This is a genomic window from Marinomonas posidonica IVIA-Po-181, from assembly GCF_000214215.1.
GTDB classification, from domain to species: domain Bacteria; phylum Pseudomonadota; class Gammaproteobacteria; order Pseudomonadales; family Marinomonadaceae; genus Marinomonas; species Marinomonas posidonica.
Window position 1 is genome coordinate 2,187,539 of the sequence record NC_015559.1, and the last position, 57,671, is coordinate 2,245,209.

The 57,671-nt window shown below is 44.3% G+C and carries 44 protein-coding genes and 5 tRNA genes (2 of these 49 running past the window's edge); 18 read left to right on the plus strand and 31 right to left on the minus strand.

Annotation, left to right across the window (positions count from 1 at the left end):
- On the plus strand, positions 1-1,336 hold the 3' portion of the coding sequence (locus MAR181_RS10265) for a tripartite tricarboxylate transporter permease (RefSeq protein WP_013796525.1). It extends 635 nt beyond the left edge of the window; the window shows 1,336 of its 1,971 coding nt (coding positions 636-1,971); its start codon lies off the left edge, out of view; its stop codon occupies positions 1,334-1,336.
- 289 nt (positions 1,337-1,625) lie between these two features.
- Positions 1,626-3,140, plus strand: coding sequence for an alanine/glycine:cation symporter family protein (locus tag MAR181_RS10270; protein ID WP_013796526.1), 1,515 nt, complete (start codon positions 1,626-1,628; stop codon positions 3,138-3,140).
- A 79-nt stretch (positions 3,141-3,219) separates the two neighbouring features.
- Here MAR181_RS10270 and MAR181_RS10275 read toward each other — a convergent pair whose 3' ends face one another.
- The 3 genes from MAR181_RS10275 to MAR181_RS10285 all read right to left on the minus strand — a co-directional run bounded on the left by MAR181_RS10275 (position 3,220) and on the right by MAR181_RS10285 (position 6,347).
- On the minus strand, positions 3,220-3,639 hold the full coding sequence (locus tag MAR181_RS10275) for a gamma-glutamylcyclotransferase family protein (RefSeq protein ID WP_013796527.1): 420 nt from the start codon (positions 3,637-3,639) through the stop codon (positions 3,220-3,222).
- Between the two features lie 8 nt (positions 3,640-3,647).
- Entirely contained in the window at positions 3,648-5,234 is a 1,587-nt protein-coding gene (locus MAR181_RS10280; RefSeq protein WP_013796528.1) for an L-lactate permease, read from the minus strand.
- Positions 5,235-5,390: 156 nt separating this feature from the next.
- On the minus strand, positions 5,391-6,347 hold the full coding sequence (locus MAR181_RS10285) for a sensor domain-containing diguanylate cyclase (protein WP_013796529.1): 957 nt from the start codon (positions 6,345-6,347) through the stop codon (positions 5,391-5,393).
- A 169-nt stretch (positions 6,348-6,516) separates the two neighbouring features.
- Between MAR181_RS10285 and MAR181_RS10290 the strand changes: the two genes are divergently transcribed.
- Positions 6,517-6,888 (plus strand): glutathione S-transferase N-terminal domain-containing protein, encoded by a 372-nt coding sequence (locus MAR181_RS10290; protein ID WP_013796530.1) that lies wholly within the window; start codon positions 6,517-6,519, stop codon positions 6,886-6,888.
- A gap of 15 nt (positions 6,889-6,903) precedes the next feature.
- On the opposite strand, the gene MAR181_RS10295 is transcribed toward MAR181_RS10290, so the two are convergent.
- Positions 6,904-8,280, minus strand: coding sequence for an MATE family efflux transporter (locus tag MAR181_RS10295; RefSeq protein WP_013796531.1), 1,377 nt, complete (start codon positions 8,278-8,280; stop codon positions 6,904-6,906).
- A 203-nt stretch (positions 8,281-8,483) separates the two neighbouring features.
- Between MAR181_RS10295 and xylA the strand changes: the two genes are divergently transcribed.
- Positions 8,484-9,803 (plus strand): xylose isomerase, encoded by a 1,320-nt coding sequence (gene xylA, locus MAR181_RS10300; protein ID WP_013796532.1) that lies wholly within the window; start codon positions 8,484-8,486, stop codon positions 9,801-9,803.
- Positions 9,804-9,943: 140 nt separating this feature from the next.
- Here xylA and MAR181_RS10305 read toward each other — a convergent pair whose 3' ends face one another.
- From MAR181_RS10305 to MAR181_RS10330, 6 genes are all read right to left on the minus strand, one after another.
- Positions 9,944-11,128, minus strand: coding sequence for a XylR family transcriptional regulator (locus MAR181_RS10305; RefSeq protein WP_013796533.1), 1,185 nt, complete (start codon positions 11,126-11,128; stop codon positions 9,944-9,946).
- A 111-nt stretch (positions 11,129-11,239) separates the two neighbouring features.
- Complete coding sequence (gene xylB / locus MAR181_RS10310) at positions 11,240-12,691, minus strand: xylulokinase (RefSeq protein WP_013796534.1); 1,452 nt, start codon at positions 12,689-12,691, stop codon at positions 11,240-11,242.
- 33 nt (positions 12,692-12,724) lie between these two features.
- Positions 12,725-13,855 carry a sugar ABC transporter permease gene (locus tag MAR181_RS10315; protein ID WP_013796535.1) on the minus strand — a complete coding sequence of 377 codons (1,131 nt, stop codon included), beginning with the start codon at positions 13,853-13,855 and terminating at the stop codon, positions 12,725-12,727.
- Positions 13,848-15,377, minus strand: a complete 1,530-nt coding sequence (locus MAR181_RS10320) for a xylose ABC transporter ATP-binding protein (RefSeq protein ID WP_013796536.1) — start codon at positions 15,375-15,377, stop codon at positions 13,848-13,850. The genes MAR181_RS10315 and MAR181_RS10320 overlap by 8 nt, the downstream gene beginning before the upstream one ends.
- A gap of 58 nt (positions 15,378-15,435) precedes the next feature.
- The gene (gene xylF / locus MAR181_RS10325) at positions 15,436-16,437 is read right to left on the minus strand and encodes a D-xylose ABC transporter substrate-binding protein (RefSeq protein WP_013796537.1); all 1,002 of its coding nucleotides are present in this window, start codon (positions 16,435-16,437) and stop codon (positions 15,436-15,438) included.
- Positions 16,438-16,657: 220 nt separating this feature from the next.
- Positions 16,658-17,755: a GGDEF domain-containing protein gene (locus tag MAR181_RS10330; RefSeq protein WP_013796538.1), complete on the minus strand. Its 1,098-nt coding sequence runs from the start codon at positions 17,753-17,755 to the stop codon at positions 16,658-16,660.
- A 178-nt stretch (positions 17,756-17,933) separates the two neighbouring features.
- Here MAR181_RS10330 and MAR181_RS10335 point away from each other — a divergent pair, with 178 nt between their 5' ends.
- Positions 17,934-19,196 carry a hypothetical protein gene (locus MAR181_RS10335; protein WP_013796539.1) on the plus strand — a complete coding sequence of 421 codons (1,263 nt, stop codon included), beginning with the start codon at positions 17,934-17,936 and terminating at the stop codon, positions 19,194-19,196.
- 61 nt (positions 19,197-19,257) lie between these two features.
- On the opposite strand, the gene MAR181_RS10340 is transcribed toward MAR181_RS10335, so the two are convergent.
- The 3 genes from MAR181_RS10340 to tauA all read right to left on the minus strand — a co-directional run bounded on the left by MAR181_RS10340 (position 19,258) and on the right by tauA (position 22,125).
- Positions 19,258-20,172: an ABC transporter permease subunit gene (locus tag MAR181_RS10340; RefSeq protein ID WP_013796540.1), complete on the minus strand. Its 915-nt coding sequence runs from the start codon at positions 20,170-20,172 to the stop codon at positions 19,258-19,260.
- A complete protein-coding gene (locus MAR181_RS10345; RefSeq protein ID WP_013796541.1) occupies positions 20,172-21,020 on the minus strand; it encodes a taurine ABC transporter ATP-binding protein in 849 nt (282 codons plus the stop codon). Before MAR181_RS10345 ends, MAR181_RS10340 begins: the two co-directional genes overlap by 1 nt.
- A gap of 76 nt (positions 21,021-21,096) precedes the next feature.
- The gene (gene tauA / locus MAR181_RS10350) at positions 21,097-22,125 is read right to left on the minus strand and encodes a taurine ABC transporter substrate-binding protein (RefSeq protein WP_013796542.1); all 1,029 of its coding nucleotides are present in this window, start codon (positions 22,123-22,125) and stop codon (positions 21,097-21,099) included.
- A 164-nt stretch (positions 22,126-22,289) separates the two neighbouring features.
- Here tauA and pdxR point away from each other — a divergent pair, with 164 nt between their 5' ends.
- The 4 genes from pdxR to MAR181_RS10370 all read left to right on the plus strand — a co-directional run bounded on the left by pdxR (position 22,290) and on the right by MAR181_RS10370 (position 26,861).
- Positions 22,290-23,762, plus strand: a complete 1,473-nt coding sequence (gene pdxR / locus MAR181_RS10355) for a MocR-like pyridoxine biosynthesis transcription factor PdxR (protein WP_013796543.1) — start codon at positions 22,290-22,292, stop codon at positions 23,760-23,762.
- Positions 23,763-23,935: 173 nt separating this feature from the next.
- A complete protein-coding gene (locus tag MAR181_RS10360; RefSeq protein ID WP_013796544.1) occupies positions 23,936-24,670 on the plus strand; it encodes a sulfite exporter TauE/SafE family protein in 735 nt (244 codons plus the stop codon).
- Positions 24,671-24,680: 10 nt separating this feature from the next.
- Positions 24,681-25,439, plus strand: coding sequence for an SDR family NAD(P)-dependent oxidoreductase (locus MAR181_RS10365; RefSeq protein WP_013796545.1), 759 nt, complete (start codon positions 24,681-24,683; stop codon positions 25,437-25,439).
- A gap of 27 nt (positions 25,440-25,466) precedes the next feature.
- The gene (locus tag MAR181_RS10370; RefSeq protein WP_013796546.1) at positions 25,467-26,861 is read left to right on the plus strand and encodes an aminotransferase family protein; all 1,395 of its coding nucleotides are present in this window, start codon (positions 25,467-25,469) and stop codon (positions 26,859-26,861) included.
- Between the two features lie 318 nt (positions 26,862-27,179).
- On the opposite strand, the gene MAR181_RS10375 is transcribed toward MAR181_RS10370, so the two are convergent.
- From MAR181_RS10375 to MAR181_RS10400, 5 genes are all read right to left on the minus strand, one after another.
- Positions 27,180-27,256 (minus strand) — tRNA-Met (locus MAR181_RS10375).
- A 125-nt stretch (positions 27,257-27,381) separates the two neighbouring features.
- Positions 27,382-27,458: transfer RNA gene (locus MAR181_RS10380), tRNA-Met, on the minus strand.
- 100 nt (positions 27,459-27,558) lie between these two features.
- Positions 27,559-27,635, minus strand: a tRNA-Met gene (locus MAR181_RS10385).
- Between the two features lie 368 nt (positions 27,636-28,003).
- Positions 28,004-28,080: transfer RNA gene (locus tag MAR181_RS10395), tRNA-Met, on the minus strand.
- Between the two features lie 44 nt (positions 28,081-28,124).
- Positions 28,125-28,201 (minus strand) — tRNA-Met (locus MAR181_RS10400).
- A 188-nt stretch (positions 28,202-28,389) separates the two neighbouring features.
- Between MAR181_RS10400 and msrA the strand changes: the two genes are divergently transcribed.
- Entirely contained in the window at positions 28,390-29,049 is a 660-nt protein-coding gene (gene msrA / locus MAR181_RS10405; protein WP_013796547.1) for a peptide-methionine (S)-S-oxide reductase MsrA, read from the plus strand.
- 94 nt (positions 29,050-29,143) lie between these two features.
- Here the strand turns inward: msrA and MAR181_RS10410 are convergent, their stop codons facing one another.
- Positions 29,144-37,204, minus strand: coding sequence for a retention module-containing protein (locus MAR181_RS10410; RefSeq protein ID WP_013796548.1), 8,061 nt, complete (start codon positions 37,202-37,204; stop codon positions 29,144-29,146).
- 355 nt (positions 37,205-37,559) lie between these two features.
- On the opposite strand from MAR181_RS10410, the gene MAR181_RS10415 reads away from it, so the two are divergent.
- The gene (locus tag MAR181_RS10415) at positions 37,560-39,050 is read left to right on the plus strand and encodes a SulP family inorganic anion transporter (protein WP_013796549.1); all 1,491 of its coding nucleotides are present in this window, start codon (positions 37,560-37,562) and stop codon (positions 39,048-39,050) included.
- A gap of 30 nt (positions 39,051-39,080) precedes the next feature.
- On the plus strand, positions 39,081-39,932 hold the full coding sequence (locus MAR181_RS10420; RefSeq protein WP_013796550.1) for a universal stress protein: 852 nt from the start codon (positions 39,081-39,083) through the stop codon (positions 39,930-39,932).
- A gap of 72 nt (positions 39,933-40,004) precedes the next feature.
- Here the strand turns inward: MAR181_RS10420 and MAR181_RS10425 are convergent, their stop codons facing one another.
- From MAR181_RS10425 to MAR181_RS10435, 3 genes are all read right to left on the minus strand, one after another.
- Positions 40,005-40,460 (minus strand): NfeD family protein, encoded by a 456-nt coding sequence (locus MAR181_RS10425; protein WP_013796551.1) that lies wholly within the window; start codon positions 40,458-40,460, stop codon positions 40,005-40,007.
- Entirely contained in the window at positions 40,461-41,399 is a 939-nt protein-coding gene (locus MAR181_RS10430) for an SPFH domain-containing protein (protein WP_013796552.1), read from the minus strand. It abuts the gene before it with no gap.
- 171 nt (positions 41,400-41,570) lie between these two features.
- Positions 41,571-42,182, minus strand: coding sequence for a methylamine utilization protein (locus MAR181_RS10435; RefSeq protein ID WP_013796553.1), 612 nt, complete (start codon positions 42,180-42,182; stop codon positions 41,571-41,573).
- A 143-nt stretch (positions 42,183-42,325) separates the two neighbouring features.
- On the opposite strand from MAR181_RS10435, the gene MAR181_RS10440 reads away from it, so the two are divergent.
- Positions 42,326-43,075: a helix-turn-helix transcriptional regulator gene (locus tag MAR181_RS10440; RefSeq protein WP_013796554.1), complete on the plus strand. Its 750-nt coding sequence runs from the start codon at positions 42,326-42,328 to the stop codon at positions 43,073-43,075.
- On the opposite strand, the gene MAR181_RS10445 is transcribed toward MAR181_RS10440, so the two are convergent.
- The 6 genes from MAR181_RS10445 to MAR181_RS10470 form a co-directional block, all read right to left on the minus strand.
- Positions 43,029-44,087 (minus strand): ABC transporter substrate-binding protein, encoded by a 1,059-nt coding sequence (locus tag MAR181_RS10445; protein ID WP_013796555.1) that lies wholly within the window; start codon positions 44,085-44,087, stop codon positions 43,029-43,031. The genes MAR181_RS10440 and MAR181_RS10445 overlap by 47 nt on opposite strands.
- Positions 44,087-45,547 (minus strand): sensor histidine kinase, encoded by a 1,461-nt coding sequence (locus MAR181_RS10450; protein ID WP_013796556.1) that lies wholly within the window; start codon positions 45,545-45,547, stop codon positions 44,087-44,089. Before MAR181_RS10450 ends, MAR181_RS10445 begins: the two co-directional genes overlap by 1 nt.
- Positions 45,510-46,193 carry a response regulator transcription factor gene (locus MAR181_RS10455; protein ID WP_013796557.1) on the minus strand — a complete coding sequence of 228 codons (684 nt, stop codon included), beginning with the start codon at positions 46,191-46,193 and terminating at the stop codon, positions 45,510-45,512. The genes MAR181_RS10450 and MAR181_RS10455 overlap by 38 nt, the downstream gene beginning before the upstream one ends.
- Positions 46,194-46,294: 101 nt before the next feature.
- A complete protein-coding gene (locus MAR181_RS10460; RefSeq protein WP_013796558.1) occupies positions 46,295-47,809 on the minus strand; it encodes a tripartite tricarboxylate transporter permease in 1,515 nt (504 codons plus the stop codon).
- 1 nt (position 47,810) lies between these two features.
- Positions 47,811-48,251, minus strand: a complete 441-nt coding sequence (locus MAR181_RS10465; protein ID WP_013796559.1) for a tripartite tricarboxylate transporter TctB family protein — start codon at positions 48,249-48,251, stop codon at positions 47,811-47,813.
- Positions 48,252-48,332: 81 nt separating this feature from the next.
- Positions 48,333-49,325 carry a Bug family tripartite tricarboxylate transporter substrate binding protein gene (locus MAR181_RS10470; protein WP_013796560.1) on the minus strand — a complete coding sequence of 331 codons (993 nt, stop codon included), beginning with the start codon at positions 49,323-49,325 and terminating at the stop codon, positions 48,333-48,335.
- Between the two features lie 241 nt (positions 49,326-49,566).
- On the opposite strand from MAR181_RS10470, the gene yddG reads away from it, so the two are divergent.
- Positions 49,567-50,490 (plus strand): aromatic amino acid exporter YddG, encoded by a 924-nt coding sequence (gene yddG, locus MAR181_RS10480; protein ID WP_013796561.1) that lies wholly within the window; start codon positions 49,567-49,569, stop codon positions 50,488-50,490.
- A 35-nt stretch (positions 50,491-50,525) separates the two neighbouring features.
- Here the strand turns inward: yddG and MAR181_RS10485 are convergent, their stop codons facing one another.
- On the minus strand, positions 50,526-51,770 hold the full coding sequence (locus tag MAR181_RS10485) for a pyridoxal-phosphate-dependent aminotransferase family protein (protein WP_013796562.1): 1,245 nt from the start codon (positions 51,768-51,770) through the stop codon (positions 50,526-50,528).
- Positions 51,771-52,069: 299 nt separating this feature from the next.
- Between MAR181_RS10485 and MAR181_RS10490 the strand changes: the two genes are divergently transcribed.
- The gene (locus MAR181_RS10490) at positions 52,070-52,495 is read left to right on the plus strand and encodes a DUF3010 family protein (protein WP_013796563.1); all 426 of its coding nucleotides are present in this window, start codon (positions 52,070-52,072) and stop codon (positions 52,493-52,495) included.
- Positions 52,496-52,631: 136 nt separating this feature from the next.
- Here the strand turns inward: MAR181_RS10490 and MAR181_RS10495 are convergent, their stop codons facing one another.
- Entirely contained in the window at positions 52,632-53,264 is a 633-nt protein-coding gene (locus MAR181_RS10495) for a LysE family translocator (protein ID WP_013796564.1), read from the minus strand.
- A gap of 135 nt (positions 53,265-53,399) precedes the next feature.
- A complete protein-coding gene (locus tag MAR181_RS10500; RefSeq protein ID WP_013796565.1) occupies positions 53,400-54,272 on the minus strand; it encodes a DMT family transporter in 873 nt (290 codons plus the stop codon).
- A gap of 127 nt (positions 54,273-54,399) precedes the next feature.
- Here MAR181_RS10500 and MAR181_RS10505 point away from each other — a divergent pair, with 127 nt between their 5' ends.
- The 3 genes from MAR181_RS10505 to MAR181_RS10515 form a co-directional block, all read left to right on the plus strand.
- Positions 54,400-55,227 (plus strand): HAD-IIB family hydrolase, encoded by an 828-nt coding sequence (locus MAR181_RS10505; protein ID WP_013796566.1) that lies wholly within the window; start codon positions 54,400-54,402, stop codon positions 55,225-55,227.
- A 53-nt stretch (positions 55,228-55,280) separates the two neighbouring features.
- A complete protein-coding gene (locus MAR181_RS10510; protein ID WP_013796567.1) occupies positions 55,281-56,507 on the plus strand; it encodes a glycosyltransferase family protein in 1,227 nt (408 codons plus the stop codon).
- 72 nt (positions 56,508-56,579) lie between these two features.
- A protein-coding gene (locus MAR181_RS10515) for an alpha-amylase family glycosyl hydrolase (protein WP_013796568.1) crosses the window boundary here: on the plus strand, positions 56,580-57,671 show its 5' portion. The gene runs 666 nt beyond the window's last position; 1,092 of the gene's 1,758 nt are visible here — the first part of the coding sequence; the start codon lies at positions 56,580-56,582; its stop codon lies off the right edge, out of view.

A 57,671-nucleotide genomic window follows, 5' to 3' on the forward strand; every position in this document is an offset into this window, starting at 1 on the left:
CCTACCTGAAATTGTCAGTCTATTGGTAAAAGACACTGCTATTGCCTCTTCTAAAAACACGCTAGGACATGGTTTAGGCCAAGGTTTTAAAGATGTCTTTGCGAATTTACCCTTAGTTGGAAAATCGTCCGTTTTTGGTAGTCTAATCGGTGCTATACCAGGCCTTGGCGGCTCTGTTGTCGACTGGATGACGTACAGCTTTGCGTTAAATTCAAGCAAGGACACATCGCAATTCGGTAAAGGGGAAATTCGTGGTGTTATCGCACCTGAATCCGCCAATAATGCCTGTGCATCTGGCAGTATGATCCCAACCATTTTGTTTGGTGTACCTGGCTCAGGTTCCGCAGCCGTATTCTTGGGTGGTATGCTGTTATTAGGCATTCAGCCTGGCGTGTCAATGATTTCCACGCACCTTGACCTGACGTACACTATTATCTGGTCATTGGCGATGGCAAACATTTTGGGTGCCATTTTCTGTATTTGCTTTACCCGCCCGATTTCATTGTTAACTTACATCAAGTTTTCGATTTTAACGCCAATCATCTTAACCCTTATTCTGTTTGCCGCTTATCAGGCGACACGCAGCTTGGGTGACTTCATTCTGTTAGGTGTCGTTGCCAGTCTTGGTATTATGATGAAAGGCGCAAATTGGCCTCGTCCTGCTTTCTTAATTGGTTTTGTATTGTCTTCAGGTGCTGAAAACTACTTTTTCCAGAGTATTCAATTCTACGGCGCCTCTTGGTTTACTCGTCCAGGTGTCATCATTATTGCAGCACTGATTGTGATCGGCTTTGTTTTGCCACCCGTTCTGAAAAAACGTAAGCAAGCGAAGCTAGCAGACGCCAGCGACGCTGAAAAAGCGGTTGCGCCAGCAGAGGAAAAACAAACTCTATCATTTGCTGATCTAGCGATTGTGGGTATTTTTGCGATTTGTGGTGGCTATGCTTTGTTTGATGTTTGGGATATGGCAAAACTGACGAAATCCTTTCCCATCATTGCCATTGCGATTGTACTGTTCTCCGTTGTCATGGTGATCTTTAAAGCCGTTCGAGAAAAACATCAAATGGTCGCAGCAGAATTAACACCAAATCTCGTCTATATAGCAGGCTTCTTTGGTATTGCTTACGGTTATTACTTATTCGGCTTTATTTGCACCACCTTTGTGTTTTCTTTGGTGTTTTTGAGACTGATAGCAAAAGCCTCTTATTTAAAATCTTCCACCATTGCCGTTTGCTTGGTCATCTTCTTAGTTACTCTGGGTCGTGTTATGCACGTCGACTACCCAGAAGGTATGTTCGACCTATATCTATTAGATGCCATTCGTTTGATTGTTTAATCTTACTATTTAATTTACTCAAAAGGCCCTCCCGCCTTCTATCCCGATAGCCGCTTTGGTATCGGGATTTTTTTATTAAGGACATTTTTTTCCTTCGTAAAATGGCGTAATTCTGGGATTCGTGGTAAATTCGCCCCACTAAGGTGCACACTTCTTTCTTAATATTAAGTTACTTACTTATGAAATTTAGTGCGTTCACTCAGTACGAAGAAAACAAGCCACAAGCTTCGTTCTTCAACAGGAATATAACAACTAAAAAGCTCACAGAGCTTATACTCGAGGATTAACTATGCAAGCATTCATTGATTTCCTAAACGGGATCATTTGGAGCCCAGCCTTAATTTATCTCTGTCTTGGCGCAGGTCTTTTCTACTCAATCATGACGCGTTTTGCGCAAGTTCGTCATTTCAAAGAAATGTGGACTTTGTTGTTCAACGGCAATCCGTCAGAAAAAGGTATTTCATCTTTCCAAGCATTAGCCGTATCTCTGTCTGGCCGTGTCGGTACAGGTAACATTGCTGGCGTTGCTGCCGCAATCGGTTTCGGTGGCCCTGGTGCGGTTTTCTGGATGTGGGTTGTGGCTTTCCTAGGCGCCAGTACTGCTTACGCAGAATCTACTCTAGGTCAAATCTACAAAGTCAGCGAAAATGGTCAGTACCGTGGTGGCCCAGCTTACTACTTTGAACGTTGTCTTGGTTGGCGTTGGTTGGGCGTATTGTTTGCCCTATCGTCTATCATCGCTTGTGGTATTTTCTTACCAGGCATTCAAGCCAACTCGGTGGGCAACGCAGTCACTCAAGTATTTGGTGAAGGCACTATGGTCACCAGTTCTTTCGGTGAAGTCGGTTCAACTAAGTTAGTTGCACTTGCTGTGATTCTTGTCGTATTGGCTTTCATCATTTTTGGTGGCATTAAGCGAATCGCGAACTTCACTCAAGTCATCGTGCCTTTCATGGCATTTGGTTACATCATCATGGCTTTGATCATTGTATTCTTAAACCTTGATAAAGTGCCCGGCATTTTTGGACTGATCATCTCGGACGCCTTTACCGCTCAGGCCGGTTTCGGTGCTGCCATTGGTTGGGGGGTAAAACGTGGTGTTTACTCTAACGAAGCAGGTCAAGGTACTGGTCCACATGCTGCCGCGGCTGCAGAAGTTCAGCACCCGGCACAGCAAGGTCTAGTACAAGCGTTCTCGGTTTACATTGATACTCTGTTTATTTGTACCGCAACGGCTTTGATGATTTTAATCACTCAGCAATACAACGTACAAGGCGCACTAGCAGAAGGTCAATTCATCGTACAAAACGTTGATCCATCTACCATCATTGCGTCTCCAGCCTTTACTCAAATGGCACTAGCAAGTGTGTTTGGCCATACTGGGTCAGCGTTTGTTGGAGTGGCCTTGTTCTTCTTTGCGTTTACGACGATTTTGGCTTACTACTACATTGCTGAAACCAATGTGGCTTACCTACGCCGTGCATTGAAAATCAATATTCCACTGACCTTAGTGAAACTGTTAATCATGTTCATGGTCGCTTACGGTACGGTTAACACAGCCGGTTACATCTGGAACCTTGGTGATGTTGGTGTTGGCTTAATGGCCTGGTTGAACATTGTTGGTATCTTGTTGATTTTCTTTATGGCGAAACCGACCATGAAAGCATTGAGAGATTACGAACAACAAAAAGCTAATGGTGTTAAAGATTATACTTTCGACCCCAAATCCCTTGGTATCAAAGGGGCTGATTTCTGGGAAAAACGTTTCGAGAAGCAACAAGCCGATAAAGAAACGAATAAGTAAAATCACCCGATATCGATCATCTTAAATCATCATGATAGATAAAAGGCCAGTCATACGACTGGCCTTTTTTGTTATCAATTCACTCACCCCGAGAACGATATAATTGAGCGTGTTCTAGCGAGTATTCACCTTTTAATTCCATTTTAATATGATCAACCGGTAAAGATAGGCTCGGCTTACCATAAACATAAACCCTTACTGTCTCCCCCGTTTGCTGACACACCACCTCGGTTGTGACTCTGTGGTAGCCATCGGCTTGAGCCACCCTTTCAAGTGCATCCATCTCTTGCAAAACCCTGTCCGTCACTTCAAACACTTGCCCTTTAATGGCATGCCCTAAACCTGGCGTTAAAATCAACCAAGGAGAATAACGTTCACCCACAAGATACAAGGGAAATGCTTTTTGAGTAACAAATTCTGCCCGAAAACGCTTTCCATGATTGTGCTTAAAATTGGGAAAGCCTTCTTTTAATGTTCCAAATACGAATATTTTCTCCATTCCCCTCCCTAATACAGCCATAAATAAGCATACGAATACAAACCTGCAACCAAAGCATAAGCCAACATTGGCCATAATGTACGCTTAATGATAACTCCCTCTTTATTACGGATGCCGGCAATAGTGGAGACCGCAATAATATTATTAATGCAAACCATATTGCCCATAGCCGCACCGGCTGACTGCAATGCTAAAACCAAACTCACAGGTAAGCCTACCGATTCCGCAATGCCCAATTGGATGCCACCAAAAGTGAGATTGGACACCGTCGCCGAGCCTGAAAAGAAAGAACCCAGCGCACCTAACAATGCTGCCGTGTAAGCCCAACTCTCTCCCAATGCTTGAGCAAACGTCTGAGCAAGTAGAAACATGGGGGACGATGTTTCCCCTTGCATCATTAAATTCACCATCACTAATGCACCAATCAGTGACACACAAGGAAGTCGTAATCGTCCGCCTGTTTCACCTATTGCTAAGATGACCTGCCGAGAAGACATGCGAAACAAAGGCACACAAACCAATACCACTAAGACAAATGGAATCAAAGCTGGGACATATAAGCTTTTGTATTGCCAACTTATGTCTGTTCCTAAAATTTCATGCCACCCTATCACCAAAGATTGGCTCACCTCAAACTCCCCAATCGCCACTGTCCATTGCCACATTGGCATCGTTGAGTTTAACCAAGCTTTTACTCCTAAATTAGGGAGACGAGTTAGCAGTAGAATGACAATCAGCAAAACAAATGGTGATAAGGCTTTCAGCACTTCTATTGAATCTAATGATTTCTCAATATTCTGATCATTAGGCGGCGTTTTTAACCCCACTCCATGAGTCGCCAAAATGACACTCAAAACTAATCCAACGGCTCCGCCAATCAGAGCTGGAAATTCGAGATTCCATTGAGCCACCAGCACATAAGGAACGGTACAGGACAAAATGCTTAATACAATAAATCCCAAGTTAGACCAAATTTCTCGCCAAGGGATCACAAAGCGTAAGGCAATTACCGGCACAACAAAAGCAGCCAACATATTCAGCATGGCGGTTTGCTGAGCCACTTCGCTCAAAGTAGATTGTGTTAAAGACAAACCAGATAGGCCAAACCAGATTGGCGTACCAACCGCTCCAAAAGACACGGGGATGGAGTTCATCGTCAAAGTAAGAATGGCAACAGGCAAAACAGGAAAGCCCAAACCAATCAAAATAGGCGCAGCAATCGCCGCTGGTGTACCAAAACCAGATGCACCTTCAATCATAAAGGCAAATGCCCAACCTATGATCATCAATTGTGCCACTTTATTGTGACTCACGCTCCTCAGCCAACGACTCAAAATCGCCTCTGCGCCAGAATAAAACAACACCCGATTCAGTAAAATAGCACCCGCCACAATAGATATAGGGGTAAGAACAGACATTATGCCAGCCATACTATTTGCCAACATTAAACGTCCATCGGCTTCAAAATAGCCATATTGAATCACCGCCACTAACAAGGCTGTGGCTGGCAAAGCAAAATGAGAGGGTACGGAGCGACGCTTAGTCATTGCCCAAATCAATAACAATATTGGCAATGCAGACAGCAGAATTGGCATAATATGGTGATTTCCCTATGACGAATCCTGACACTATCAGATTTGTTCAACTTACATCTTGTGGCAAATCAATAACAACAAACTCTGCCCTTAATAGGAATCTATTGATTTAAGAGAAGTGAAAGTGAAGGGACAATACAAGCTGAACTGGTGACTTTATATTACTGACACCTGATTCCATTCTAAATCGGGAGTTTGACATGATATTTCAATCCGATTCCGACCTTTTTCCTTCGCTGTATAAAGTAAAGTATCCGCTTGATTTAGTAGATTCACTGCATTTGACTGATCTGTTGGCCGCACCTCAGCGAGACCAATACTGGCAGTAATATAGGGTTTAACAGGAGAGTCTATATTAGGGATGTTCAAGCGATGAATTTGTTCGGTAAATTCATCGCATACCTGCTTAGCCGCAACCACATCTGTGTTGCCCATAATTAGAGCGAACTCCTCACCGCCATAGCGGGCGCACCAGAAACGAGGGGAATCCGAAAGCTTTTTGAGACGTTGAGCTATTTGCTTTAAACAATCATCCCCCGCCAAATGACCATAACTGTCATTAAGCTGTTTGAAATGGTCTAGATCAATCACCGCAAGGCTGATAGGTTGCTGTAATGTTAAACACAGCACCCATTCTTGCTGCAAAAACTCATCAAATGCTCGACGGTTATAGATGTCTGTTAGACCATCCAAACGAACCAATTCTTTTACCGCCAATTCGGCTAGCTTTCTTTCTGTTACATCCTGATGAGTAATCACAAAATAATTTGCTTTATTAAACTCAAAAGGCGAAACATGCATGATAAACCAACGATGCTCTTCGTCACTATGGCAAGGGTATTCTAACGAATAGCTATTTATCTGGCCTGAAATCACTTTACGTATACCAGCACCCGCTTGATGACCAAAATCATCACCGGCAGAAGACGCTTGATCACAAATATTCAGATAATTCATTTCTGTCCAATTCTGATTGCTAAGACATTGATTCTCATCACCAAAATTAAGCCAACTTTGATTCACAAAACAAATGACACCACTGACATCTATTACAGCAATATGTTCTTCAATTGAATTTAACACCAGGTGCATAAACTCAGCGGATTCTTCCATATTCTAACTCTCTCTTTTCTAAGGAATTTTCAGAGGTTAGATTGAGACTAGTACAGCATTTCCTAATGCGCCAATAAAACAAAGGTAGGAACAAAACCCATCTGCTATTACAATGATCGCGTTTTTGTTATTACGATCAAATCCACCCAAAAATAGATTCGCTTTTTATATGAAATTATTAATCAAATGTATCCGTAACTTGCTTGGGGGCATCATCGCCCTAATCGACCTTGTTACACGCGGACGTAAAATGAAACGTTCAGCAGAACAACAAACAAAGATAAACGAAGAGACAAAACAATTGGCTCTGTATCAATTCTTTGCCTGTCCTTTCTGCATCAAAACTCGTCGCGCTATTTACAAGCTCAACCTTCCGATTGAAAAGCGTAATGCGGCAGAGGGATCACCACATCGTGAGGATTTATTCACTGGTGGCGGCCGAATCAAGGTACCGTGCTTACGCATTGAAGAAAATGATAAAGTGGAATGGCTATACGAGTCGTCAGATATTATTCAATACTTGGAAAAACGCTTTTCATAAAACATTGGACAGCGTTTATGATGAGACGCTGTCTTCCCCTTCCTTGTTATTTTCAGAATCCAGAGGCGTTAGTAGAGCAAGCTCCCGTTTCAAATGTTTTCGGAAAGAATGCACCTTCAAACATTCCTCCAGTAGGATGGAACCAAACACGGCCCACAAAGGTCCTTGAAAATACACAACCAAAGCAAGGTAAGGTATACCAATAATCCATTGAGTCACGAAATGGATTTGCAATACTTTAACACTCTGCCCCAAAGCTCTTAAAGAATGCCCACATAAACCATTGTAGGTTCGTACTAACGGAATCAATATATAAATTGGCGCAATCACGGCTAATGCTTGCTGTGTTTGCTCATCTAGCCGCGGATAAATAATGGGTAATAATTCGCCAAATGCTACGAACACTAAACACAATGCCACTCCGAGCAACAATATAATGCGCACCGCCTGCTCCACAAAGTCAGCGATTAAGTGCGTCTGATGACGACCTCTAAATTGACTGATGTTAATGGAAGTCGCTAACGCCCAAGAGGTAACAAATTGAGCTCCCATTTGCATCCAAGGCATAACCAGAGTAATGGCGGCAAAGGAATACACATCCAGCTGAGCAAACAACATTTGATGCAACATCACCCCAGAAGCCAGCGTAATGAAATTGGCCGCTATCGGAGAAATCTCATGAAAATGTGCCACGACTACTGACACATTCAAGGCCTTTCTCGAAGCCATGATCGGCAAATTTCCCTGTCGCCGAAGTTGCCATACTAAATAGCCAAAACGGATGCTCACCGCCACCAAACTGCCGATTGCAGCCCCTCTTAAGCCAAGCTCAGGGAAACCCAAATAACCATAAATCAATACAAGACTGATCAAAATATTAACTGGTATTTCGATTAAGTAGCCATATAAAGGCACACGGGTCTGGCCCGAACCATTAAAAAAGGCAATCATAACTTGCGCTAAAGAGGAAACCAGCAACATACAAGCACTGACCTGCAGATAACGGCACGCCTGTTCCGCCACCAAAGGATCATCAACCAGCCAATTCAACAGTCCGTCTAAACTGAACAATAGAACAACACTGGTTATCAATGTTAAACCGCCATTGATCAACCAACCAATCACCAAACTGCTGGCCATTGCTCTAGGGTCATTAGCGCCAACCGCTCTGGCCAGTATTAATTGAGTGCCATTAGCCAAGGCGTATTGTGTCCCAACAAAGAACGCCAGAATGGCCGAAGCCAGACCTAAGGCTGCAACCGAGACTTCTCCTAAATTGGCAATTAACATTAAATCCACCAGCACCATGGATTGTACCAAAATGGCGTTCAGTGCGAGTGGCCAAGCTAAAGAGACATTCTTAATGAGGTTGCTTTTTGATACGAAGTTCAAGTGAATTCCAATGAGTCAAACAATGGACGATATCATATCACAATTAGTAAAACGGCGTTTTATTAATTGACTTATCACCCACGAATCACGCCATTCCATAAAATCTATAATGGAACCAAGAAATTTCGTAATTGCAGCTAAGTTGCTAAAAAACCAAGATGCCAGAGGACGTTAACAAAAATAACAAGCTTTAGGAGTTCAACATGAACGAGTTTTTTCCGACTATTCAACCAATACAATACCAAGGCCCTGAATCGACCAATCCATTTGCCTTTAAACACTATCAAGCCGATAAGTTAATCATGGGGAAAACCATGGCGGAGCACTTGAGAATGGCCGCTTGTTATTGGCACAACTTCTGTTGGCAAGGGAGTGATGTGTTTGGAGCCGGTACGTTTCAACGTCCTTGGTTTAGCGCCGACTCTGAAATGCAGGCCGCCAAGTTAAAAGCCGATGCCGCCTTTGAGTTTTTTACCAAATTAGGCATTTCATATTACAGTTTCCACGATGTCGACATTGCTCCTGAAGGTAAGAACATTCGCGAATACATTGAGAATTTTTCAGAGATGGTCGATGTTTTAGAAGCCAAACAAGCGACCACAGGTATGAAATTACTGTGGGGCACAGCGAACGCGTTTTCTAATCCAAGGTTCATGTCGGGGGCAGCCTCTAATCCAAACCCAGAGGTGTTCGCCTATGCCGCCACTCAAGTGTGTCACGCTATGCAAGCCACACACAGATTGAAAGGCGAAAACTATGTTCTTTGGGGTGGTCGAGAAGGTTATGAAACCTTACTCAACACTGACCTAAAGCGTGAACGCAATCAGCTAGGTCGTTTTATGCAAATGGTGGTCGAGCATAAACACAATATTGGTTTTCAAGGCACCTTATTAATCGAGCCCAAACCTGCTGAGCCAACCAAACACCAATACGATTATGACACCGCCACGGTATTTGGTTTCTTAAAAGAGTTTGGTTTAGAAAATGACATTAAGGTAAACATTGAAGCCAACCACGCCACTTTGGCTGGTCATAGCTTTCACCATGAAATCGCTACCGCTTGCTCATTGGGTATTTTAGGCTCGATTGATGCCAACCAGGGCGATCCTCAATTAGGCTGGGATACCGACCAATTTCCAACCAGTGTGGAAGAATATACGCTCGCCACTTATGAAATCCTAAAATCAGGCGGTTTCCAAACGGGCGGCTATATGTTTGATACCAAGTTACGACGTCAATCCATCGATCTGGAAGACCTATTTCACGGTCATATCGGTGCAATGGACACCCTTGCTCTGTCCTTAGAAAAAGCCGCTGCTATGCTGGAAGAACAAAAGCTCAATGCCTTAGTGGAAAAGCGCTATGAAAAATGGCAAGACACATTGGGACAAAGCATTCTTAATGGCAACATGACATTAAGCCAAGTTGCCGAGCATGTCGAAAAGCATAATCTTAACCCCAGTCCAGAATCAGGCCGACAAGAAATGCTGGAAAATCTGGTGAATGCCTACATTCGTCGCTAGACAGTGTGTTAACCCTTGTTCTGTTACATCATGCGTTTTTCATCAAGTGTCAATAATAAACAAAAACCTAAGACAAAATAAAAGCGCTTGATGCGATTTTATTTTGTCACTTTTAAGTTGCGTAAAGTAAATTATCAGCTTTAAGCATCTTCTTTTAATAAACGACTGGAGACACGATACTCTCCCGGTGTCATGCCTAAATTTTTGCGTGATACCGTATACATATATTGCACAGATGGATAACCGCAAGTTCGTGCTATTTCATCAAAAGGTAAGTTGGTTGAAATAATCAATTCACAGGCTCGAGAAAATTTTGTCATGTGCAACTGCTCATGCATGGAACACCCCATTTCATCCATAAAACGGGCTTCTAAGTTGGTTCTTGAAAGACCTATATAATCAACCACTTGCGCCACTTTTACGCCACGACACGCATTATGACGAATAAAATGCATAGCCTGAATAACATGAGGATCTTTTAACGCTCGATAGTCTGATGATTGACGCTCTTGCACCCCAGTTGGATCAACCAACACCAAACTTTTATCAAGTTGGTAGCCGAGTAACATACGATGCAAAATTTTAGCCGCTTCGTAGCCCATTTGCTTACAGCCCTGCTCTACCGATGACAAAGCAGTGCGGTTCAGATAACGCGCCATATTTTCATTATCAATGCCAATAATCGCAACGTGCTCAGGCACCATAATATTTAGGTGGTCACAGATTTGTAAAAGATGACGAGCACGTGAATCCGTAACAGCGACAATGCCAACGGGTTTAGGCAGATCGGACAACCAGTTTTCTAACCCCTGTTGTGCCGTTTCCCAAATTTGAGTGGAGGTTAAATAGCCTTCATAAACATGAGGCCGATAGCCATCGGAACTCACCTGATCAATAAAAGCATTCTGTCGCTCACTTGACCAACGGTGATATTTATTGGCTGGCACACCATAAAAACCAAATTCCGTTAAACCTTTACGCTTTAAATGCTGATAGGCACTTTTGACCAAAGCCGCATTATCTGTCGCCACATAAGGCAGTTGAGGGTAATCTTCCCGTCGTTGATAGGAGCCACCAACCGCTACCGTTGGTATTTGAGTTCCCTTTAATATGTCTTCTACTTCCGGGTTATCAAAATCGGCAATGATGCCGTCGCCCTTCCAGTGTTTGAGTCCATCCAAACGGCTGCGAAAGTCATCTTCAAAGTACACATCCCAGTCACATTGGGCGGCCTGTAAATACTCTCCGATGCCTTCAATGACTTGTCGGTCATAGACCTTATTGGCATTAAACACCAAGTTTAAGCGATAGCGCTTTTCAAACATTTGCAGCATTCCTTATATTATTTTTATTATCCACTACAAAAGCATACTTGCTATTGGTGTTTCTTGCTGAAGAAATACAATGTTGAATAAAAGCCACAAGCACCTGATAAGTTATAAGCCTTTTACTCTGTGATACAGTGTTTGAAATGTCGCTCTTTTTTGCTGGTAATAATCAGCATGCTCTGGGTTAGGATCAAAGTGTTTAATAGCGTCAGGTTTACGACAAATGTCGGATAAAGCCCCTTCGGGCAACACACCGATGGCCGCTAAACGAGCAGCACCAAGTGCCGGCCCGACTTCCCCACCCTCTCGATAAACCAAAGGTCGAGCAAAAATATCAGCCAACATCTGTAGCCAATATTCACTTCGTGCTCCCCCTCCGACCACATCAATGGTCGAATCAATTTTTTGCACAGAACACACCGCATCCAAACCATCAAGCAAAGCAAAAGACACCCCTTCTAACACAGCTTGGACCAAATCCGCGGCCGTCGTCTCATACGTCATTCCCCAAAAAACACCTTTCGCATTAGCATCATTATGTGGGGTTCGTTCACCGCTCAAATAAGGTAAAAAGAATAAACTGTCCTGATTCGAGTGAGTCCGACTAGACGCGGCCACTAACGCCGATGGCACATCCTTAAATTGCGCCAATCTTGCGACCCAATCTAAACAGCTTGCGGCACTTAACATAACGGACATACTGTGCCATGTATTCGGAACCGCATGAGCAAAACTGTGTAAAGCCACCGCAGGGTTTGCTACAAAGCCTTCACTGACGGAAAAAATCACCCCGGATGTGCCCAGTGACAACATGGTTTGTTGCGGCTCAATGATACCCATGCCAATAGCACCAGCTGCATTATCACCCGCCCCTGCCACAACGGCCACCGCAGGAATAGACCAGTGTTCGGCCATATCCTGTTTGAGATAACCTGTTACTTGTGTACCTTCAAACAAGCTTGGCATCTGTTCAATGGTCAGGCCACAAGCCTCTAGAATGAGTGGACTCCATTGCCTCTGCTCCATGTCCAGCCATAAGGTACCCGAGGCATCGGATACATCGGTCGCAAAATCCCCCGTCATGCGGTATCGAAGGTAATCTTTCGGCAACAACACCTTATCAATTTTGCGGAAGATATCCGCTTCATGTTGCTGCACCCAAACCAACTTAGGTGCGGTAAAACCAGGCATGACCAAATTACCTGTGATTGCTTGGATATCAGGACAGCGCTGCTGCAAAGACAAACAGGCTTGGTGAGAACGGCCATCATTCCAAAGAATCGCTGGTCTGAGTACCTCCCCATGACTGTCTAATAAGGTCGCACCATGCATTTGACCAGAAAAACTCAAGGCTTCCACATCCGATAAATCATACTCTTGACCAAGTTCGATCATTGCTTTATCTGTCGCCTGCCACCAATCTTCTGGATCTTGTTCGGACCACAGAGCTTGTGGCCGAGAAACGGATAAGGGCGCGGTACTGGTGGCCACAATCTGACCTGTTTTATTCATTAACACAGCTTTTACGCCAGAAGTGCCTAAATCAATGCCGATATACATGCCATAACCTTAATCATCATCGTTTTATTTGTCTTATTGTTGTTTCTTAGTCTTCACATCGAGCCAAACCGCCAATAACAGAATGGCACCTTTCACAATCAATTGCCAAAATGTCGGCACATCTAACATGCTCATACCATTATCCAAACTGGCCATAATCAAGGCCCCCATAATGGCACCTAAAACAGTACCAATGCCGCCTGCTAAGCTGGTGCCGCCAATGACACATGCCGCAATGGCATCTAATTCGGCCATGTTACCCGCCGCAGGCGACCCAGCACCCAGTCTCGACGTCAATATTAAGGCTGCCACAGCGACCATCACGCCATTGAAGCCAAACACCAGCATCTTGGTTTTTTCAACCTTTACACCAGACATACGAGTGGCTTCAATATTGCCACCAATCGCATAGACACGACGACCAAATGCGGTTCGTTTTGCGATATAGGTGGCCACTAAAATCAGCACCCCCATAATGAAAATAGGCGTCGGAATCCCCCGATAACTTTCCAGTATCGCTAATAAAGACAGTAAAACCATGACGGCAACTAAGGCTTTGCCATATTCAAACTGAGCGGCATGGTTCACCACACCATGTCTCTGTCTTGCTCGACGACGAGAAAATACCCGTGCAATAAGCCCTAAACATAACAGAGCAACCACACTCATCCCCCAACCTGAAGGTAAGTAGCTTTGACCTATGATGGCCAATGAACTGGAGGTTGGTGCTATCGTCACACCGTCGGTCAAACCCACTAAAATACCACGAAATGCGAGCATGCCAGCTAAGGTAACAATGAAAGAAGGGACGTTTTGGTAGGCAATCCACCAACCATTGAACAATCCCAGTACTAGGCCCGCAAACATGGTAATGACAATGCTCAGAAATAATGGAAAATGAAACCAGACATCAAGTATCGCAGCAATACCACCCAATAACCCCATCATAGAACCAACAGATAAGTCGATTTCGGCACTGATGATGACAAACACCATGCCGATGGCCAAAATTCCCACGATGGCGGTTTGCCGAATTAAATTTGAAATGTTACGTGGCGAGATAAACGCCCCTTCTGTCGCAATGGAAAAGAACACTAAAATCAGTAACAGCGCTGCGATCATGGCAAGTAATTGCAACTGACTCGTTTTGATTGTTTTAAACATTGGAAACACCTTCTTTAATCGCGCAATTCATGATCATTTCTTGAGTTAATCCTTGATGTTCAAATTGGCCTTTTAAACGACCTTCATGCATCACTAACACTCGATCACTAATACCAATCACCTCGGGTAATTCGGACGACACCATAATGATGGAAACGCCACGTTTGACAAGCGCATACATGAGCTTATAAATCTCATATTTGGCCCCCACATCAATGCCCCGTGTTGGTTCATCTAAGATCAAAATATTAGGATGCGTTAATAAGTATTTCGCAATGATGGCCTTTTGTTGATTGCCTCCACTAAGGTGCTTAATGGCTAAGTCAGCAGACGCAGTTTTGACTTTCAATCGTTCAAGGTAAAGTTCAATATCTTGATGTTCTTGCTGTTCATCAATCGCCCCAAACCAAGTTTGATATTTGTCTAATACGGGTAACGTCATGTTTCGACCAACTCCCATGATCGGCACAATACCATGCCGTTTTCGATCCTCAGGCACCATTGCAATGCCGGCTTTTAACGCCGCTTGTTGTGAACGAATCACTTTTGGTTGACCAGCCACTTTAATCTCTGCTGAATACTCTCCTGGATACGAACCAAATAAACACTGCATCAACTCGGTTCTACCAGAACCAATTAAGCCAGCAATGCCTAAAATTTCGCCTTCACGTAGCTCAAAACTCACCTCATCCACCTGAGGCCGACTGGCCCCTGATAAACGTGCGCAAGCTTTATTAACCGTTAAAATAACATTCCCTATTTCGTGGACCTCACGAGGAAACAGTTGATCCATTTCACGCCCCACCATCATGCCAATAATGTCATTTTGAGTTAATTCGGTGGCCGCACGGGTGGCAATATGGTCTCCATCTCGAATGACGCACACCCAATCGGAGAGCGCCAAAACTTCATCCAATTTATGAGAAATGTAAATACAGGCAATGCCTTGCTCTTTAAGGCTGCGAACGATGTCCAGGAGGATGTGAATTTCTTGGTTAGTGAGAGAGGAGGTAGGCTCATCCAAGATCAATAATTTAACGTCTTTATTCAGTGCTTTCGCTATTTCAACCAGTTGCTGTTGCCCGACTCCTAGTTCACTTACCTGAGTATCCGGTGAAATGGATAGATTAACGCGGGACAGTAATGCAAGGGTTTGTTGATACATACTTTCTTCGTTAATGCGCCATGGGGGCCCCAACTCATTCCCCAGAAAGATGTTTTCCATCACGGTCAACTCTTTTACTAAGGCCAGCTCCTGATGAATAATCACAATACCTTGTGCCTCAGTATCACGAATGCTCATGGCCTTTACTTCTTGACCAGCAAAAACGATTTCCCCCTCATAACTGCCATGAGGCCAAACACCACTTAACACTTTCATCAGGGTTGACTTACCCGAGCCATTCTCCCCACAAATAGACAACACGTCCCCCGCTGCTAAGCGAATATCAATGCCATTTAATGCACGCACACCAGAAAAGCTTTTTATGATCCCGCGCATCGATAATAAATCTTGCTTCATGTTTTCACACCTTATGAAAAGCAAATGGCACTCAAAGAGTGCCATTCATTAGGATGAATTACGGGTTATAAATATCACTTTTAGAGTGGAAGCCGTCAGCAATGACTGTGGCATCAAGGTTGCCTTTCGTAACAGCAATCGGCGTTAACAACACAGCATCAACGTCTTTTGAGCCGTTATTGATCTGCCCATTCGTTTGAATGCTTTCACCACGAGCCAATTTCACCGCCATTTCGGCACTGGTTGTCGCCAATTTGGCGATCGGCTTATAAACCGTCATGGTTTGTGTCCCTTTTACGATACGTCGCATGGCGGCCAAATCCGCATCTTGCCCAGAAATCACCACATCGCCACTGAGCCCTTGCGCTGCTAATGCTTGAATCGCACCACCTGCGGTGGAATCGTTAGAAGCCACCACGGCATCAATTTTATTGGCGTTTGCTGTCAACGCATTTTCCATAATATTCAGCGCGGCTTCTGCTGACCATCCCATGGCCCACTGGTCACCTACAATCTGAATTTGGCCATCATCAATAGCCGGCTGAAGAACATTCATTTGACCTTGTCGAAACATTTTAGCGTTGTTGTCGGTAGGCGAACCGCCCATTAGAAAATAGCGTCCTGTAGGCTTATTTTTCAGAAGGGCTTCGGCTTGCATTTCGCCAACACGGATGTTGTCAAAAGACACATACAAATCAATGTCGGCGAATTTAATCAAGCGATCGTATGCCAGCACTTTAATGCCTTCAGCTTTAGCTTCGTCCAGCACATTACTCAATACTTCCCCGTTTTCTGGCACGATAACTAAAACATCAACACCACGAGAAATCATGTTTTCAACTTGAGAAATTTGAGTACTGACATCGCCATTAGCGGATTGGGTGTAAACTTTAGCGCCCATTTTTTCAGCCGCCTCAGTAAACAAATCACGGTCCTTCTGCCAACGTTCTAAACGTAAATCAGACATGAGCAGACCAATTTTTTCACCTGCCGCCCAAGTTGGTATGGATGCCACAGCACAAGCAGTGGCCAGTAAACTTACTGATAGGATTTTTTTCATCTTCGCATTCCTTTTTATTTTTATTTATGAAGGAACTCCAAAGGAGTAAAAGGAATGTAAAATGATCAAACTCTGAGGGGTATTATCTTTTTTTGTTTAGCCTTAGCCTTTTTTATAAAACCAAGGAAAAATCAACCTTGAGTACTCTAACCGTCGAGATAATTAGACCAATAAACAAGTTACCTTGATCAAATACCTGCGTCTGTTTATCAATTGAGTATTACCCATGAGCTAAAACTTTATTTCGGCCCGTTTGCTTGGCTTTGTATAAACTGACATCGGCTAAATGAATCATCTCAGATAAGCTCACAGTGTCAGACATCTCACAATACCCGATACTGAAGGTAATAGTGATGACCTCATTTGCCTTGTGATAATGGGATTTTTCTATCAGCTTTCGCATTTCTTCTAATAATGGAAAAGCCTCTTCTCCATTTGTATTAGGCAATAGCAGTAAAAACTCCTCTCCTCCCCAGCGAGACAAAATATCCTGCTCACGAATGCCATCACTCAACACATCGCTAACATGTTTCAGAACCTCATCCCCAATCTCATGACCAAAACAGTCATTCACATTTTTAAAGTGATCAATGTCGAACACAGCAAGGGTAAAAACTTGATTAGACGTTATCGCTTTACGATACGCTTCCCTTAACTTTTTGCGCATCCCTCTTCGATTCGGCAAATGCGTTAATTCGTCTATCTGAGATTCTTGCTCAAATTTGACTTTTAAACGTTTCATTTTCAAATAAGAGTTATGTCTTGTCGCTTCGTAAAATGCTGATAACGCAACCGTTGTCGAAAATGAGAGCACTAATCTTGACTTAAAAGCTACGGGATAAAGGGTGCTCAAGAAGTAGTTATCAGGGGTATACAGTATCAAGATCAAAATGGCGCAAAAGACCACATTGATCATAATACCTATCTTAAAACCGCAAAAAGCAAAGATCACAGATGGAAAAATGTATATCCACAAAGGCCCACTGTTGTCGACACCACCCGAATGTATGAGATACGCCCCCAATGACAACAAGGCAACCAGCGCCATGTATTTTATCCCATTGTGATAGCGCACATACTTGTCTGACATCAATAATAAAAAGGATAAAAACAACAAAAGGCTGGTGGCAAATAAAGAAATCGCTAAGCCGAACAAATCGATAAGAATGGAATTAATGCCCATCGCGAAGGAAATAACGGAACCAATTAAGCCAAAAAAAGCCGCTAAATAGCGTTGATAAGAATACTCTTTATCGCTAAAACTCTGTAATAATACCCGACGATAATGACGAGACACTCTAATAATAAACCCCTTCATTCCCTTCGCCTTATTAAAAGCCACTAAAAAATCACTTGAAGCAAAAGTTCTATCTTTAAAATAGTGGAATTTTTCTCTATTCTCTAGGCTTCTCCTAAAATTTACCTAAATCTCTTTTTATTTAAGATAATAAATCACTTAGCTTATTGTGAAAGGCCTGCTCCTAAAGGATATCTAAATGAATTTAGTACGGATATACACGGGCTGGCTGGTGCTCGGCACGCTGCTGTTTTATCTCATTAGTCTTTGGCAAACCCACGCCTTAATCGTCCCTACACTATTTGCTTGGACTGCGAATTTTGCAATGTGGAAAAGCCTAACTAAAGGCGCCAGGCGACAATCTACTTGGCTCAGTATGATTGGTTTACTGTGTTTATTATACGCAGGCTCTCGAGGCGTTTGGATGAACTGGCAACAGATGTTTGCCATTAATTTACCCATGTTGTCTATGTTTGTCGCCGTATCTTTTCTAGACCTCACCAACCAACAAGAAGGAAATCGTCCTTTGCCAAAAGGTTTTAGTGCTATTTTGAATACTGCTTTCGGTGTTCAAGTATTAGGCGCCGTCATCAATTTGTCTGTCATCATGGTGTTCGCAGATCGCATGAAAGGTATGAAGACATTAAGTCCGATACAGCAGTACATCTTAACCCGAAATTTCTCCGCTGCGGCTTGGTGGTCGCCATTCTTTGTCGCGACCGGCGTGGCATTAACCTATGCACCTGGCATGCAATGGCAACAGACTATTCTTCCTGGTTTTGCAATGGGAATGGTCGCGATTCTATATTCTAGCCTAGAGGCTTATAAACAAAGTAATGGTGAATTTCGAGGGTATCCGATAAGAAAAGAAAGCCTTTTTATTCCACTCTTTTTAGCCTGTGCCGTGATTGTGGTTCATTTCATTTCCCCAGACATTCGCATTTTAACGCTTATCTGTGTACTCGCCCCTTGCTCTGCAATCTTGCTGATGAAAAGCCGGCCGAGAACCACGGTTTTGAATCAATTCATTCATCACAAATTACCGCAAGTCGGCAGCCAATTTGCGCTATTTCTGGCCGCTGGCGTGTTTTCAAGTGGTATCAGTGCCGTCATACTCAGCTACCCTCAAGCCTTTAGCCTAGAAAACCTGAACTTTAGTAACTGGCTATTTTCGGCCTTACTCGCTGGCATGATTCTCTTAGGCTTGATTGGCATCCACCCTGTGGTCAGCATTGCCATTGTCAGCCCAATTTTGCTACCAATTCACCCTGATCCTACCCAGCTTGGTTTTCTCTTCTTAAGTGCTTGGGCCATTTCGGCTGGCAGCAGTGGACTCACAGGACTTGGGCTCTTGATGACCAGTCGCTATCAGATTCCAACTCGAACCATAGTGAAAAACAGCTACCCTTACGCCATCTTCATGTGGCTATTGTGCAGTCTGGTCAATGGGCTTTATTTCTAACAAGATCGCCAGCATGCCTGACTATCTTGTTAGCAAGCTAAGAATGGCATAGCTGAGATGATTAACGTCCCTTCCAAGGCACCAATTTACGTTCTAAATAACGCATAAAAAGATCGAATAAATACGCAATAATGCCGATAACAATAATGCCCATGATCACCACATCCGTGACCAGAAATTCTGCCGCGTTGAGTACCATGAATCCTAATCCGGCTTGAGCCGCGACCATTTCCGCCGCCACCAATGTTGTCCAGCCAAATCCAATCCCGATGCGCATCCCAGTCAAAATTTCTGGCAACGCATTAATCAAAATAATGTGACGAATGACCTGCCATCGTGTTGCCCCCATCGAATAGGCGGCGTGAATTTGCTCTATTGCTACCGATTTCACACCAGCTCTGGCACTCAACGCCATAGGGGCAAAAATCGCTAGGTATATCAACACAACTTTTGAGACTTCCCCAATACCCAACCAAATAATGACCAATGGCAAGTAAGCTAGAGGCGGTAATGGACGATAAAATTCAATAATAGGATCAAATAATCCTCGAACAACACGGTTTACCCCCATAAAAATACCAATAGGAACGGCCGTGAGTAACGCGAGAACAAACGCAGAAAAGACCCGCATCATACTCCAGCCGGTATGCTCTATCAGGGTCGCGTTAGCAAAACCTTGCGTGGCAACTTCCCAAAATCTTTGCACTACCGCGACGGGAGAAGGAAGGAACAAAGGTTTCACCCACTGTAGCTGAGTCGCTAGATACCATATAAAGATCAGCAAAAATGTCGTTAACAAGCTAATAGCGAGGCTTTTTCCTTGGCCCGGTGCGCCATAAGACTCACCGGGTTTCACTGGCCCTGCGGCAAATAAATTGGTAAAACGGCTCAGAATAGTCGTTTTAGTTGCAGAATTTGGCTTAGAACGGCGACTAAGTTGATCGACAGATTCCATTGGATCAAATGATTTGGTCATTAGTGAGCTCCTCCATTTACCGCTTCGTCACCATGAATAATGCCTAAAACTTTCTCTCTCATGGCAATAAATTCAGGCATAGACTTCACTTTTCGAGCATCTCGGGTGTCTAGAAACACCTTATTAAAATCCAAAGAAAAATCATGGGTAATTCGGCCTGGTCGAGGTGACATAATGATTAAGCGAGAAGCCATAAACAAAGCTTCTTCTACACTATGGGTGATGAAAAACATCATTTTCTGAGTTTGCTGCCACACTTCCAATAACAGCTCTTGCAATACTTCTCGTGTCAAGGCATCCAGCGCCCCTAGCGGCTCATCTAATAGCAGCATTCTAGGATCATTGGTTAATGCTCTGGCAATCCCAACACGTTGCTGCATGCCACCAGACAGTTGATACACTGGGTGTTTATGAAAATCTTCTAAGCCAACTAACTTCAGATACTCACTCGCTCTGGCATGGCGCTCTTTTAACCCAACACCTTGCAGTTTCAAACCAAAAGCGGTGTTTTCCAATACATTTAGCCAAGGCAACAAAGCATGCTTTTGAAACACCACGCCACGCTCTTTGCCTGGCCCTGTAATTTGATCGTTTAGCTCAACTCCGACGGCCACACGAGGCAAGCCAAACACTTGACTGTCACCAAGGGTTAAATAGCCATCACTCGGTTGGATAAAACCAGCCATCAAATTGAGTAAGGTCGTCTTACCACAACCTGACGCCCCTAATGCGACGACAAATTCGCCTGGCTCAATCTGAAAATTAATGCCTGATAAAGCGGTGACCGTATCGCCACCGTTCATTCCGGGATAACGTACGGACACATCATGAATCTGTAATCGGCTCATTGCCTTCTCCAAGGATATAACTCTGACGGCCGCTTCCTTTTGAAAACAAGATCGTCAAAAGGAAGCGTTTATTCACTTAAAGGTCTGCAGCGGCTTCAGCAAAAGAAGGGTTCACAAAGACACTGTAATCGTCCGCAAGAGCCGGTACTTTGCCTTCTTGCTTAAGAAATTCGGAGGTAAACATCAATGCCTTAGCAGCACCACCTTCGTTTCCACACCCGAGCCAAGTACAACTAGTTTGCTCGGCTAAAGTTGGAAAGTCGTACAGAGCCAGTACACCCGGTACATTTTCGGCTTGCCCTCCCGTCATCTTGGCAATGTTTTTCACCAAGGAAGAGTCAGCCGTCAAAGAACCTTTGGTCGCGCGATATTCAGAATCAACGTCGGATATCAACTTAATCAGTTGAGCAACAGTCTCTGGGTGCTCTTCACCAAAGGACTTATTAATTACCATGCCATCAAATGTCGCTTTGCCCCAACGACTGAGTTCTCCGGAACTAATAAGCACTTGACCAGACTGTTTGATGCGCCCTAAAGCTGGGTCCCAAATAAAAGCACCGTCTATGTCTCCTCGCTCCCAAGCCGCAGCGATTGCATTAGGCTGCATGTTAATTAAATTCACCTCTTTGTCCGTTAAGCCAAATTGTTCTAGTGCAAATAACATGTGAAAATGCGTTGTTGATACAAATGGCACACCGATTTTTTTACCTTTTAAGTCCTGCGGTGATGCAATACCTGAACCATCACGAACGACGAGCGCTTCTGCGTCATTAATGTTTTCAAGAATCCACACTAGTTCAATGTCCAGTCCACGGTTAACCGCAGCGGCGATTGGACTGGATCCTGCGGTTGCAATGTCAATATCACCGGATGCCATAGCGGTAATGACCTTAGCACCAGAGTCAAATCGACGCCATTCCACTTCCATTCCTGTCGTACTCTCTAGCTTTTTTTCAGCGATCACTGATTTCCAAGGGTTCATCATACCCTGGTAGCCGATGGTAATGGTTTCGGCTTTTGCGAATTGCGACAGACACAAACTACTCATTAATACAGATAAACCGAGACTTTTTTGGGCCAGTTTGGTTATTTGCTTCACGTTCATTTTCGTTCTCCTGAGTATGGAATTGGTTGCTACCTTTCCCACCTTAAAAGTTGTCGATAATGAAGCGATAGATCCAGTTGCTTAGAAGCGTTAGTCCAGATGCCATTTATGGAGCAAATATTGCATTAGATTGGAGCATCAAATTGATGATTTAGAGGTTCATCTTGTTAGAACATTACTTTCATATAGAGTTTGACCCTGAAAGAACACTGCAGGATCAGATCAGAGAATTTATCGTCAACTTGATACTAACAGGGAGTTTACCACTGGATGAACCACTCCCCTCCTCACGCCACCTATCCAAGATGCTAGGGGTTTCTCGAAACACCATTGTATTAATCTATGAAAGCTTAGTGGACAGTGGTTTCATTGAAGCGCACTCGCGAAAAGGCTTTTTCGTTAACCATAGCTTTCATAACACAGAAGCACTGAGCACAGATTTGGTGCATAAGGAGGATTCTAGTCCTCCTAATTGGTCTGAGCGATTTCAAAAACAACCGAGTAATGAAATCAATATCGTCAAACCCTATGATTGGCAAAAATTTGAATATCCCTTTATCTATGGTCAGGTACAAAAAGACTTTTTCCCGTTAGAACAATGGCGTGACTGCGTTAGAAAGAGCATGTCTGGACAATGGAATAAATATTGGATTAATGACCTTGTGGATTCAGATGACCCACTATTGATTGAACAGATTCGTACTCGTTTATTACCACGACGTGGCATTTACGTTGAATCTAGTGAAATATTAATCACCATTGGTACTCAAAACTCCTTATACCTACTGGCCAATTTACTCTGCAATCAAACCACAAAAGTGGCATTGGAAAACCCAGGATTTAGAGACGCATTGAACATCTTTTCGCTCTTTAATGCCAAGATTCACCGACAACCAATCGATCAGCATGGCCTCATCGTAAATGACGACTTAAAGACGTGTGATTACCTCTACGTCACCCCAAGCACCCAAGTACCCACTGGCGTCGAGCTCAGTAAAGAGAGAAGACAACGACTACTAAACCTGTCGACAAAGCACGATTGCATCATCATTGAAGACGATTATGATGCCGAAGTGAACATGAAACACAATCCGCAACCGGCCTTAAAAGCACTCGATAAAAACAATCGAGTGATTTACATCGGCAGCATGTCAAAATCCATTTCCCCTGGTTTAAGAGTTGGGTTTATGGTGGCAGATGAGGAATTAATAACAGAAGTTCGAGCCCTTAGACGACTCATGTATCGCCATCCCCCAGTGAACATTCAACGCCAGCTTTCCCTGTTTTTATCCTTGGGTTACCACGACACCTATCTAAGGAAACTCAGAGTCATTAACGCTTCTAAACTGCAACGCATAAACGACGCTATTGATCGACACCTTCCTAATATGCGCACCAGCGAACATGTCAGTGCAGGCGCCACCTCTGTTTGGTTAAAAGCACCAGAACACATCAATACAGAAGAAGTCGCTTGGTTAGCCGCACAAAGCAGTATTCTAATGGAGCCAGGTGCCGTTCACTTTACGGCCGAAAATCCCCCACAGAATTATTTCCGCTTAGGTTTCTCAGCCATAGAATCTCATAAAATTGAGCCCGGCATAGCCGCCTTGAAAAACGTCTTTGACCATTTTATCTAGGGAAGGTACGAACCAGTCCAAACATCTCATCCAGTAGCCTTATTCGCGTCTTTCTTCACTGGCACCATATTCCCTTTCAGCTGGACCTATAACCTTATCTAGGTTCCCCTATACCGTATCACTGCGCCCATACTTCATCTCACTTCGGGCCAGTGATAACGGAGACAAGTTGAATGCCTCATTTTGAACTCGCCATATTGTTAATTTTTATGGCCGCTGTCATTCGTGGTTATACTGGTTTTGGCTTCGCCGCCATCGCTATCTCAGGTTTAAGTTTTATTTGGCCAGCCAAAGTCAGTGTCCCTGTAATCTTAATGTTGGATTTAATTTGTTCAATTGGCTTAATTAGAAAAGCATGGCGTTACGCGAATATTGATTTGCTAAAACAATTGAGTATTGGCGCCTTCATTGGCATCCCCATTGGTCTTGTGATCTTAATTAAAGTACCAGATCAGCTCCTCAAATTGAGTGTCAGTTTAAGCGTGTTAGCCATGTCGCTTTGGTTATTAAAAACCCATTCAACTCATTTACCCCCCAACAAATGGCTTACCCGAATGATTGGCTCCATTTCTGGTGGATTTACTGCTGCTGCCTCAATTGGTGGCCTTCCCGTGGTTTGCTATTTACTGTTAACCCCTTACATCGCCCAGGTACAACGCGCCACGCTCGTGCTATTTCTCAGCGCAACGGATTTAGCGTCTGTTGTCCTTATGGTGATGAATAATCTTATTAACATTTCATTGTGGCTGCCTACTTTAATCTTGTTGGGTCCTGCTTTTATCGGCGCCATGATTGGCCAATGGCTATTCCATCGCAATCCACCTAAATCATTTCGACACATCGCCCTACCCGTGCTGATTTCTCTGTCTGCATTGAGTCTTTATTTCAACTTACCCATTGTTTATTAAGGAGAGAGATATGAATAAAACCGCTGTTATTACAGGCGCCACTTCTGGATTTGGCTTAGCTGCAGCCAAACTCTTTGCTCAATCTGGATGGAATCTCATCCTCACAGGGAGAAGAAGTGATCGGCTAAAACAGATCAAAGAAACCCTATCACCACAGACCAAAGTACTCACCTTGACACTTGATGTGTGTGATACCGAACAGATTAAAACGGCCTTTAACTCTCTGCCGCCTGACTTCCAGTCCATTCACTTGCTCATTAATAACGCAGGATTAGCCCTTGGAACAGAACCGGCTCAACAATCCGATTTAGCGCAATGGCACACTATGATAGATACCAATATCAAGGGTTTAACCAGCGTCACTCACGCGTTACTGCCACAACTGATCAACACTGGCAAATCGGCCAGCATCATTAACATTGGCTCCATTGCCGGCCAATGGCCTTACCCTGGCGGCAATGTTTACTGCGGGACCAAGGCTTTTGTCGAACAATTTTCATTAGCACTACGCTGTGACCTAGCAGGTACTGGCGTTCGAGTGACTTGCCTAGCGCCAGGCTTATCGGAAAGCGAATTTACCCTTGTGAGAACAGGCGGTGACACAGAGGCCTATAACGCCTTGTACAAAGGCACCGACGCGATACAACCAGAGGATATTGCCGCGACACTACTTTGGATTGCTCAACTCCCTGCTCATCTAAACATCAATCAGTTGGAAATCATGCCAGTGAGTCAAAGCTGGTCACCTTTTGCCGTACACCGTCACTAATCATCTCTTTATGCTGAGGAACATCGTATGTCTTTAATCAATGAATACACTAACCATGAAATCAAAACCTTTGATAAAGACCATGTGTGGCACCATTTAACACCTGGTAGCGCTGCCGATAATGGCTTGCCCGTTTTTGTAAAAGGCCAAGGTCTCGATCTGTGGGACATAGATGGCAATCAATACTTGGATGCCTCGGCAGGTGGCGTCTGGGTAACCAATACCGGATACGGGCGTAAAGAAATTGTTGATGCAATCAGTGAGCAACTGCTTGACCTGAATTTCTTCGCCAGCGCTATGGGCAACAAACCTGCTGCGATATTTGCCAGTCACTTAATTGACAAAATGCCTGGCATGAATCGAGTGTTCTACTCAAGCTCAGGGTCAGAAGCCAACGAAAAAGCCTTCAAAATGGTGAGACAAATTTCCCACAAAAAATACGCGGGTAAGAAAAGTAAAATTCTTTACAGAGAAAGAGACTATCATGGCACCACTATTGCTGCTCTGAGCGCTACTGGCCAATCACAAAGACGGGATCAGTTCGGTCCTTTTGTTCCAGATTTTGTCGAGTTCCCTCATTGTTTTGAATACCGTAGTCAATTTGAAGAGACAGTAGACTATGGCGTCAAAGCCGCGCAACTAATGGAAGATGTCATTTTACAGGAAGGTCCTGACACGGTAGGCGCCGTCATTATTGAGCCTATTACGGCCGGAGGAGGCATCATTACCCCACCAGAAGGCTATTTAAAAGCGGTTGAGCAGATCTGTAAAAAACACAACGTTCTTTTGATTCTAGATGAAGTCGTATGTGGACTGGGCAGAACAGGGAAATGGTTCGGATACCAACATTACGATATCCAACCAGACATAGTCACCATGGCCAAAGGTGTTGCTTCAGGTTATGCCGCTATTTCATGCACTGTGACAACAGAAGCCGTATACAAAGACCTTCAAGAATCCGACAACACAGATAAACTGGGTTATTTTCGAGACATCTCGACTTACGGTGGCTGCTTAGCTGGACCGGCCGCCGCCATTGCTAATATGAACATCATTGAAAAGGAAAATTTAATCGAAAATTCCGCTAAGATGGGTGACCTTTTATTAGTGGGCTTACAAGAGTTAAAAACAAAATACCCGATTATTGGCGATGTTCGAGGCAAAGGCTTACTAGTGGGCATCGAACTTGTCACAGATTCAACCAGCAAACAGCCAGTGGATGAAACCCTTGCTATCAGCATTTTTGCAAAGTGCAAACAAGCAGGTCTATTAATAGGCAGAACCAATCGCAGCTTTGCTGAATTCAACAACATTTTGAACATGAGTCCAGCTTTATGTGTCACTGAAGCTCAAATTCAGCAAATTTTAACAACACTCGACCAAGCTTTTTCTGATCTAACGGTTGATTTAACGCAAGCCTAATCCCTTCACGTTAAACCTACCCGGCGAGTGCCATGTCATTAGCCGGGTGAATTCATCGACTCATTCACTCTTTGATTCTTCTGCTCTCCTCCACTGCTTCATAGACAAAAATATACCAAGCAAGAACTATGATGAAATGCGCTCTTCGATGGAAAAATACGCTAAGTTACCCAGTAAAGAGTAATAGTGAATCACTACTGGAGCAGCTTATGATAAAAGAATTAAAAGCGTTCAGTGAATGGCTGAAAAATTAAATAGGGACTGAGTTGCTTTTGAGAAAAAAGCGACCAATGTCTTTTAAAAAAAGGGGGATTGAAATGGTTGCGGGAGCAGGATTCGAACCTACGACCTTCGGGTTATGAGCCCGACGAGCTACCAGACTGCTCCATCCCGCGACAGATTAAACTATTTGAATAGTTTATATGCAGAAACTAAAGTTAGATCATATCACCAAAACGAATGCTATTTGGTTGCATGAGCCACTTTTCAATTACAATGAAAACCAACGACTTTTCTGAAATGGTTGCGGGAGCCGGATTCGAACCAACGACCTTCGGGTTATGAGCCCGACGAGCTACCAGACTGCTCCATCCCGCGACAGATTAAGCTATTTAAATAGCTTATATGCAGAAAACAAAGATTCATCATCTCATCAAAATTAAAACGTTTAAAAAGGAAAAACATCACCTTTTCAAATTGGTTGCGGGAGCCGGATTCGAACCAACGACCTTCGGGTTATGAGCCCGACGAGCTACCAGACTGCTCCATCCCGCGCCATGCTAAACGCTTAATCATGTTTAGATTGTATCTTTTAAAACTGAGGATATTATGCGGCTAAATTAATTGTAATGGTTTGCGGTAGCCAATTTCTTGAACAAAAGCGAACCAATGATTGGTTTATTTCAAACCGATCAAAATCGAAATGGTTGCAGGAGCCAATTTCTTGAACAAAAGCGAACCAATGATTGGTTTATTTCAAACCGATCAAAATCGAAGTGGTTGCAGGAGCCAATTTCTTGAACAAAAGCGAACCAATGATTGGTTTATTTCAAACCGATCAAAATCGAAGTGGTTGCAGGAGTCAATTTCTTGAACAAAAGCGAACCAATGATTGGTTTATTTCAAACCGATCAAAATCGAAATGGTTGCGGGAGCCGGATTCGAACCAACGACCTTCGGGTTATGAGCCCGACGAGCTACCAGACTGCTCCATCCCGCGACAAATTAATTTTCTACTATCACTAACAATTTCAGTTTCGTTGCTGGTTGCGGGAGCCGGATTCGAACCAACGACCTTCGGGTTATGAGCCCGACGAGCTACCAGACTGCTCCATCCCGCGTCAACGAGGTGCGTATTATAGGTAGATTAAATACAGAGTCAACACTATATTACCATTAAGTTAAATTAAACGTCTTTTGCACTTTTTTAACACAGTTGACGTAGTTTATGTTTCAAGAAAAGGCTTGAAGACTGATGCACTGTCTGTAAAAGTGTCGCCCATGTTATTTTGCTTGTAAGGAATTCACTATGTCCAATTTAATTGAACAAATACTTAAAAAGTCGTCGATACCAAGTAAAACCGAAGCCCTGTCAGGTCGTGACATGCCAATTAAAGTTTCTGGAATTCATGCTGTTAACGGCAAAAGCTTCCTCCGAGAAATAACCCCTAATGAAGCAGAAGTCATTATCGGAATGGGGTGTTTCTGGGGGGCGGAAAGAATGCTGTGGAATACTCCTGGTGTTATTGTTACCTCCGTTGGTTATGCTGGTGGTTACACTAAAAACCCGACTTATGAAGAAGTCTGTACTGGTCAAACCGGACACAGTGAAGTGGTTCAAGTTATCTACGACACCAAACAGACCAACTTGCAGGCCATTCTGAAAGTCTTCTGGGAAAATCATGATCCTACCCAAGGCATGCGACAGGGAAATGATGTTGGCAGTCAATATCGCTCTGTTATCTATACCTATAGCGATGAAGACATCGCAATCGCTGAAGCAAGCAAAAATGCCTATCAGAAAGAACTGTTAGCATCTGGTCACGCCATGATCACAACCGAAATAGAGCCTCTTGATGTTTATTACTTTGCAGAAGAATACCATCAACAATATTTGCATAAGAACCCTAATGGATATTGTGGTTTGGCAGGTACAGGGGTGAGCTGTCCTATTGGGTTAATGAAGTAGAAAACAAATAAGAAGTACAAGAATAAAATAGAATGACAAAAAAACTGGTGACGATTGCTCGAACACCAGTTTTTTTTGTTTCTAATAGAAGATTCTAACCATCAACGTTAATGACGTATTCTTGGTCATTAAAGATAACCGTTACAGAGTCATTCGATGTAACCGAACCATCTTGGTTTGAATCAAAACTAGAATCATCCCCAAATTTTGCTACGTCATTACCGTCTATTTTCACTGCGCCGTCTTCAACACTAACATGCTGATTCAAGAAGTCAGAGATAACATCCGTATCGGCATCGCTATTTGGAGCGTCATTCAGTCCATCTAGAATATCGGTAAGATCTAACGAATCTTCCGCTGCGTTGAAGTCTGTAATGAGGTCATTATGCCCAGAGTTCCAGCCATTTGCTTGACCATGATCTGTCAAGATAAAGACATCATCACCCTCACCTCCCGTTAGCGTATCAACAGCCCAGTCTTCTCCGGTTGTTAAGCCACCTAATAGATAGTCATCACCGTCACCACCGATCAAGGTATCTCTGTGGCCACCGCCAACAAGTACATCATCTCCAGCACCACCGTCAATAGTATCTTTAGAAGACCAGCTATCTTGTCCATACCCTGCAAGCACCTCATCGTCATCCGTACCTTGTAGAGAACCATGCTTACTTTGAACACGATCAACGTCACCAATTTCATTAGCACGTTCTTCCAGTGAATCGACATCCGTTCCATCAACAACATTAGAAGCATCATCAGTGTCACCATCTGAATCAGTATCTGTTGTCACTAACGAAGATGACGTATGAGACGTAGGATAAGCGTCACTGCCTAAGTATTCGAAGTTTCCAGACTCATCAGCTAACTCAACCGTTAATGTGTATGCACCACCCTGATCCCAGTACACAATCTCAACATCATGACTACCACTGCCATCAATACTGAACGTTGCATAACGAGATTTAGCTCCTTGGTTGCCATCGTACTCTGCGACCACTTCACCATCAATTTTGATTTGATAGCCATCGTCCGCAGTGACTTTCATGGTGTACGTTCCAGCGTCTAGAGATACCGAACCAGTCATTTTAACAACGGCGTCACCGGTATGCTGCTGATTGTTATAGGTCAACGAACTTGAGTCGTCCCCAATCCAATCCTCTAAATTACCCCATGCGCCCAGATCTCTATTACTCTCAGTATAATTTACCTCAGTAGCAATAAAGGTGGCATTGGGTTCGGTTGCATCAGAAATAATACCTAACGCATCCGATACTCTGTCAGTATTACCGTAGTCTCCATATCCTGAGTAGTTATAGAACTCAGCTGATAGCCCTGAACTGGTACTCGTGACTACTTCAGATCCGGTGACCGTGATTTCCAACGTATTGGTTGTTGTGTCACCATCGGCATCAACCACATTGTAATGATAGGAAATGGTTGTCGTCTCACCAGACTCTAGAGATGATGTTAGCGTTTCACTAGGCGTATAGATATAAGTACCATCTGCGTTTACAACCAAGGTACCGTTTGTATCTTCTGTCGTTGCAGCAGCTACCGCGCCAGCGTCCGCGCCAGCATCAAGAGCAAGCGTTCCGGTCAATACATCACTACTATCAGTAACAGACGCTACAGCCACATTGGCGACCACAGAAACGGTTTGATTGGCATTTTCAGCCGTGGACAAACTTGTCACAATATTACCAGACGAGTCTTTGAACCCACTTAATGAAACATTATAGGTAACGCCATTCACTTCAACTTGCGTTGAAGGCAAAGTTCCCATCACAACCGTATCATCACCTGATCCATAGCTATTAAGCGTTTCTGTATGATCCAACTCAACATCCAAAGTGACTGACTTAGTTTCACCGTCAATAACCACATTAAACGTGTACGACAGAGTAGTACTATCAAGCGTTTGGTAATTCGAATTAATCATCTCATTGGTATGAGTAAAGCTGCCAATAGTGAACCCTTCGCCAACTGAAAGCCCTTGTTGATTAGAAGAGTCAACTAACGTATAGCTACTTGCCTCACCATTGTTACCAGCGTCATTCCACTCAACAAGATCAACCAAACTGTCACTGTCAGTATTTGTTTCAGTGGTATTTGAATAGCGATTATTTGTATAGCTACTGGATTGCAATCCACCTTCAATAGATGAAACCGCAAAGCTCGATGCAGCTGTTGTGCTACCCAAATCGAGAGAAGCCGTGGTTGTAACTGCGTCCGGAGAATCATCTTCAATGTTTACAGTAACATTTTCAGTCGTCGTTTCTGTTCCATCAGATACTTGAATACCGAACTGAATGCTTTCAACGTCCTCTGATGAGGCATCTGAATGATCCAGAGGTCCAGATAAGGTAACTGTGTAGCTACCAGATCCATTTGCTACGTCTCCTAGAGAAACCGTCAGTATTGTTTCGCCATTTGCAGAACCAACTAGGTCACCATCCTCATTCGTGCTCCACTCGATGGCTTCGCCATTTGATGTGTATGATCCCGTTGGAGCCACTAGTGAAACAGTCAACGAATCGCCATCTTCATCAGCAACCGTAAAGTTTCCTGTCGCTGTTACAGAGTTCGTTGAATCAGAATTACCTGACGTATCAGCATTACCATCTATTAACCCTTCTTCGGAAACCGCGACAGAATCTGCTCCGCTCTCCAACTCGATAGTTGGAGCATCGTTGCCAACAGATACGGTTACAGCCTCAGTCGTCACGGCACTGGAACCACCTTCTGAGCTTGTTACAGTAACCCTAATATCGAAGTCAGTAGAAACACTATCTTCAACAGCAACATTAAGGCCACTTAGCTGACTTTCCTGCAAGGTATAACGACCATCTTGATTAGGATCGATAGTATCGCCATTTTGATCCTGTAGCGTCACACCATCAGGTAGTGAAGCAATGCTGTATGTTAATGCCTCACTGCCGTCTGCATCTGTTTGAGTGGCTGAAATAGTAAGTGGGTATAACGTATCGCTACTCGACGTCAATGTCGCTTGGATATTAGAAACATCCACTTCTTCATCTGACCCTGTGCTGTCAACATTAAATTCAATAGCGACTTTGCCGTCACTGTCCAATTGAACCGTGTAGGTATTACTTTGTGACTGACTGTTGCCGCTACTCTGTCTATAGGTAAAGCTTTCTAACAACTCACCGTTTGAAGAAACTTCATAACTATCAGCATACGAACCGCTAGAATCCCAGCTACCAGAAATGACAGAGTCAAAAGACAGGGTAACTGTCTTACCGGCATTCTCGCTGCCGAAGTCAAACGTTCTCGTTTCAACGTCTTCGTTACTCGTATTTTTACCTAAGTCACTGACATTGTTCGCATCTAACCTTGTATCCGATGAGCCACCAGAGGTTGCTTCACCCAACGTGACAGTGACATCAGGGGCGTCAGCTACGGGTGTTACAGTCAAATCAAGCGTCGACTCTGAGCCCGTATTTGTTGTATAGGTCACTTGTGGAACCGATCCAGACCAATCTTCAACTGGAGTGAACTCGTACGCCCCACTTGCCTCAATTGTTAGAGCGCCAACACCCGCAATAGTGATCGTTGAGCCAACGGATGCATTTTGCCCATTAACAGAGAAGGATTCGACTTCCAGTACAGAATCTTCATCAGAGTCATTCGCTAGCAATCCATTCGCGCTTGATACTGTCATACTCGTATCTTCTTGCGCAGAGTTGGAATCAGCCGTTAATACAGACGCATCATCAACAAACGTAGTCTCTGGTGTTGCTGTCGCTGTCTTCTGGGTATCTGAACCACTTGTGGTTAAGCTGATCTCTGGAAGCTCGTTTCCTGCATCTAGATATGCTTCACCCGCTGTAGTAAGAACAACGTTTGTACCATCAATCGCATAGTAGCCATCAGCGTTTGTACCTGGAGTAAAGTCAACTGCTACCGTGTCATCAGCATCGGATACAGTGAAAGTCGCTACCGTGTCGCCTTCTACGCTTGTATCTTCCAAAACGCTTAAAGGTGTCAAAGTTAAGGACGTACTATCATCTGTACCATTAATCGTAATAACAATATCTTGAGTCGTACCATCATCTGCACTAACCCTAATAGTATCCGTTACAGACACTCCACCCTGAAGGCTATCAGCTTTAGACTCATCTAAAGTGTATGTCCAAGTACCATCGACAAGCGATAAACTACCATATTCACCAGCAACCGTAGTGTCTTCAAAGACAGGGTTATCATTAGCATCTACATCGGAAATTGAAAGTGTACCTGTGACTGTATTTGGACTATCGCCAATGTTTCCTTCATCAAGAGTGCCAGAGAAATCACCACTAACAACAGCGCCATCTTCCAAACCATTAATCGTCACTGTCACTGGCTGCGATGTACCATCACTTGCTACAAGAATAAAGGCATCTTCAGCTGTTTGACCTTCATCTAAGAACTGGGTTTTTGATGTATCTAACTCATAAGTCCACTGCCCACTTGTCAGGGTTAAAGTGCCATAAGTACCTTCAAGTACAGCATCTTCAAAAACTGGAGAATCATTCTGATCGACATCAGAGATTGTTAAACTTTGAGTAATTGGAATGAACCAATCTTCTTGAATTGATAATGTTGCTGTCGTATTAACCACAGCTTCATCATTTGAACCAGTAATAGTGACACTGACTTCTTCAGAGTTTCCATCCGTTGTGTAAACCGTAAAGGTTTCAACTTTAGTTTCATCTTCACCTAAAAATTGAACCGCTTCATTGCTTACTGAATAAGACCAATTTCCACTTGAATCTATGGTCAACTCACCCAAGTTGCCCTCAGCAGAAGAAACACTATCCGTTTCAAAGACAGGGGCATCATTATCAACATCCTCTACGGTCAATGAACCAGAAGTATTAAGCGTAATTAAATCAGACCCATCATAGTCCTCATACACTTGCCCAGATACATCTCCAGATATTACAGAGACATCATCTGTGCCGTCGATCGTGATGGTCACAGATTGTTCAGTACCATCTGCAGAACTAACTGTGAAAACCTCTTCAATCTGATCATCCACATTCAATTCATCAAATGCACTGTTCGCAACAAACGTCCAAACACCAGCCGCCGTAATGCTCAAGCTGCCGTTTTCACCCACAATCGTAGCTGGAGTAAATGTGTTATTGGCATTATCTACATCCGTAGCCGTCAACGTGCCAGTTATTGATAAGGCTTCATCGGTTTCAAGACCGGAACCAGATACATCACCACCAATCACAGCAGCATCATTCACCGCCTCTACGCTCACGGTCACGTCCGCAGTATCGGTCGCTGTGCCATCGCTGATTTCGTAGCTGATGGTCGCTTCGCCGTTGAAGTTCTCAGCCGGTGTGAACTCAAGTTTGCCGTCCACGATCGCCACCGTACCTTGCTCTTCTGGTACCGAAGCATCCGTAATGGTCAACGTATCGCCATCCACATCGCTGTCGTTCGCCAACACATCGATGGTGATCACGCCACCGTCTTCTGTGCCTGTTGCTGTGTCGTCTACTGCAACTGGGCCGTCGTTCACCGCCTCTACGCTCACGGTCACGTCCGCAGTATCGGTCGCTGTGCCATCGCTGATTTCGTAGCTGATGGTCGCTTCGCCGTTGAAGTTCTCAGCCGGTGTGAACTCAAGTTTGCCGTCCACGATCGCCACCGTACCTTGCTCTTCTGGTACCGAAGCATCCGTAATGGTCAACGTATCGCCATCCACATCGCTGTCGTTCGCCAACACATCGATGGTGATCACCGTATCTTCATCTGTGGTCGCAGTGTCGGCTTCAGCAACTGGCGCATCGTTTGTGCCGGTCACGGTAATCGTTAAGGTCGTTGTGTCGGTCGCATTTTGGTCGTCGGTCACGGTCACTGGGATGGTGATGGTCTGTGTTTCACCTGCTTCCAAGCTGTCGTAAGACGACGCATCGAAGCTGTAAGAACCGTCCGCATTCAGCGTCAAGCCTTCAACATCGGATTCGGTGCTGAACACCAAGCTCGCATCGTCAGCCAGATCCACATCGCTGGCACTGATGGTGCCGGTGATGCTCGCGTCTTCTGCCACCGCACCTGTTGCGGCTTCAGCAACTGGCGCATCGTTTGTGCCGGTCACGGTAATCGTTAAGGTCGTTGTGTCGGTCGCATTTTGGTCGTCGGTCACGGTCACTGGGATGGTGATGGTCTGTGTTTCACCTGCTTCCAAGCTGTCGTAAGACGACGCATCGAAGCTGTAAGAACCGTCCGCATTCAGCGTCAAGCCTTCAACATCGGATTCGGTGCTGAACACCAAGCTCGCATCGTCAGCCAGATCCACATCGCTGGCACTGATGGTGCCGGTGATGCTCGCGTCTTCTGCCACCGCACCTGTTGCGGCTTCAGCAACTGGCGCATCGTTTGTGCCGGTCACGGTGATGGTGATCTCTTGCTCTGTACCATCCTCTGAAGTCACGACAAAAACTTCTTGTTTTATCTCGCCATCGCTTAGTTCATCAAACGCACTGTTCGCAACAAACGTCCAAACACCAGCCGCCGTAATACTCAAGCTGCCGTTTTCGCCCTCAATCGTAGTGGCGGTAAACGCATTGTTCTCATTATCGGCATCCGTAGCCGTCAACGTACCAGTCCATGATAAGGCTTCATCGGTTTCAAGACCGGAACCAGACACATCACCACCAATCACAGCAGCATCATTCACCGCCTCTACGGTCACAGTCACATCGGCTGTATCCGTTGTGGTGCCATCGCTGATTTCGTAGCTGATGGTCGCTTCGCCGTTGAAGTTCTCAGCCGGTGTGAACTCAAGTTTGCCGTCCACGATCGCCACCGTACCTTGCTCTTCTGGTACCGAAGCATCCGTAATGGTCAACGTATCGCCATCCACATCGCTGTCATTCGCCAACACATCGATGGTGATCACGCCACCGTCTTCTGTGCCTGTTGCTGTGTCGTCTACTGCAACTGGGCCGTCGTTTGTTCCAAACACATTGATGGTTAACGTCGTGCTCGCTGTCGCACCTTGGTCGTCGGTCACCGTGATAGGAACCGTAATGGTCTGAGTTTCACCAGAAGTTAAATCACTGTAGAAAGAAGCATCAAAGCTATAGGAACCGTCTGTGTTAAGCGTTAAGCCTAATATTGATTCTTCTGTGGTAAAAGCTAATGTCGCATCCGCTGGAAGATCGATATCTGTCGCACTAATACTACCGCTAAGTACCGTATTCTCAATCACAAAGCCCGTTGCCGCTTGAGCAATTGGCGCATCATTCGTTCCTGTCACAGTAATCACTAATGTGCCAGAACCTGCTGCTCCTTGGTCATCTGTGGCGGTAATACTGATTGATATTTCTTGCTCTTCTCCAACACTTAAAGAATCATAAGATGACGCATCAAAGGTATAACTGCCATCACTATTCAGCGTTAAACCCGTTGCAGTAGATGTGGTTGTAAATGTTAAAGAGCTACCTGAAGGCAAGTCTACATCTGTCGCTTGCAATGTACCGCTTAGAGTAAGATCTTCGGTTACAGATCCAGTTTGATTTTCAACAACGGGAGCTTGATTTTCAGCACTAGCACTTGAAGTGCTCGCTTGAGAGTCAGCGCTAGCGCTTGAAGTGGTTGTTTGAGAATCAGCCGCTTCACTCGCTTGATTCTGCTGGAACGCACTGCCACTGTCTGTATCATAACCGTAACTAGGAAGAGTCAAAGACTCGTCTCCAAAGCCTGGTAAGGCACTGTTGTCGATTCGTTCAATATCGACATCAACACGATTCTCCTCAGTCAGCGTTTCGCCAGCCGCAGGCGCATCTTGAATTAATGTTGGGTCATCACCAGATAAAATAGCTTGTTGAAGGGCATCCACATCACTGGACGAATCGGCCACCAGTTCATCATTGTCACCTGGGTTGTAAACTTCATCATTGATTTCAACATTCGCATCATTACCAATCACCACTTCAGTGCCATCAACAAAAGCAATGGTGATACTAGCATTGTGACTTGTACGTACGACTTCACCATAGAATACTGGGTCACCAACCTTAACCACTCGTTCTTGACCATCAATGGATTCAACCACCGCCGAACCGCTTAATTTGGTAATAATGCCGACTTGTTCGCCTAATGTTGCAAATGATACTTGGTTGTCGCTCATGTGGTGTCTCCGGTAAATGACGGATTAAATTGATGATTGACTACAAGATAAAGTAGATGTAAAAACCTTGCTATTGTACCTTGGTACAGTCCGACCAAGCTCTTTGTGTATTTATGTTAAGCCCTGTAACGGAAGCATCATAAATAAGGCTTATTATTGCCTTAAATAGTCTAACTCTTTATAATTCCGGCAATTTCAGGCGTTTGTACTATCAACCATTTTTCCATGGTGTATCTGAGCCTTTTCTAGACTCTAATAGTGCCCCCACAATACAACCCGCAAGTTGTTTGTTGAGCTCCAGCGCCTCTCTTGTAGCAATTTTTCATTGCGACTTTATACACACAGAAGGTAATACATGATCGATTCGATAAAACGAGACTGGTTCTCAAATATAAAAGGCGACTCCCTCGCCGGTACTGTTGTTGCACTGGCGCTCATCCCTGAAGCCATTGCATTTTCTATTATTGCTGGGGTCGATCCAAAAGTCGGCCTATATGCGTCATTCTGTATCGCCGTTGTTATTTCTTTTTTCGGTGGCCGTCCAGGTATGATTTCAGCCGCTACGGGTGCCATGGCTCTCCTTATGGTTACCTTAGTAAAAGATCATGGTTTGCAATACCTTTTGGCTGCCACCTTACTAACGGGTGTGTTTCAAATTATCGCCGGTTACCTCAAGCTAGGCAGCCTAATGCGGTTCGTTTCTCGGTCCGTTGTTACAGGCTTCGTTAACGCCTTAGCCATTTTAATCTTTATGGCACAGTTACCCGAACTAACCAATGTCACTTGGCATGTATATGCCATGACAGCGGTTGGTTTAGGCATCATCTATCTGTTCCCACTACTGCCTATTATTGGTAAAGCGATTCCTTCACCTTTGGTCTGTATTGTTCTGTTGACTGCTTTTGCGATGACCTATGGACTCGACATTCGTACTGTCGGAGACATGGGTGAACTACCAGATACGCTGCCAATATTCTTATGGCCTGATGTGCCTTTAAACTTTGAAACCCTTTGGATCATTTTACCTTACTCCTTAGGTTTGGCTGTAGTCGGTTTACTTGAGTCTATGATGACCGCTACGATCGTCGATGAATTTACAGATACTAACAGCGATAAAAACCGTGAATGTAAAGGTCAAGGTGTTGCCAACATCACTTCCGGTTTGCTTGGTGGTATGGCAGGTTGTGCCATGATTGGTCAATCTGTTATCAACGTAAAATCCGGTGGTCGCGGTCGATTATCAACCTTCATTGCCGGCTTTTTGCTACTCATCATGGTCGTCTTCTTAGACGATCTAATTGGTCAAATTCCAATGGCAGCACTGGTTGCTGTGATGATTATGGTATCGATTGGCACTTTCTCTTGGGAATCCGTGATTAACCTGAAAAAACACCCTCTATCAACTAACATTGTTATGTTAGCCACCGTATCCATCGTGGTTTACACACATAACTTAGCGTTGGGCGTGTTTGTCGGTGTATTGTTAGCGGCCATGTTTTTTGCCAACAAAATTGGTCACTTCATGGCGGTTACAAATGAGCCAGGTAACACAACGGGGCACAGAAAATACAAAGTCATTGGACAAGTCTTTTTTGCGTCTTCAGATCAATTTACCGCCTCTTTTGATTTTAAAGAAGCCGTAGAAAAGGTTACGATTGATTTGTCAGATGCCCATTTTTGGGACATTACATCTGTATCAGCCCTAGATAAGGTTGTGATCAAGTTCCGTCGTGAAGGCGCTGACGTTGAATTAATCGGCATGAATCAAGCCAGTGCGACGGTCGTTGATAAATTTGGTGTTCATAATAACCCTGAAGAAGTTGAGAAATTGATGGGCGGACATTAAAACCATTAGAATAAAAAAAGGAGTGCAACCATGACAAACGTAATTGCCTGTATTGATGGTTCTTCATTATCAGAATACGTCACCTCCGCTTCGGTGTGGGCGGCGAAACAATTATCCTGTCCACTGATCTTGTTGCACTCTTTGGAAAAAGATGAGAGCCGAACGGAAGAAGATCTGTCCGGCTCTATTGGTTTTGGCAGCCGCGAACATTTGCTTGATGAGCTGGTCGAACTCGATGCAAAACGCGCCAAGTTAGCACTTGAGCATGGCAAAATGATTTTGGACAATGCCAAATCTTATGCTTTAGCAGCCGGAGCCAAGCAAGTATCTCAACTTCAACGGCATGGTGATCTTGTTGAAAGTTTGGCCGAGCTGGAAGAAGATACTCGCTTGATCGTACTCGGACGCTTAGGCGACCACCACACAATGAATGCCCATACCATTGGCTCTCATATTGAACGAGTGGCACGCAGCCAACATCGCCCCATCCTCATTAGCATTGGGGATTTCACACCACCCAAAAACTTCATGATTGCCTATGATGGACGCGAGGCCGCGGATAACGCCATTGCAAGAATTGCAAAAAGCCCTCTACTATTGAGTCTCAAATGCCATTTAGTCATGGCTGGAGATGACACTCCCGAGCGTAAAGAAAAGTTAGAAGACGCCCAAGCCATGCTAGAACAGGAAGGCTTTCAGGTAACCGCCAGCATTCAACCAGGTAAAATTTACCCAGTGCTCACACAATACCGTGACGATCATAATATTGAGTTAATGGTGATGGGGGCCTATGCACATTCCAAGGTCCGCCAATTTTTTGTCGGCAGCAACACCAGCAAAATGATCATTGAAAGTAGTATTCCATTGCTCATTCTGCGTTAGTCTTGTTCATGTCAATAAAAAGGCCGAGTTAGCAAGAATACTGACTCGGCCTTTTTCATTCTTCAATACAGTTTAATCAATTGCTTTAATGTGGAAAGTGCCTACTTGAGCCTCGGTGACTTCAACGCGAGTTCCCACTTCAATCGTATCCTGACTAACTAAGTGCCAACTCACACCAGAATATTGATGAGTAGGCGACTCAGTCGGCGACACCCTATCCTTCAGAATGAATTGGTGACCAACTAAATCGCCTTGTGCTTTTTTACCACTCACATTCGCTTGCATCGATTTTAGCGGACGCCAAAGCACTAAAGCCGCGATCAGGGTCAGGACTCCTGTACTCATCAAAGCACTTAAAGTGGTATTGGGAACAATATCCGCATACAAAAGCACACTGGTTAGCACAGCTCCAAGCCCGGCAAAAAATAAGAAAAAGGTTGTAAAGCCTAACACCACGACTTCAATCACCAATAAGATTAAACCCGCAACCAAAAGGCTCTGAGCAAGGTTTTCGGTGAAAAAGTTCATCTAACCACCTTTATTCATTTGCTGGATAATAGTGGTCGCCTGCGCCACCAAAGAAGATGCTTCGGTCGCACCATCTGGCAACAAGACAACAGACGATTCTTTTGCAATGGCACGCTTAGCGTCAATGGCTTTAGTTGCTAGATCAAGCTGAATGGCTTTTTGACCTTCCTCTGTGGCCGCTGCTTCACCTACTTTCCGTAATGCTTCTGCTTGAGCTTGAGCGACTGCCACAATGGCTTTCGCCTCCCCTTCTGCACGCAACACTTGCTCTTCCTTATCCGCTTCAGCCGCGAGAACCACGGATGCCTTTTCACCTTCTGCACGGTTGATGGCCGCCTGACGATCACCCTCTGACTCAAGAATCTGCGCACGTTTCACACGCTCTGCCTTCATCTGAGCCTCCATCGCCTCCATAACAGAGTGAGGTGGTATAATGTCTTTAATTTCATAACGTAAGACCTGAATACCCCATGGCCCGGCCGCTTCATTGATTGCCGATACAATGTTGGTATTCAATTGATCTCGCTCTTCAAAGGTTTTATCCAGCTCCATTTTCCCTAACTCAGAACGCATGGTGGTTTGCGCTAACTGAGTGACAGCGAACACATAATTATCAACACCATAGGTCGCTTTGTATGGATCTAATACTCGAAAATAAAGCACACCATCAACATGAAGTGAGATATTGTCTTTAGTGATCGCGCTCTGTTCTGGCACATCAACAGCTTGCTCTTTTAAAGAACGGTCTGACGCAACACGATCAATGAAAGGTAAGATAAAATTCAAGCCCGCTTCTTTTGTTGATTGATATTTACCAAAACGCTCAATCAGAAAAGCTCGGTTTTGAGGCACAAACTTAATTGAACTCTTTAACAGGAATACCGCTAAGATCAGTACCAGTACTTGCACGCTTAATAGATAGTGAAGTATTACTTCCATTCGTTTAAATCCTTATGTTTAAAAAAGCCATTACAGGCCGTTTGTACTATTGCATTTCAAGGTTTAATTTTACTTTGCAACATCATCTAATGAAAAAATAAGATTGGCGTCTCAGCAAAGGATAAGCAAGCAGATACATTAAGTTCAACACGCCTCCCTATTGACCTTGTTTCACCAATCAGAACCGTGATCAGAATGATCGCTGACTTCAATCGAAGGAAAAAGGTCTAACATGACGGTTTGCCGAGCATCATTTCCGACGTCAAAACGTTTAATCGTATCGACCCCCTCCACAAAGCGCTCATTCCAAATAGAAACACTGTCACCCGCCTCTACTGGTAAGGTCACCCAGCCCTGCTCATTGGTTTTAACGGCATATTCGTTATCCGCAACAAAGATATAACCAATCATATCATCGTGAATATTACAGCCTAAAATCACTAATCCTGGCTTATCAAACTGAATAGGGGCAATGTCGGAGCCTTTATACAGCTTAATCTCAAAACTTTTCGGCTCTGAAAAACTGTATACATGATGTCGAATGTCATCACTGTTGGGGAATCGAACAAACTGCCCCTTTTGGACAACCAACACTCTAGGCACAAAGGACTCATCAATCTGATCCATCACGGCACTGTCAGCTGGACTGCTAACCGCTTTGTCCGTCACAAACACCACTGCATCGGTGACAGGTTGTTGATCTTGATCCAAAACTTGCATTGCAATTTCGGCCGACGCCGTTTGTAACCACAAACTGCACAGTCCAACCAATAGATATCGCATGACTTCCCCTTTTGCTTCAAGCTAGATAGGTATAGAGTATTCGCCTCCAGAAAGAAAGATTCGCTCTTCTGACGCTCTTTATATCGACAGTCTACGACAGTATTAAAAAGTAATCATCCAATTAACAAGACTAGGACAAGACAGTGCGTGATTCCATTGAAATCCTCTCTTATCAAGGCACAGAAAAAGCACACCTTCACTCACACACTCAAATTGTTTTGCCTCTTTCTGGTCAGTTAGAACTGGAAGTGGAAGGTCAACAGCAAGCCGTCGAGTTCGGCCAAGCTTGTCTCATTTCATCGCAACAGGCACACACTCATCAAGCAGAACAAGATAATCGTTGCCTAGTATTGAATGCACTGCCTATTTGGAATCAAGACTTGGTAAGCCAAGAAACCTTCATCCAATTAACCCCACAGGCCCAAGCCTATTTGCCTTTTTTGTCCACTCTGTCAGCGGATCCAAACTCGTTCAAGCAACAACAAGCCTTGTCCATGCTCGAATACTTGTTACCTTTACCTAAAGAGTCCTTGTTACAGGCTAACATGAGGCTATACAAAGCCAGGCAGTTAATCGATCAGGAGTTTGCTAATGGCTTAATCATCAAAGAAATCGCGCAACAGGTGCATTTAAGCAGCAGTCAATTAACGCTTCTGTTTAAGCAGCACTTTGGTATAACACCAAAGCAGTATCTTCTTAAAAAACAACTGACGGCCGCAAAACATTGGCTTTCTACCTCTCAAAACAGTCTAGAAGACATTGCAGAGAAAGTAGGATTGAGCAACGCCAGTGCCCTCATCAGACTTTTTCATCAACATGAAAATATGACGCCAGGCCGCTTCCGCTCTACTCTTGATGATGAATCTCAAAAGCAATTTCCCAATTACGAATAAAGCGCTGCTGTTTGGCATAATCCCGCCCAACTAACAGCTGCTGATCCAGTTCTATAATGCCTGTCGGTCCAGGCGCATTGACCACAAACGGGTCTTCTGCATTATTAACATCCGGATGTATTGGGAATAACAGCCCCTGATCTTGCATCATTTTTTGAGCGCGATCGGACAATAAAAAATCAATAAACAAGCCGGCATCCTGTGGATTTGGCGCATTCTTAGGAATTAAAGCCGCGCGCATTAACATCAAGGTAAAATCCTTCGGCAAAATCATTTTAAGGCGATCGTCGTCTTTTGCCCTTTGCGAAGCATATGAGCCAAGCAAGTTATAACCCAACACCAACTTGCCATCAGCCACATCGTCTATGATGTCATGAGTACAACAATAGGTCTGCACATCGTGACTACCAAACGCCTCCAACAAACGCCCCCATGTTAAATCCGCTTGCCGCGCATCTTGGCTCGCTAAAAGATAGCCCACCCCACTTTGACGGATATCATAAGTGCCAATACGTTTCGTCATAGTTGGGCCATGCTGACGTATGGTCTGTAACAAGGATTGTCGATCTTCTGGCAGTGGCCCGGGGAACGCGTTTTTGTTTACCAGCATCACAATCGGCTCTAATGAAAACGCAAAAAGCTGGTCACGCCATTTAAAATCTTGCGGTAGATTGTCCGTTAAACTCGATTGATAAGTTCGAGCGTAACCATCATTGACCAGCTTAAAATGCAGATCCATTGCGCTGCTAATGGCCAAACTGGCCACTGGATTCGATTGCTCTTCAATAGTCAGATAGTAAAGCTCTAAGGTATTTACATCACGATACGCGACTCGAATCTCCGGATACTGGGCAACAAAATCCTGCAAAATGGGCTCAAATGATGTCAAATCCAAAGCCGAATTGATCACCAAGACTCGTGATGCATTCTTTTTTCCAAACCAAACCGTTGGGGATTCGGCCCAAGCCAAGGACAAACTAAAACACATTACAATCGTCAGCCATGCTTTCATCAGATTCGCCCTCCAAAAAAACGCAATTTATCTATATCCACTTGAAAGGTCGTGCCCTTTGGTTGGGTATCGAGAATGTCGATTTGAGCATGATGGTGGTCTAAAATGTCCTTCACCATGGACAAACCAACGCCACTCCCCGCAATGTCATAACGAGCCCGATAAAAACGCTCAAACACGCGTTCTTTTTCTTCTTCGGCAATGCCATCACCATAATCAATTACCTGTATGCGGTAGATCTTCTCTAACGCTTGTACTCTTACAATCACATCCGTTTGCTGCTGTTTTTGATGGCTACTATAACGCACCGCATTCTCAATTAAATTTTGCATCATTTGCTGGATCGAAAAACCATCCCCCAGCACCCAAGCTTCCTGCAGAGAACATTCATAAGATAAACGCACCCCTTGATGCAAAGCCGGTACAGCATGTTCACGACAAGACGCAGTAATCGGCAGCAACAAGTCCATTGGTTCCAATCGGTGAGTTTGCAAACGATGTGACACCACGGCTTGATTCAATAATAAAGTGACAGTCTGACTCAAATAATCACATTGACGAACGATATTCTCTAGTGCCTGGTGATGTTTTTCTGGCGAGGTATTATCACGTGCATTCTCTGCTAACGCTTTCAGACTCGCCAAAGGCGTTCGTAATTGGTGTGCCGCGTCAGCGGTATAATTTTCAAGTTGTTCAAGGTTCTTTTGCAGACGCGCCATAAAGTGATTAATGGCGACTTTTAGATGATGAGTTTCTTTCGGTGTATTGATGGTAATCGGCGTTAAATCCCCTTTCACACGCTCTTCTAGCGCCCACTCAATGCGATGCAAAGGACGCAACACCAAATGGCTGCCAATCATAATCAAGGCAATGGCAACCAATGCAATTAACACCACCACCTCAACCGCACGCTGAGTAATGGAGGAAGCCATTTTTTCCCTAGACAAACGCGTCTGACCTAAAATAATACGGACAGTTTGTGCGCTTTCTGGATTTGTTAGGTGCCGCTCAAGCCAAGCAAATCGAACCAACTCATTGGAATAACTTTGATTATAAAATTGCATTTGATCCAAAACAGGCCGTTTTGGGGGTTGGGAGTCGAGGTTGTCATAGCCGGTAATAAAGCCCTGTTCTCGACTTTCCACCTTATAAAACACCCGATCTTCATCAGCTTGAGCCAGGGTAGCAAAAGCCGACCAAGGAATATCAACACTGACCTGATTGTCTATCAGTGCGATATTTTCATCCATTTGCAACAAGGCACTACGCAACAGTCGATCATAGGATAAATCCGCCAACTGTCGGCTATAATCAAAAATCAAATTAATCGCGATGCCAGCAATAACGCAAATCACAATGACACCGGAGACAATAAAACGAAAGCGTAATGAAGGGGCTTTTTTTAACGCCAGCTTTTCATCATCACTCAGATTTTGTGGGCTGAGTGATTTCTGCCACATAGCCAATTCCCCTTAATGTGCTGATCACCAGATCCCCTTTCAACATTTTTTTACGCAAGCGCCCAACATACAACTCAATGGCATTCGGCCCAGGCGTTTCATTGAAATTAAAAAGGTGATCGGTTATTTCGTCTTTGCTTAATACCCGCCCCAAGTGCCCAAGAAAAATCTCCAGCAAGCGAAATTCGCGATTGGTAATTGCGGTCAATTCCCCTTCAATAAACACCTGTCGACTATCACGATTCACTTGAATATTACCATGTTCCGTGACGTTAGCAGCGTAGCCTTGTTTGCGTCTTAATAAAGCCCTACATCTGGCTTCTAGCTCTCCAAAATCAAAAGGTTTCGTCAGGTAATCATCCGCACCAGCATCCAATAGACGAATGCGGTCTTCAATGTGATCTCGGGCCGTTAAAATCAACACTGGCGTGTCATCATCACGTTGCCGTAATTTTTGCAGCAATTGCAGGCCAGACAAACCAGGCAAATTCAAATCCAGCAAAATCAAGTCCACAGATTGATAACGCAACATTTCGTCTGCCTGTTTGCCATCTGTTATCAAATCAACACCATGGCCAAGAGAGGTTAAACGCTCATTTATGGCTTGGCCCAAAACCTGAGTATCTTCGACTACTAAAATTCTCATAAGGCGCCTGCTAATTCATTATTATTTTTTGGTATAAAGCAAAAAAATTCGAACGGTAAAGACCGTCCGAATTTTTTAGTATCGAGTAATCGCTTTGCTAATTAGCGAGTACTATTTTTTGATCTGGCCATCTTAGCACGGACAATTGGACCGACAACAATAGGTAAAACCAATCCGAGAATCGCCACAGTCCAAAGACCAATACTCAGACCACTATTGAAAAGCACACTCCAGTCACCATCGGATAACACCAATGCGTGGCGTAAGCTTTTTTCCATTTCTGGCCCAAGCAACATCCCCAAAATAATCGGCACTAATGGAATGTCCACCTTACGGAAAATATAACCCGCAACACCAAAGCCCACCATGAAATACAAATCTAAAGCACTGTGACTTACGGAATAAATACCCACCGAAGCAATCAAGGTCACGATCGGCATAAGATATTTAGGCGGAATGCTCAACAGTTTAACGAAGATGCCAACCATAGGAATGTTCAACAAGAGCAATACTAGGTTACCAACAAACATCGCAGCAATCACGCCCCAAACTAGGTCGGCATTTTGTTGGAACAACATAGGACCTGGTGAGATATTCAGTGAAATCAACATCGCCAATAAGACAGCGGTTGTTCCACTTCCTGGCACACCAAGAGTCAACATAGGAACAAGTGCGCCCGATGCTGCACCGTTGTTGCCCGCCTCTGGCGCAGCCACACCACGAGGATCACCATGGCCAAACTCACCTTTGTCCGAGGTACGTTTCTCCAGAGTATAGCTAATAAAACTACCTAGAGAGGCACCAGCGCCTGGCAATACACCAGAAACAAAGCCCAACAAAGCACCACGAATGGACGCTGGCAAGACTTTGATAATGTCTTTCGCCGACAATTTTAACTTATTAATCGCCACTTGTTTCAGACCATCACCGGCATGACGCTCAAGGAAGAACAGCAATTCACTGATGGCAAACAAGCCAACAATAGCGATAATAAAATCCACTCCTTCAAACAGTTCAAGGGTGTTAAAAGTATAACGTTGTACGCCTGTCGAAATATCAATCCCAACCGTCGCAATCATCAAACCAATGGCCGCCGCCATTAGGGTTTTAAATTGGTTTTTACCTGTAATGCCACCAAGGGTCGCAAAGGCTAACGCAAATAAGGCAAAATATTCAGAAGGACCAAATTTCAACGCAAACTTAGCTAAGATCGGTGCTAGAATCACCAAACCTATAGTGGCGATGAAACTCCCTATAAACGAAGCAATGGCCGAAATCGCTAATGCTTCTGCCGCCTTACCTTTCAATGCCATTGGATAACCGTCTAAACAAGTCATCATGGCAGGCTCATCTCCTGGAATGTTCAACAGGATAGAGGAAATACGGCCACCATACATGGCACCCGCATACACTGAGGTCAGTAAGATCAATGACGACGTTGGCGATAAACCCAAGCTAAACGCTAACGGAATCAAAATAGCCACGCCATTGGCTGGACCTAGGCCAGGTAAAGCACCGATAAGCGTCCCTAAAATCGCCCCCACCACGGCAAACATAATACTTTCTGGCGACAGCGCAACGGCAAAGCCTTGCATCAATAAGCTGATCGTATCCATATTAGAACTCCAATAAACCGAGTGGCAGAGCTAACTCAAGCACATGATTAAATAGGAAGAAGATGGCAACAGAACTAATCACGCCAGTCATCACACTCTTCGAAACACTTGCCCCCATGCGCCAGCATAAAAAGCTCACCACCAAAGCGGCAGCCGGCATAAATCCTATTGGTTCAATTGCCCAAGCAAAGGCCAACATCGCCAACACAACAATAGCCAGTTCCACTAACATAGCCGCTGGTGCCCACTTCTCGTCTGGGTCAGGTCGTACCATCATATAAATTGAGCTGATCCCGAGAATAATAGACAGCATGATAGGAAAGGTTTCAGGTCCGACACTTTCATGCCCGCCAAAAGGCATAGGAAATTGCGTCGCTTCCCAGCCGTATGCAACGGCGAGAATCAGCATCAGCATGCCAAACACACGATCATTTATGCGCATGTTTCTGCTCCATGTTAGTTAATTAGTAAAATACAAAAATGAAGTAGGAGGGGTTGCCCCCTCCAAAATAGCAGTGCGTTATTAGCGGATCAAACCAATGTCTTTCGATAGGATTTGGATATCCAAAGTTTGATTTTTAACGAATTGAGTAAACTCTGCACCCGACTTATGAAATGGCATCAAGCCGTTCTTAGTCATGATGTCTTTCCATTCTTGAGTGGTGTACAACTCGTTCATTGTATCTACCCACCAATCATAAGATTCTTGACTCGCTTTACCTGGAACGTAAAAACCACGCCAGTTTGGTGCAACAGAATCAATACCCTGCTCCATCGCCGTTGGAATTTTGTTAAATGGTGCTGGCAAGCGTTGTTCCGATAGCACAGCTAACACACGCAAATCACCTGAGTCCATGAAGCCTTTCACTTCAGAGACATCACCAGTAAAAGCATCTACGTGACCACCAACAACTTGAACCAAGGCTTCAGAACCACCACTGAAAGCTAAGTAGCGAATTTTAGGCAAATTCTCTACCTGCGCTTTTTGCGCTGTTATCAAGACCTTTAAGTGATCCCAACCACCAGAAGCACTACCACCAGCGAATTTCACTGACGTAGGATCTTGCTTTAGGGCTGCAATGAGTTGACTAAGTGAAGTGTATTTGGAGTCTTTACCAACCGCAATGATGCCGTAATCGGCCCCCAATGTACCAACCCATTTCACTTGATCTGAGTTCATGCCAGGGAATTGACCTTGAGCAAGGCGAGTAGTTGTTGCCGTACTTGCCGCCACAATCAAATTGTCGTCTTTAGCACGTTTACTGACCGTGTGTGCAAACGCTACACCACCACCAGCACCTGACATATTGACCGTTTGCACATTACCTTTGATGTAATCCTGATCAACTAGAACTTTACCCACACTACGACAAGTGAAATCCCAACCACCACCAGGGTTAGCTGGCGCGATACATTCTGCACTGCGAGCGGGTTCATAGGCATGAGCCTGTCCAACCATAGAAAGTGCGACCGCACCAGAGACAAGAACAGACTTCAAAGATAGGTGTTTAAGCATGATTTTCTCCTGCTTGTTATTGTTTTTGTTAGCGAGTCAAGTTTCTAAAATAGAATGCTCAGAAAACTTGATGGGCTTCACCTTACCCTTCAAACCTGTCACCACCCTGTCAACGTCCTTTTTTATTTCACTTAATAGGCAAAAAAGGCGTGTTTTTCACAACGCTTTTCCGCGTTTTTGACAATACCCAAATGCTTTAAAGCCCTTAAGCTATAGATAAATTTATTGTTAAGGACCCTTTATGAGCGCTTCAATACCAAGTCACTCCTCACCACAAGCGACCCTCATTGGCAGCATTGCTATTTTGTTGTGGAGTATTTTAGCCCTATTTACCACACAAGCCGGTCTCGTCCCCCCTTTGCTTCTGTTAGCCCTGACATTTGCCGTGGCCACCTTACTGTTTTTCTTGGTCTATCTTAGCAAAGGAGAAATTAAAACCTCCTGGCAAAACACGCCTAACAGCGCTATTGCCATGGGAGGCTTAGGCTTTTTTTGTTACCACTTCTGTTATTTCTATGCTTTTCAACATGCACCACCTGTTGAAGCTGGCCTCATTGCCTATTTATGGCCACTGCTGATCGTCTTAATGGCTGGTATGACAAAGGCTAGTCACTTATCTTGGAGTCACCTCATTGGTGCCATAGTCGCCTTCATCGGGACGGCGATCATGCTGCAGTCAAAAACCTCAGTCGCAAATGATAGTGGCATAGAAATACATTGGACGGGATATGGTGCCGCTTTTGCCTGCGCTTTGCTGTGGTCAAGCTATTCAGTGGCGAATCGACGTTTTCAAGACGTTCCTTCTAGCTCTGTACTTTGGTACTGCCTTATCACCAGCATACTGGCAGGCATCAGTCACTTCGCAATGGAAACAACACCAGACACGTTACCAACCAATGCTTGGATCGCTATTCTTGGCTTAGGGTTAGGGCCAGTTGGGGTGGCGTTCTTTTGTTGGGATTTTGGTGTCAAACGCGGCAATTTATCTTTACTAGGCGTGTTGTCTTATATCGCCCCTGCACTATCCACTGCATGGCTTGGCTTGTTTACTGAAGCTGAGCTGACTCAAGCGCAAATCATCGCCTGCTTGTTGGTTACGTTTGGCGCTTTGTTCGCCAGTGTCATGCCAAATAAAAAGCCAGACACAAAAATGCCCCAAACATAAGGGGGCATTTTAACTGTCGCGTTTATCTATTATGACTAAGCGACAGATTGAGCCATTTGCGCTATGGTTCGCGGCATACGTTGTAAATACGCTTCCATTTCTGCCATGCCATTAGGCTGATCCACTTTGACCCCCAAGTCACGCATTGTGCTGCCTAGAGCATGCAAGGTACGGAACAGATTATGTTCACGACATTGTTCTCCCATTTGACCAATACGCACAATGGGCTGTCCGAATGAACCGGCTATTTCAACTCGATACACATCCGAGATGTGATGACAGATTTGATTGGCCGTCAATCCTTGCGGGATGTTAATCCCCACCACAGAATTCAACCGTGCTTCTGAAGCAATAAAAAGCTCTAGTCCCATTCCTTCGATCCCCGTCTGCAATGCTTTCGAGCAGCGTAAGTGACGAGCAAATCGTTGTTCCAGTGTCTCTTCGCACACCAGTTTCAACGCCTCATGGAGCGCCATAATGCCAGACACAGGGGCAGTATAATGATAGCCATCTTTGTGCCAGAAGTTTTCAGCCAATTGCACATCAAAACACCATTGAGCCGTAGGCTGAGTTCGACGCTTAATAGCAGACCAAGCTTCATCCGAAAACGCCAATAAAGAAGCGCCAGGAATAGAAGACAAGCCTTTTTGACCACCCGTAATCACCACATCGACTTGCCATTCATCCATTTTCAGTGGCATGGTACTCAAGGTACAAACCGCGTCGACCACCACTAAACAGCCATAAGATTTCGCAATTTTAGCAATGTCTTCCAAAGTATGATTAAACACGGTATTAGAGGTTTCGCCCTGAACTAAGGTGACGACTTTTGGACGCGTTTCCTCAATCGCATTACGCACTCGCTCAGGATCCGCCGCTTCGTATGTCCCGACATGCAATTCATGGACATCAGCACCGACACGAGCCGCCATCTCTGCCATACGATGGCTAAAGAAACCATTGTTGATACACAAGATTCGCTCATCTTTTTGCAACAAATTGGCCACCGCCATTTCCATCGCCGCCGAGGCCGGCCCCGCTACGCCCAAAACCCATTCGGACTTGGTTTGAAAAACATAGCGTGCCATGGACTTAACCTGGTCGATTACTTGAGCCATGACACTGCCTAAATGATTAATCACCACAGAGTTGGCTTTGGCGACGCGTTCAGGGATTGGCACAGGACCCGCCCCCATCATCAACAAAGGTTCATGAGGCAGAATTTCATCTAAGGATTTCACCTGTGGTGGTGTCACGCCCAGTGGCGATAAAGCAGTCATTGAATACAACCTAATTTGTAAGAGTGAAGAAAAATAGCTACCGATGAAAAGCACGTTTTCGCACCTTAATCAGTAGAAAATCTCGTATTTTGAAATTAAACAAAATAATATTTCGAAATAGTAACGTATTCTGCGTAACATTAAGAGACAAGAAATTGAAAAGAGTGTAATTCACCAGAAGCCAACCTTTTCACATTAGATCTGACTTCTTTTCATGAAACCAAGCAGTTTTTTTTACTCTGCGAGAATGGCGACAAGTATGAGATAATGCCTAAAATCTTCAATGATAAGGCTATTTTATGATTACTTGTGGTGTCGAAATTAAAGGCAGCGAAGCCATCCTTTGTCTCATGTCGAAGGAAGACGGCTTATTCCAAATTCCCGACTGTCGTCAAATCCGACTTCCCTTAAACCATCCAAACGACAGCGAAAGCATATGCAAACTGCAGTTCACACTAAAAAAGCTTTTCGAAGACTACAAGGTCACTCAGGTCGCCATTAAAGAGCGCCCAACCAAAGGAAAATTTGCCGGAGGGGCTGTCGGGTTTAAAATTGAAGCGGCGCTGCAACTCATCGACAGTGTTCAAGTGGATCTGTTCAACAGCAGTAAAATCAAAGAAACCTTACAAAATAATCCATTGCCCATTCCCTTTAAAGCAACAGGATTAAAAGCATTTCAGGAAGGTGCCTTTACCGTCGCCTACGTGGCGTTGTCTGAGGACTGATCATTTTGTATGTGTAAAATCAGACACCAATTGGTGTCTGACACAGCATAGAATGAGAAGGACTTTTTTAGGTTAGCCATAAGCGATAAAGTCAATATTCAAGCACTCTCCCTTAGAGAATTCCAAGTTCAACACTCTACCTATTACTGAAAATTAGACCGCCACCCAATGCAATAAAAACCGTATGGTAGATTTTCGAAAATGCCTTACCAAGCGTGGTTGTTTGGAATGCATTTGAAATATTTTTAGCAAGATAAGAGTACGAAAGATGAACCAAGGTGACGATCAGACATATAGAAAAAAACATGATCATAAATTGCTGTGCCACCGCATAATCCGGCGATATAAACTGTGGCAAAAAGGCCGATAAAAAAATGACGGTTTTGGGGTTACTTGCAGAAACGAAGAACCCTGTTTTGAAGCACGAAGGTTCTCTAGTCTCTCTTTCTTTATGCCCCAGTTTCTTGCCTCCCCCTTCTTTCCTTCGTTGCTTCAGTAATCCAGTCACGCCCAGATATATAAGATAGACTCCCCCAATCACCTTCAGGATAAAAAACGCCATCGGCGACTTCTCTAACATTGCTCCAGCCCCACAAGCCACTAAAAGGACAATAATGGCTTGGCAGGTAAGGTTCCCAAGAATCGACAACAAAGCTTTACGATACCCATACTTAACGGCATTCTGAACCACAAAAATGACATTTGGCCCAGGCGCCAAAGTAATAAATAAATAGGCACAAAAAAACAAAAACCACAGTTCAATCTTCAACGTTCACCCCCAGTTATTTTCCATAAATTATTTACGAATATTCCCAAACAAGTCTCAGACTCTTCATGCCACAACTTGTGCCACGATATATCACCAAATAAATGCATGGCACTATTAACGCACCAAAACAAAGCATTATTTCTTTCTTCCCATGATCACCAGCAGAACACCGCCCAGCACAATCGCACTCGCATAAATAAGGTGTAAGCTGATGTTTTCAGCTGCAAAAACCACACCACCAAAGGTCGCAATAATCGGCACCAAAAGCTGCAAAACCGCAGCCATAGAAGCACTGATTAGAGGCAAAACAGCATACCAAAGCGCATAGCCCAACCCCGACATCACAGCCCCTGATAACACTGCGAGTAAAATACCATCAACACTGCTCTTAAAAGCACCCAACCAATTAACCAAAACCAGCAATATCACGAGCATAGGTAAGGTACGCAGAAAATTAGAAGCCGTGGCGAACAAAGGTGAATGAGAAGTTTTGCCTCGCCAGGTATACAAGCCCCACGCCACACCTGCGAAGGTCATAAGCACAAAGCCAGTCAAAGAAGGAGAGGTTAAAGTAGGCAACACTAGATACACAAAACCGGAAAAAGCCAACACCAGCCCCAACCACTCTAACCTTCCCAGTTTTTGCCCAAAAAAGATGGCAAAGCCTATTAAGGTTAACTGAACCGCAGCAAACAGAATCAACGCGCCCACGCCAGTCGAGAGTGTGATATAGGCATAAGAAAAGCCAACAGCGTAGACAAATAAAGCTGCCGCCGATACCCAATTTCCTTCCTGCATCATGCTAGGTAAAGTCACTCCGCCCTTTACCAGTCGGTGAATCAAGCACAATAGAGCGAGGGTAACAGCGCCACTTACTAAGCGCCAAAGGGTAAAGCTTCCAGGGTCAATCAAACCATCCGCCAACGCCAAACGGTTCAAGACTGAATTGGCAGCAAACGCCATCAAAGCCAAAAATATCCCGACATACAAACGTAGCAAACTTGTCATCTAATTGTTTAAAACCCTAGTTAAGCTGATAAAAAGAAAACCTACTGTCACGCACTGGCACCACATTTGCAAGACTAACCTTAACGTCCAACAGTAATACCTTGATGGACCCATATTTGGAAACAAGATGACAAGCCTATTAATTTTTACTGACCTCGATGGCACATTATTGGATCACCACACCTACAGCTTCGAACCAGCGAAGTCCGCTATGCTGTCGTTAAAAACCTTCGCTATTCCTTGCGTCATTAATACCAGTAAAACCTTTCATGAGCTGCTTCCTCTAAGAAAAGCATTAAACCATCTTGACCCTTTTATCGTTGAAAATGGTTCCGCAGTTTATATTCCCAAAGCCCTTGGATTAGACATTCAAGAGCCCCTAGAAGAGGCCGGTGATTATTGGTTAAAAGCATTCGGACCAAATCGCGAAGAACTCATTAGAATGACCGAAAATCAACGGGAGAACTTTACCTTTCAACCCTTTAGCGACATGAGCGTTGACCAGCTAATCAAGTTAACCGGTTTAAGCCAAGAGAATGCCAAGCTTGCGATGCAAAGAGAGTTCACTGAACCCATGGTGTGGACGGACTCCAACCAAGCCCTGCAAGCCTTTCGCGATTACCTAGAACCCTACGGCGTACAAATCCAAAAAGGTGGTCGTTTCTCTCATTTAATGGGTAAAGAGTGTGATAAGGCCAATGCCATGCTCTGGCTAAAAGCCCAGTATCAAAGCCAACATTTGGACGACGAACTCATCACAACCATGGCATTAGGTGATGGTGAAAATGACATTGGCATGCTCAGTAAAGCAGACATCCCTGTGGTCATTCGCTCACCCGTTCATGCACCACCCGAAGTACCAAATCGCAGTGACGCTTGGTTAACTGACGATTATGGCCCAAAAGGCTGGGCCCAAGCGATCAATCAAGTATTAATCAAACACGGCATTTTATAACTTAAAGCTCAACAAAAATAACGAACGGACATTTCAATTTTAGGAGATTAATGATGGGTGACTTTCATCAAAACGGTATCATCACCACACTTCACAACCTAGCACACCGCCCCCTTGAAGAAATGGAAAAAGAGCTTTGCGAGTTCGCTAAGACTCGTCCTATGTCTCTGATTTTGCCCTGTTTGTATTCCGAGTTGGAAACAGCGGCCATGCCGAACATCATTAAGCACCTTCAACAGGTGCCTTATTTATCAGAAATCATCATAGGTTTGGATCGAGCCACCGAAGAGCAATATCGCCATGCTTTAGAGTTTTTCAGTGTGTTACCGCAAAACTATAAAGTCTTATGGAATGATGGACCTAGATTAAGAGAAATTGACAGTGTCTTAAAAGGCGAAAACCTCTCCCCTTCTGACCCAGGTAAAGGACGAAATGTTTGGTTCTGCATGGGATATAATCTAGCCGCCGGTCAAGCTGAATCGATTGCCATGCATGACTGCGACATTGTGACGTATGATCGCGAGTTATTGGCACGGTTAATCTACCCAGTTGCCAACCCTAATTTTAACTATGAATTCTGTAAGGGCTTTTACGCTCGTGCCGCCAATGGCAAGATGAATGGCCGAGTCAGTCGCTTATTGGTCACCCCTTTGCTTTACTCATTGAAAAAAGTGTTAGGACACCTTGATTATTTAGACTACCTCGACAGCTACCGCTACCCATTAGCCGGGGAATTTTCTTTCCGTCGTGATGTCATGACTGACCTGCGCATCCCAAGTGACTGGGGACTTGAAATTGGCGTGTTAAGTGAAATGTATCGTAACTATTCTCCTAACCGTTTATGTCAGGTCGACATTGCCGACATTTACGATCATAAACACCAAGATTTATCTGCTGATAACGATGATGGCGGCTTATCAAAAATGTCCATCGACATTACCAAAGCCATCTTCCGAAAATTGGCAACCAATGGCACCATTTTCAATCAGGAAACCTTCCGTACGATAAAAGCCACTTATTTCCGTGTCGCACTGGACTTTATCGAAACGTATCGTAATGATGCTGAAATCAATGGTCTAAAATTGGATGTTCACACGGAAGAACAAGCGGTTGAACTGTTTGCCAGTAACATCATGAAAGCCGGCAACCAATATTTAGAAAACCCAATGGAAACCCCCTTTATCCCAAGCTGGAATCGCGTCATCAGCGCTTTCCCTGGTGTCATGTCGCAACTGGCAGAAGCCGTAGAAAAAGATATGACCGAGTTTGGCCCGAAGTAATCGAGCCAGCCGGGTTAACTGAGTGAGCGCTTAGGCGTTGTTTTTGATCACTTGAAAAAGCAGGAATTTACTATGGAACATGCTCCCTTGTCACAATTAGAGCAAAGGCTAATGGCGCATTTGCAACTTCTCTATCCAACACTTGACCACAAAGAGTTGGCGAGAAAATGTTTATCGACCTTCTTTCTTGATCCAGCGACAGAGTCACCTCGACCTCATAGAAATTTATGGGATCAGTCCGACGTCATGCTGATCACTTACGCAGACACCCTGCGTAAAAAAGGCGAAGCACCATTAGAAACCTTGCATAATTTTGTCAAAAGCAAACTGGCCTGCTGCATCTCTGCCGTTCACCTTTTGCCTTTTTTCCCCTACAGTTCAGACGACGGTTTCAGTGTGATGGATTACACCACCGTCAATCCTTCATCCGGTAACTGGGATCATGTTTCCAGCTTATCAGAGGATTTCAAAGTCATGGGGGACCTGGTCATCAATCATTGTTCAAGCCGAAGCATGTGGTTTGAAAACTATAAAGCTGGCGTTGAACCTGGCGCGACATTTTTCTATGAAGCGGACCCAAATGCCGATTTAAGTGCCGTTGTCAGACCTAGAACGTCCCCTCTGTTACGTGAAGTCAAAACCCAAACCGGAGAAAAATACGTTTGGTGTACCTTTAGTCACGATCAGGTGGATTTGAATTTTGAGAATCCAGATGTCTTGATCGAATTCCTTCGCATCATTCGTCTTTATTTAGAGAAAGGCATTCGCTGGTTCCGACTGGATGCCGTAGCATTCCTTTGGAAAATCCCAGGGACAACTTGCATTAACCTGCCTCAAACCCATGAGATGATCCGTCTATTGCGTTTGATGATAGAACATTACGCGCCTGAAGCCGTGATCATCACCGAAACCAATATTCCAAATCAGGAAAACCTAACCTACTTTGGTAATGCCAACGAAGCCCATTTAATTTACAACTTCTCCTTGCCTCCCTTGCTGATCAATAGCCTAGTAACCGGCAACTGCAACCACTTAAAACAATGGTTGATGAGCATGCCACCCGCCCAGCAGGGTACGACTTACCTGAATTTCATCGCTTCGCACGATGGCATAGGTTTGCGTCCAACAGAGGGTTTGTTGTCAGAATGGGAACTGGAAACGCTC

Bases quoted from the DNA above. Each gene is read 5' to 3' on its own strand.
- MAR181_RS10410 (WP_013796548.1), bottom strand. From the start codon at position 37,204: ATGAGCGACAACCAAGTATCATTTGCAACATTAGGCGAACAAGTCGGC.
- xylB (WP_013796534.1), bottom strand. From the start codon at position 12,691: ATGTATATCGGCATTGATTTAGGCACTTCTGGCGTAAAAGCTGTGTTA.
- MAR181_RS10465 (WP_013796559.1), bottom strand. From the start codon at position 48,251: ATGCGCATAAATGATCGTGTGTTTGGCATGCTGATGCTGATTCTCGCC.
- MAR181_RS10305 (WP_013796533.1), bottom strand. From the start codon at position 11,128: ATGTTTGAAAAGCGCTATCGCTTAAACTTGGTGTTTAATGCCAATAAG.
- MAR181_RS10450 (WP_013796556.1), bottom strand. From the start codon at position 45,547: ATGTGGCAGAAATCACTCAGCCCACAAAATCTGAGTGATGATGAAAAG.
- MAR181_RS10490 (WP_013796563.1), top strand. From the start codon at position 52,070: ATGATTACTTGTGGTGTCGAAATTAAAGGCAGCGAAGCCATCCTTTGT.
- MAR181_RS10315 (WP_013796535.1), bottom strand. From the start codon at position 13,855: ATGTTTAAAACAATCAAAACGAGTCAGTTGCAATTACTTGCCATGATC.
- MAR181_RS10425 (WP_013796551.1), bottom strand. From the start codon at position 40,460: ATGAACTTTTTCACCGAAAACCTTGCTCAGAGCCTTTTGGTTGCGGGT.
- xylA (WP_013796532.1), top strand. From the start codon at position 8,484: ATGAACGAGTTTTTTCCGACTATTCAACCAATACAATACCAAGGCCCT.
- MAR181_RS10500 (WP_013796565.1), bottom strand. From the start codon at position 54,272: ATGACAAGTTTGCTACGTTTGTATGTCGGGATATTTTTGGCTTTGATG.
- MAR181_RS10345 (WP_013796541.1), bottom strand. From the start codon at position 21,020: ATGAGCCGATTACAGATTCATGATGTGTCCGTACGTTATCCCGGAATG.
- MAR181_RS10435 (WP_013796553.1), bottom strand. From the start codon at position 42,182: ATGCGATATCTATTGGTTGGACTGTGCAGTTTGTGGTTACAAACGGCG.
- MAR181_RS10430 (WP_013796552.1), bottom strand. From the start codon at position 41,399: ATGGAAGTAATACTTCACTATCTATTAAGCGTGCAAGTACTGGTACTG.
- MAR181_RS10275 (WP_013796527.1), bottom strand. From the start codon at position 3,639: ATGGAGAAAATATTCGTATTTGGAACATTAAAAGAAGGCTTTCCCAAT.
- MAR181_RS10335 (WP_013796539.1), top strand. From the start codon at position 17,934: ATGAATTTAGTACGGATATACACGGGCTGGCTGGTGCTCGGCACGCTG.
- MAR181_RS10420 (WP_013796550.1), top strand. From the start codon at position 39,081: ATGACAAACGTAATTGCCTGTATTGATGGTTCTTCATTATCAGAATAC.
- MAR181_RS10280 (WP_013796528.1), bottom strand. From the start codon at position 5,234: ATGCCAATTCTGCTGTCTGCATTGCCAATATTGTTATTGATTTGGGCA.
- MAR181_RS10445 (WP_013796555.1), bottom strand. From the start codon at position 44,087: ATGAAAGCATGGCTGACGATTGTAATGTGTTTTAGTTTGTCCTTGGCT.
- xylF (WP_013796537.1), bottom strand. From the start codon at position 16,437: ATGAAAAAAATCCTATCAGTAAGTTTACTGGCCACTGCTTGTGCTGTG.
- MAR181_RS10415 (WP_013796549.1), top strand. From the start codon at position 37,560: ATGATCGATTCGATAAAACGAGACTGGTTCTCAAATATAAAAGGCGAC.
- MAR181_RS10270 (WP_013796526.1), top strand. From the start codon at position 1,626: ATGCAAGCATTCATTGATTTCCTAAACGGGATCATTTGGAGCCCAGCC.
- MAR181_RS10370 (WP_013796546.1), top strand. From the start codon at position 25,467: ATGTCTTTAATCAATGAATACACTAACCATGAAATCAAAACCTTTGAT.
- MAR181_RS10470 (WP_013796560.1), bottom strand. From the start codon at position 49,325: ATGCTTAAACACCTATCTTTGAAGTCTGTTCTTGTCTCTGGTGCGGTC.
- MAR181_RS10330 (WP_013796538.1), bottom strand. From the start codon at position 17,755: ATGAAGGGGTTTATTATTAGAGTGTCTCGTCATTATCGTCGGGTATTA.
- MAR181_RS10290 (WP_013796530.1), top strand. From the start codon at position 6,517: ATGAAATTATTAATCAAATGTATCCGTAACTTGCTTGGGGGCATCATC.
- MAR181_RS10285 (WP_013796529.1), bottom strand. From the start codon at position 6,347: ATGGAAGAATCCGCTGAGTTTATGCACCTGGTGTTAAATTCAATTGAA.
- MAR181_RS10360 (WP_013796544.1), top strand. From the start codon at position 23,936: ATGCCTCATTTTGAACTCGCCATATTGTTAATTTTTATGGCCGCTGTC.
- MAR181_RS10460 (WP_013796558.1), bottom strand. From the start codon at position 47,809: ATGGATACGATCAGCTTATTGATGCAAGGCTTTGCCGTTGCGCTGTCG.
- MAR181_RS10340 (WP_013796540.1), bottom strand. From the start codon at position 20,172: ATGACCAAATCATTTGATCCAATGGAATCTGTCGATCAACTTAGTCGC.
- MAR181_RS10455 (WP_013796557.1), bottom strand. From the start codon at position 46,193: ATGAGAATTTTAGTAGTCGAAGATACTCAGGTTTTGGGCCAAGCCATA.
- tauA (WP_013796542.1), bottom strand. From the start codon at position 22,125: ATGAACGTGAAGCAAATAACCAAACTGGCCCAAAAAAGTCTCGGTTTA.
- MAR181_RS10505 (WP_013796566.1), top strand. From the start codon at position 54,400: ATGACAAGCCTATTAATTTTTACTGACCTCGATGGCACATTATTGGAT.
- MAR181_RS10320 (WP_013796536.1), bottom strand. From the start codon at position 15,377: ATGAAGCAAGATTTATTATCGATGCGCGGGATCATAAAAAGCTTTTCT.
- MAR181_RS10485 (WP_013796562.1), bottom strand. From the start codon at position 51,770: ATGACTGCTTTATCGCCACTGGGCGTGACACCACCACAGGTGAAATCC.
- msrA (WP_013796547.1), top strand. From the start codon at position 28,390: ATGTCCAATTTAATTGAACAAATACTTAAAAAGTCGTCGATACCAAGT.
- MAR181_RS10510 (WP_013796567.1), top strand. From the start codon at position 55,281: ATGGGTGACTTTCATCAAAACGGTATCATCACCACACTTCACAACCTA.
- MAR181_RS10365 (WP_013796545.1), top strand. From the start codon at position 24,681: ATGAATAAAACCGCTGTTATTACAGGCGCCACTTCTGGATTTGGCTTA.
- yddG (WP_013796561.1), top strand. From the start codon at position 49,567: ATGAGCGCTTCAATACCAAGTCACTCCTCACCACAAGCGACCCTCATT.